This is a genomic window from Rhizobacter sp. P5_C2 (genome assembly GCF_054049715.1).
Genome location: NZ_JBFULV010000047.1, coordinates 1 through 51,591, shown reverse-complemented (window position 1 = coordinate 51,591; position 51,591 = coordinate 1). Strand labels below are relative to the sequence as shown.

34 protein-coding genes and 1 pseudogene are annotated in these 51,591 nt (G+C 68.1%); 20 read left to right on the top strand and 15 right to left on the bottom strand.

Annotated features, from left to right (window positions below):
- Window positions 1-41: 41 nt before the first annotated feature.
- Window positions 42-599 (top strand): hypothetical protein, encoded by a 558-nt coding sequence (locus ACXJLU_RS18355; protein ID WP_457333372.1) that lies wholly within the window; start codon window positions 42-44, stop codon window positions 597-599.
- Window positions 600-626: 27 nt separating this feature from the next.
- Here the strand turns inward: ACXJLU_RS18355 and ACXJLU_RS18350 are convergent, their stop codons facing one another.
- The 3 genes from ACXJLU_RS18350 to mobA all read right to left on the bottom strand — a co-directional run bounded on the left by ACXJLU_RS18350 (window position 627) and on the right by mobA (window position 7,381).
- Window positions 627-5,345 (bottom strand): RAD55 family ATPase, encoded by a 4,719-nt coding sequence (locus ACXJLU_RS18350; protein WP_457333370.1) that lies wholly within the window; start codon window positions 5,343-5,345, stop codon window positions 627-629.
- Window positions 5,335-6,684 (bottom strand): ATPase, T2SS/T4P/T4SS family, encoded by a 1,350-nt coding sequence (locus ACXJLU_RS18345; RefSeq protein WP_457333368.1) that lies wholly within the window; start codon window positions 6,682-6,684, stop codon window positions 5,335-5,337. Before ACXJLU_RS18345 ends, ACXJLU_RS18350 begins: the two co-directional genes overlap by 11 nt.
- A 106-nt stretch (window positions 6,685-6,790) precedes the next feature.
- Complete coding sequence (mobA, locus tag ACXJLU_RS18340) at window positions 6,791-7,381, bottom strand: molybdenum cofactor guanylyltransferase MobA (RefSeq protein WP_457333376.1); 591 nt, start codon at window positions 7,379-7,381, stop codon at window positions 6,791-6,793.
- 212 nt (window positions 7,382-7,593) lie between these two features.
- Here mobA and ACXJLU_RS18335 point away from each other — a divergent pair, with 212 nt between their 5' ends.
- Together ACXJLU_RS18335 and fdhF are read left to right on the top strand one after the other, a co-directional pair.
- On the top strand, window positions 7,594-9,390 hold the full coding sequence (locus ACXJLU_RS18335; protein WP_457333366.1) for an NADH-ubiquinone oxidoreductase-F iron-sulfur binding region domain-containing protein: 1,797 nt from the start codon (window positions 7,594-7,596) through the stop codon (window positions 9,388-9,390).
- Window positions 9,390-12,260 carry a formate dehydrogenase subunit alpha gene (gene fdhF, locus ACXJLU_RS18330; protein ID WP_457333364.1) on the top strand — a complete coding sequence of 957 codons (2,871 nt, stop codon included), beginning with the start codon at window positions 9,390-9,392 and terminating at the stop codon, window positions 12,258-12,260. Before ACXJLU_RS18335 ends, fdhF begins: the two co-directional genes overlap by 1 nt.
- 76 nt (window positions 12,261-12,336) lie before the next feature.
- Here the strand turns inward: fdhF and ACXJLU_RS18325 are convergent, their stop codons facing one another.
- Entirely contained in the window at window positions 12,337-12,522 is a 186-nt protein-coding gene (locus ACXJLU_RS18325) for a hypothetical protein (RefSeq protein ID WP_457333362.1), read from the bottom strand.
- A 208-nt stretch (window positions 12,523-12,730) separates the two neighbouring features.
- Here ACXJLU_RS18325 and ACXJLU_RS18320 point away from each other — a divergent pair, with 208 nt between their 5' ends.
- The 7 genes and pseudogenes from ACXJLU_RS18320 to ACXJLU_RS18290 all read left to right on the top strand — a co-directional run bounded on the left by ACXJLU_RS18320 (window position 12,731) and on the right by ACXJLU_RS18290 (window position 26,397).
- Window positions 12,731-13,210, top strand: a complete 480-nt coding sequence (locus ACXJLU_RS18320; RefSeq protein ID WP_457333360.1) for a hypothetical protein — start codon at window positions 12,731-12,733, stop codon at window positions 13,208-13,210.
- 14 nt (window positions 13,211-13,224) lie between these two features.
- Window positions 13,225-13,740 carry a hypothetical protein gene (locus tag ACXJLU_RS18315; RefSeq protein WP_457333358.1) on the top strand — a complete coding sequence of 172 codons (516 nt, stop codon included), beginning with the start codon at window positions 13,225-13,227 and terminating at the stop codon, window positions 13,738-13,740.
- 159 nt (window positions 13,741-13,899) lie between these two features.
- Complete coding sequence (locus ACXJLU_RS18310) at window positions 13,900-16,074, top strand: type I secretion system permease/ATPase (protein ID WP_457333356.1); 2,175 nt, start codon at window positions 13,900-13,902, stop codon at window positions 16,072-16,074.
- Window positions 16,071-17,573, top strand: a complete 1,503-nt coding sequence (locus ACXJLU_RS18305; RefSeq protein WP_457333354.1) for an HlyD family type I secretion periplasmic adaptor subunit — start codon at window positions 16,071-16,073, stop codon at window positions 17,571-17,573. The genes ACXJLU_RS18310 and ACXJLU_RS18305 overlap by 4 nt, the downstream gene beginning before the upstream one ends.
- The gene (locus ACXJLU_RS18300) at window positions 17,573-18,217 is read left to right on the top strand and encodes a hypothetical protein (RefSeq protein WP_457333352.1); all 645 of its coding nucleotides are present in this window, start codon (window positions 17,573-17,575) and stop codon (window positions 18,215-18,217) included. Before ACXJLU_RS18305 ends, ACXJLU_RS18300 begins: the two co-directional genes overlap by 1 nt.
- A gap of 35 nt (window positions 18,218-18,252) precedes the next feature.
- Window positions 18,253-18,882 (top strand): annotated as a pseudogene (locus ACXJLU_RS18295) (Tle-like phospholipase domain-containing protein); the annotation flags it as partial.
- Between the two features lie 222 nt (window positions 18,883-19,104).
- Window positions 19,105-26,397, top strand: coding sequence for a putative Ig domain-containing protein (locus tag ACXJLU_RS18290; protein ID WP_457333374.1), 7,293 nt, complete (start codon window positions 19,105-19,107; stop codon window positions 26,395-26,397).
- A gap of 17 nt (window positions 26,398-26,414) precedes the next feature.
- On the opposite strand, the gene ACXJLU_RS18285 is transcribed toward ACXJLU_RS18290, so the two are convergent.
- Window positions 26,415-27,098: a glutathione S-transferase family protein gene (locus ACXJLU_RS18285; protein ID WP_457333350.1), complete on the bottom strand. Its 684-nt coding sequence runs from the start codon at window positions 27,096-27,098 to the stop codon at window positions 26,415-26,417.
- Between the two features lie 89 nt (window positions 27,099-27,187).
- On the opposite strand from ACXJLU_RS18285, the gene ACXJLU_RS18280 reads away from it, so the two are divergent.
- Window positions 27,188-27,757, top strand: coding sequence for a cysteine dioxygenase family protein (locus ACXJLU_RS18280; protein WP_457333348.1), 570 nt, complete (start codon window positions 27,188-27,190; stop codon window positions 27,755-27,757).
- A gap of 16 nt (window positions 27,758-27,773) precedes the next feature.
- Here the strand turns inward: ACXJLU_RS18280 and ACXJLU_RS18275 are convergent, their stop codons facing one another.
- The 5 genes from ACXJLU_RS18275 to ACXJLU_RS18255 all read right to left on the bottom strand — a co-directional run bounded on the left by ACXJLU_RS18275 (window position 27,774) and on the right by ACXJLU_RS18255 (window position 33,935).
- A complete protein-coding gene (locus ACXJLU_RS18275) occupies window positions 27,774-28,859 on the bottom strand; it encodes a lactonase family protein (protein ID WP_457333347.1) in 1,086 nt (361 codons plus the stop codon).
- A gap of 54 nt (window positions 28,860-28,913) precedes the next feature.
- Complete coding sequence (locus tag ACXJLU_RS18270; RefSeq protein ID WP_457333345.1) at window positions 28,914-30,317, bottom strand: pectate lyase family protein; 1,404 nt, start codon at window positions 30,315-30,317, stop codon at window positions 28,914-28,916.
- A 165-nt stretch (window positions 30,318-30,482) separates the two neighbouring features.
- Window positions 30,483-32,381 (bottom strand): bifunctional diguanylate cyclase/phosphodiesterase, encoded by a 1,899-nt coding sequence (locus ACXJLU_RS18265; RefSeq protein ID WP_457333343.1) that lies wholly within the window; start codon window positions 32,379-32,381, stop codon window positions 30,483-30,485.
- 79 nt (window positions 32,382-32,460) lie between these two features.
- Window positions 32,461-33,432 carry an MBL fold metallo-hydrolase gene (locus ACXJLU_RS18260; protein ID WP_457333341.1) on the bottom strand — a complete coding sequence of 324 codons (972 nt, stop codon included), beginning with the start codon at window positions 33,430-33,432 and terminating at the stop codon, window positions 32,461-32,463.
- Between the two features lie 53 nt (window positions 33,433-33,485).
- Window positions 33,486-33,935 carry a GlcG/HbpS family heme-binding protein gene (locus ACXJLU_RS18255; RefSeq protein ID WP_457333339.1) on the bottom strand — a complete coding sequence of 150 codons (450 nt, stop codon included), beginning with the start codon at window positions 33,933-33,935 and terminating at the stop codon, window positions 33,486-33,488.
- A 67-nt stretch (window positions 33,936-34,002) separates the two neighbouring features.
- Between ACXJLU_RS18255 and ACXJLU_RS18250 the strand changes: the two genes are divergently transcribed.
- The 4 genes from ACXJLU_RS18250 to ACXJLU_RS18235 are packed head-to-tail and all read left to right on the top strand — an operon-like array spanning window position 34,003 to window position 36,709.
- Window positions 34,003-34,947, top strand: coding sequence for a LysR substrate-binding domain-containing protein (locus ACXJLU_RS18250; protein ID WP_457333337.1), 945 nt, complete (start codon window positions 34,003-34,005; stop codon window positions 34,945-34,947).
- A gap of 57 nt (window positions 34,948-35,004) precedes the next feature.
- The gene (cysM, locus tag ACXJLU_RS18245; protein ID WP_457333335.1) at window positions 35,005-35,910 is read left to right on the top strand and encodes a cysteine synthase CysM; all 906 of its coding nucleotides are present in this window, start codon (window positions 35,005-35,007) and stop codon (window positions 35,908-35,910) included.
- 8 nt (window positions 35,911-35,918) lie between these two features.
- Window positions 35,919-36,470, top strand: a complete 552-nt coding sequence (locus ACXJLU_RS18240) for an NUDIX domain-containing protein (RefSeq protein WP_457333333.1) — start codon at window positions 35,919-35,921, stop codon at window positions 36,468-36,470.
- An 11-nt stretch (window positions 36,471-36,481) separates the two neighbouring features.
- Complete coding sequence (locus ACXJLU_RS18235) at window positions 36,482-36,709, top strand: sulfurtransferase TusA family protein (protein ID WP_073467914.1); 228 nt, start codon at window positions 36,482-36,484, stop codon at window positions 36,707-36,709.
- 5 nt (window positions 36,710-36,714) lie between these two features.
- Here ACXJLU_RS18235 and galU read toward each other — a convergent pair whose 3' ends face one another.
- A complete protein-coding gene (gene galU, locus ACXJLU_RS18230) occupies window positions 36,715-37,581 on the bottom strand; it encodes a UTP--glucose-1-phosphate uridylyltransferase GalU (protein ID WP_457333331.1) in 867 nt (288 codons plus the stop codon).
- Window positions 37,582-37,679: 98 nt separating this feature from the next.
- Between galU and ACXJLU_RS18225 the strand changes: the two genes are divergently transcribed.
- Window positions 37,680-38,657 carry an NAD(P)-dependent oxidoreductase gene (locus ACXJLU_RS18225; RefSeq protein WP_073467912.1) on the top strand — a complete coding sequence of 326 codons (978 nt, stop codon included), beginning with the start codon at window positions 37,680-37,682 and terminating at the stop codon, window positions 38,655-38,657.
- Here the strand turns inward: ACXJLU_RS18225 and ACXJLU_RS18220 are convergent.
- Window positions 38,599-41,439, bottom strand: a complete 2,841-nt coding sequence (locus ACXJLU_RS18220) for a valine--tRNA ligase (protein ID WP_457333329.1) — start codon at window positions 41,437-41,439, stop codon at window positions 38,599-38,601. The two genes, ACXJLU_RS18225 and ACXJLU_RS18220, sit on opposite strands and share 59 nt — an antisense overlap.
- Window positions 41,440-41,599: 160 nt before the next feature.
- On the opposite strand from ACXJLU_RS18220, the gene ACXJLU_RS18215 reads away from it, so the two are divergent.
- The 3 genes from ACXJLU_RS18215 to ACXJLU_RS18205 all read left to right on the top strand — a co-directional run bounded on the left by ACXJLU_RS18215 (window position 41,600) and on the right by ACXJLU_RS18205 (window position 45,075).
- The gene (locus tag ACXJLU_RS18215; protein ID WP_457333327.1) at window positions 41,600-42,937 is read left to right on the top strand and encodes a S41 family peptidase; all 1,338 of its coding nucleotides are present in this window, start codon (window positions 41,600-41,602) and stop codon (window positions 42,935-42,937) included.
- A gap of 90 nt (window positions 42,938-43,027) precedes the next feature.
- Entirely contained in the window at window positions 43,028-43,741 is a 714-nt protein-coding gene (locus ACXJLU_RS18210) for a response regulator (RefSeq protein ID WP_073467909.1), read from the top strand.
- A complete protein-coding gene (locus ACXJLU_RS18205; RefSeq protein WP_073467908.1) occupies window positions 43,741-45,075 on the top strand; it encodes an ATP-binding protein in 1,335 nt (444 codons plus the stop codon). The genes ACXJLU_RS18210 and ACXJLU_RS18205 overlap by 1 nt, the downstream gene beginning before the upstream one ends.
- A gap of 1 nt (window position 45,076) precedes the next feature.
- On the opposite strand, the gene ACXJLU_RS18200 is transcribed toward ACXJLU_RS18205, so the two are convergent.
- The 3 genes from ACXJLU_RS18200 to ACXJLU_RS18190 form a co-directional block, all read right to left on the bottom strand.
- The gene (locus tag ACXJLU_RS18200) at window positions 45,077-46,387 is read right to left on the bottom strand and encodes a DUF4397 domain-containing protein (RefSeq protein ID WP_159445492.1); all 1,311 of its coding nucleotides are present in this window, start codon (window positions 46,385-46,387) and stop codon (window positions 45,077-45,079) included.
- A gap of 172 nt (window positions 46,388-46,559) precedes the next feature.
- Window positions 46,560-47,537 carry a GMP reductase gene (locus tag ACXJLU_RS18195; protein ID WP_073467905.1) on the bottom strand — a complete coding sequence of 326 codons (978 nt, stop codon included), beginning with the start codon at window positions 47,535-47,537 and terminating at the stop codon, window positions 46,560-46,562.
- Window positions 47,538-47,665: 128 nt separating this feature from the next.
- Window positions 47,666-48,799 carry an acyltransferase family protein gene (locus ACXJLU_RS18190; RefSeq protein WP_457333323.1) on the bottom strand — a complete coding sequence of 378 codons (1,134 nt, stop codon included), beginning with the start codon at window positions 48,797-48,799 and terminating at the stop codon, window positions 47,666-47,668.
- Window positions 48,800-48,867: 68 nt separating this feature from the next.
- Between ACXJLU_RS18190 and ACXJLU_RS18185 the strand changes: the two genes are divergently transcribed.
- The gene (locus ACXJLU_RS18185; RefSeq protein WP_457333321.1) at window positions 48,868-51,231 is read left to right on the top strand and encodes a UvrD-helicase domain-containing protein; all 2,364 of its coding nucleotides are present in this window, start codon (window positions 48,868-48,870) and stop codon (window positions 51,229-51,231) included.
- The last annotated feature ends 360 nt before the right edge of the window (window positions 51,232-51,591 follow it).

The window sequence follows — 51,591 nt, the reverse complement described above, 5'->3', positions numbered from 1 at the left end:
CGTCAAGTTAGAGTGACCGCCTTTGACCAAGGACGCACTGAATGCTGCCTCTGTTCGACACGAAGTGGGCCGCGCTGCGCGGTGGCTATCGAGTGCCATACGATCCATCGGCTGCTCTTTCAAAGCTTGGGCAGGGTCACGACACTTGGGACGAACTCTGGAGTGAACTTCATCATCAGGGTGATGTGGGAGAGGCTTCGTATGCGGYCGTACCGCACCTTGTCGAGATCGCTGCCAAGTCGGGCCAGCGATCCTGGAATTTCTATGCGCTGGTTTCCACGATCGAAATCGAGCGGCATAGGACATCGAACCCGCCTCTGCCGGGCTGGGTGGCCGACGACTACTTCATGGCAATTCGCGGGATGCAGCGCCTCGCGTTGAATGATTTGCCTCTACAAGACGACCCTCTGACCGTGCGAGTGATCCTGGCTGCATTGGCGCTTTGCCGGGGACAGGTGAAGCTGGGAGCGTTGATCTCGTTCCTCGACGAGTCGGAACTGGATGAATTTGTCGATGAGCAGCTTTCATGGGCTGACCTCTATTCGCCAAGAGAAAGCCTGAGCCCGTCCGGCCTGCCGACTTTCGGACCCTCGTTGTGAGCCTGCCGCAAAGCGGATCGCGTCCGATCAGCGGTCTTCCGCCGCCACGACCGGCGATCCCGCGACCGGATCCGCCGTCAGGCCTCCGAGCTCCAGGCGAAGCCCTTCGAGCCGAGGAGCGAAGCGCTTCGGCGAGATCGCTGCATCGTGGGGGAAGCTGCCGCGCGACAGCTTGTCGTAGGCGCTGCAGCCGCGCAGCGTGCCGGGACTCTGGAGCTCGTGCTCGTCGAATCCGGCCGTCCATGCGACGAGCCGGGCCACCCAGTTGCGCATCAGCGGGTCGTACCTGTAGTAGTGGTCGAAGCCCGATCGGAACAACCAGAAGAACGACTCGGTGCCGAACGGGTCGAGCGTGCTTGCCGGCTCGGTGTGACCTGCCGTCCCGGCCGCGCTGGCCAGTTCGTACCAGGGCTTGCCGTTGTCAGGGCCCGCCACAGGCGCCGGCAGCGCGTACTCGCCTCCGAGCCACAGCAGCTTGCCGTAGGAGACATGCATGTGGTCGCCGTTCGGCGACACGGTGAGACCGGTGCGGATGTGGCCGAGGGCCTCGCCGTGCAACAGGTCGCGTGTCGGCAGCCCCAGGCCCATCTCCAACCGCGTGCGGTTGGCGCGGCGGCTGGTGAGCAGGTCCAGGGCCATGTCGGCCAGCCGATTCGAGCGGCTGCCGCGCGCCACGGCGAGGAACCAGTCGCCACGCATCGTGAAGTGCCCTGGCATCCGCACCGGCATCAGGCGACGCGGATTCACGCTCTCGCGATTGGCTTCGGCGATGCGCCTCGTCTCGTCGCAGGCGGTCGTGTAGTAGTGGCGGGTCGCCACCGCATCCGGCTCCTCGCGTGGCTGCGCCGGCATGTGGTCGACCTCGCAGTGATCGCGCATGCGGGGCATGTCGAGCGCGTCGGACAGCAGCAGCCAGGCCTTGTAGAGCTGGAGCGCATAGCCATCGCCGAATTCTAGCTGCAGCAGCATCGCGCGCCATGCCTCCTCCCAGCTGGATTCCCAGTGGAGTATCCCGGCCTCCGGTTCGCCCTCACCGCGCGGCGGAGGCAGGGGAGGGCACGCCGGACACGCCACCTCCAGCGGTTGGCGCTCCCCGTCGACATGGAAGCGGTTCTCCATCGAACGGCGTGTCTCGCTGCCCTGGATGAACTGCAGCAGGCGATTGAACGGACCCTGGCTGTCGGGATCGCGATCTTCCGCCTTCAGCCCGGAGAAGAACTCCATCGACAGGCACTTGACGTTCGACAGCGCCTCTTCGGCCCACTGCCTGGCCTGGTTCAGCTTGTCGAGCGACGCCGCCGTGCACGTGGCGCGTTCGGCCAGTGCCAGTATCCGGTTCGCGTCCCGGACGATCTCCGAAATCCAGATCTCGAACAACAGGCTCACCGTCGAGGCCAGCGACGCACCGGCGATGTCCAGCGCCACCGGCGCGCGATCACGGCCGTTGCGTTCGGCATCGGCGACGACGCGGCACGCACCGATGAAGGCTCGCCACGGCACCACGGGCGCGGACGCGTCATTCGGCCACGGCGAGCGCTGGATCGCCTGGGTCGAGGTGTCGTCGCTCTTGAGCCTGTGCAGGCCCTTCCAGACATCGCCGACGTGGGAGAGGGGTCGTTCGCGGCCCCACTCGCACAGGAGGCCCGCGTCCAGCTTCAGTGCGCTTCGGCGATTCCACTTGTCCTCGTCGCAAATGAGGAACGCGAAATCCCAGGTGAAGGGCACGCGGTCGGCACCCTCGATCAACGGAATGCGGCTGCGGTAGAGCGGCTGGCCTGTGCCATCGAGTTGCTGGAACGACTCGGCTCGGGATCGCAGCGACTTCTTGCTGCCATCCGGCTTCGGAACGCGCGCGAACAGGCCATAGACGTCGGACCCGGCGGAATATCGATGTGCGTGCGGGTCGGCATCGGGCTCGTGGCCCGCGCCATTCGCGCGCGCGGCGCGGGCAGCCTCGCCGGTCGCGTCAGACTCCAGCGATTCAAACAAATAGTCTGCCTGGGGGCGCAAGGAGGCCCGCTTCTTCAGCGCCCAGAAGCCGTCCACCACGAAGACATGGGTGTACGGCAATCGGGTGTCCACCATCAGGTGGGCGAAATCGCGCAGGGCGGAATAGCTCGCGGTGTCATGGGCCTTGACGACGCAGGCGGGGTCGTCGACGCCGGTGAACAGCCGCCGGAACAGTTCGTTCTCCTGGATGGCATAGCGCCGGAACGCCTCCGTCTCGCCCCACAGCGAGATGAGCAGCGGTACGGGCTGTGGATTGCCGCGCTCGACATCCGCGTAGAGCTCGAAGTGCGGGTCGACGTGGACGTCGGCCGGCAGCATGCCGCGCGCCGGTACCCTGGCGATCGTCGTCGCCTCGGGCGGCGCAGGATCGGGCCGCCGGGAGACCAGTTCGCGGATGACGCCGTGGTCGCGGTCGCCCTGGCGCGGGCTCACCGCGATCGCGACGCGTTCCTCGCCGAAGAAGGGCACGCGCCAGGTGAGGATCTGCAGGTCGACCATCGCGCGCAATGCGAGGCTGCCTGGCTGCAGGAGCATGTCCGGCCGGCCGTGGTCCGTGTCGACGAGCAGCGCCGTGACGCCGAGCCGGCGCAGCCGAAAGACGAGCACCGACAGGAACAGCGGGTCCGCCGCGACATCGGGGAGGATGTCCCGGATGTGGCGCAGGTCGCTGATCACCACTCGCACCTCTCCCGCGCCCTTGAAGCCGATGACCTCGGCGCGCCGCGGCTCCTCGCGACCGACGAGATCGAGCCCCTGCTGGACGCAGCTGTCGACGATCTGCCACAGCTGCGGCGCCGTGAGGTCGACACTGTCGATGCGGCGCACGATCACGAATCGTTCGATGATCCGCCTCAGCTGCCAGATCAGGACCTCGAAGGGGATCGACTCGAAGCCCATCAGGGCCTTGCGCAGATCTTTCTCCTGGGCCTTGACGATGCTCCAGGAGAACTGGCTGCTGTCCACGTCGCGCGTGGTGACGTACACGACAGGCGTCAGCAGTGCGCCGGACAGTCGCAGCAGCGACATGGCCGCGACCAGCTGGTCGTCGATTCCCGTCGCGTGGTCGTCCTCGTCGTAGAACGCGAACTCGTCCCAGCGCGTCTTGTACGGCAACAGGTCGCCCTCGCACACCGCCGTCGGGCGGTCGGCACGCACGTCTTCGCCCATTTCCCGCTTCAGCCTGTAGCCGCCCTTGGTCACGTTCTCGATGAGCCCTTCCAGGTGCGGCAGTGTCTCCAGCCATCGGTCGCCGAGCCGGGGATGCCCCTGCATTCGCACGTGATGGACGAACGACAGGTCCCGCAAGCCTGCGGCGTCGGCAGCGTGCGACCGGCGCTTCGCCGTCCAGGACGTCGCGATCTGCACCGCCTGCGCGACCGCGCCCGAAAACTGCGCGAACTGATGGAGCAGGTAGCAGGCAGCGAGCTCCTCCTTGTGCGTTCCGCCGTCGCCGATCAAGGAGGCGATCGAGCCGGCCGCGATGCCACCTCCTCCACTGCGCTTCGCGCCGGGAGACGGCAGCGACGGTGCGAGCAGGTCATCGAGGAAGCGGATCCCGAACTCGATGCGCTTGTCCGCCTGGCGACGGTTCTCGTCCTCGGGGCGCGGCACGTTGGCCGAGAACTTGCGGCTCAGGTAGTTCAATGACGCGAAGATCTGCACATACGGCGTCGCTTCTCGCTTCAGCCCGAACGCGCTGTGCGTCTTGGCGCGCGGGTCGTCCGGATTTTCCCATTGGCCTGTCGACGTGCCTCGGCCCGACCGGATCTCGTAAGGATGCTCGCCGCTGGCGAAACTGCGGCCGCGGCATTTCTCGATTTCGAGCAGCCGGCGCACCATCTCGCCACGACTGTGCCGGCGCAGGTGCAGCACCGAATCCGCGATGTACTCCTCGGGATGGCGTTTGCCGTTCTCGGGTTCCTCGACGAGCATGACGACGTGCCAGCCGCCCGCCGACGCGCGCACCAGCTGCGCAATCCGTGCCCGTCGCGACATGCGCTCGCCGAAGGCATTCTGCTCTCCGACCAGCGTCTCGAATCCCTCCACCGAGTCGATGATCAGCAGGTTCGGTGCGGCCTGCGGCTGCCGCTCGATGCTAGACACCAGGCGGGTGGCGAACAGCCAGTCGTCGCCGGTGGTGAATTCGCAGAGATCGAGGAAGGCGACGGCCTGCCGCGCCGGCTTGCCGGGCTCGCCCTCGATGAAGCCGGTCACCGAGACCTGTCCGTCCTTGCCCTCCAGGTCGTCCATCGTCGCGACGGTCTGGACGAGGTCGATCCTGACGGCATCGCTCTCACGACCCGGCTGCGTCAGCTTGCGGCGAAACTGGCGCTCCGCGTGCCGGATGAAAGGACGATGGTGGCGCCACGGGTTGTCCAGCCCGAACTCGCTCCACGCCCGTTCAGCCACGCGGAACCCGAGATCGCTGGACAGGTAGAACACGCGCGGCGGTGCCACGGCGCCCCTCTTGTTCGTGACGGCAAGCCAGCGTCCATGCATCGCCATGTAGGTTGATGCAAGGTGCAGCGCGAAGATCGATTTCCCTGTCCCGTCCTGGCCGACGATCGCGAGCGATGTCGGCTTCGCGAGGTAGGCCGGCTTGGCGACCTGCGCATTGCTGTCCTTCGGGAACAGCAGGTCGTGTTCATCGTTCAGTCCGAACAACTCGTCGAGCATGGGAATGCCGAACGGCAGCGGCGCGATCCCCTCGGCGTCGGTGGCAGCATCATTCGCCATAAAGATCTCTCTTCTGCGCCGCCAGGAGCAGGCCCTGCGATTTGTTGTAGTCGCGGATCGCTTGCCATGCCGCCTGGACATCGTCCGCACCGTCGATCTTCGCCACGGCGATGTTGGACAGCTCGCGCGCGAAGAACTTGCGGCCCAGCGTTCCCGTCGCAGCTGCGCAGTCCCTCGGCGCGTGCGGCAGCAGCGATGCCAGGCCGTCGGCGATCAGCATCTGCCGTCCCTGGGAGTTGTTGCGGTACAGCGCCGGCAGGATGCCCGACAGCTCGTGGCCGGCTGCGCTGCCGTAGCGCTTGTCATCCGGCAATCGCACCGACACGCTTTGCAGATGGACGATGCCGAGCAGCTTGGGCACCCACAGCGCGCGCGTGCCCGGTTCGCGCGCTTCGCACGCACTCAGCACCTTCTCGACGGACTCGACGAGGCTGCCGGCATGGGCCGTCGCGATGATGAAGTGTCCGGTACCGCCGAACTCGATGCATTGCCTCAATTCATCCGGTTTGCGCACCTCGCCGACATAGACCACGGCGGGCTTCTGGCGCAGCGCGGACTGCAGGGTCTCTTCGAGCGAGCCTGTGTCCTTGCGGAGCTGGCGTGGTGTGTAGTCGATCCACGCGCGGCTGCTGGCCATGTCGCGCTCATCCGGCGTCTGCGCCTGCGATGCGAGCGGTTCGAACAGCCTCTTCTCGATCGGGTCCTCGTGCGTCAGCACATGCGGATGCCGCCCCTTGCGCGAAAGGTGCGACAGGTACTCGTGCACGAGGCCGCGCGATATCTGCGACTTGCCGCTGCCGGTGCCCCCGGTGACGAGCAGGAAGCCTCGCGCATGTCCGCTCAGCGACTTGCCGAACGCCCTGGTCAGGACATCGACCGTCTCGGAGAAGGAGAAGAGATTCGCGTTCTTCACCCATTCCTCATTGACCTTCTCTCCCGAGTAGCTGGCGCGCGCCCTCCAGTTCGTCTCCAACTCGAGCTGGCCCGCATGCTCCTCGCGTTTCAGTGCCTTGGGCGTATCCCAGCGCACGGTCGCACTCCATTCCTGCCCCTCGCTGCAACTGCAGACGTGCACGCGCGCCGGGGTGGTTCCGACGTCGATCGAGAAGTCATAGGAGGTCTTGCGTTGCGGCTTGCCCTGCGCGTCCAACGCCGCCGGGCCTTCGCGCTGCTTGAAATAGCGTGTGAACGAATCGCCCTCCGCGGCGTCACCGTCGTTGGCCGATTCAGGGCGCGCGCAATGGATCGTGAAGTCATCGACACGCCGCGCATTGCAGGCCTGCTCCAGCCAGTCCGCGGGTGGGGATGGTTTTTCTCCGACAGGGTTCGTCTCGGCCATCGTGTCCCCCATGCGCCGCGGAAGGCGAATGACACCACAAGGGGGATGCCTGGCTCATCCCCAAGGTGGATGAGGCACGCGCGGCACGCATCTGCATGCCCTGTGGTCAGGCGGCGCCGAGCCTGCGCAGTTCGTCGAGCGTGTTGGCATTGAAGAACGCACCGACGTCGTCGAACACCACATCGACGCAGCCCTGGCGCTCCAGCCACCACTCGATCTTGCGGCCACCTTCGCCAAGGTAGGCGGCCAGGTCGACGTGCAGATCCGCCCTGAGCAGGCAGAACACCGATTGCCGCTGTCGCTCGCCGGCCTCCTCGGTGACGGCCACCACCGCCCGCGCATCGCCGGCCGCTGCGGCCAGGGTCGCCACGAGATCCTCGGGAAACCGCGGCGTGTCGCAAGGCACCGTCGCCATCCATTCGGTGCGGCAGTGCAGCAAGCCGGCGAGGAAGCCTGCCAGCGGGCCGGGATATGCCGTGTCGGCATCCGGCAGCACGGGAAAACCATAGCCGCGATAGACCTCCGGATGCCGGTTGGCGCTGATCATCAGCGAGCCGACCTGGGGCGCCATGCGCCGCAAGGCATGCTGCACCAGCGGTTCGCCATCGAGCGTCTGCAGGCCCTTGTCGACACCGCCCATGCGGCTTCCCCGGCCGCCTGCCAGGACCAGCCCGGTGATCTGCTCACGTTGGATCATGTCGCCCTCGTTGGCTGCGCCTTGCGGCGGATGCGGAACCGGCAGGCATTCTGCCGCCGTTGGCCGACCGATATCCTCGGTCAACGATATCGACTAGGATCCCGCAAGCCGAAGATGAGCCCACGGGGCACGTCGCGGGCGGCATCGATGTCGCCAGGAAGTGCCAATGGATTGACCCACTGGCCGGAGCGCACCCCGCTTCGACGACCCGCATGACGACAACTGCCACGCGTTCCAACGAACCCGGCACCGTGCCACTCGCCTCCGTGGACGAGATGCGCGGCAAGCTTCGCCGCAAAGGCAAGCTGAAGGGGCGCCAGCCTGATCACGTGTCGCTCGAAGAGGTGCAGGCGCTGGTCGGCCCGGGCCCGCACCGGCGCGACCTGCTGATCGAATACCTGCACCTGCTCAACGACGCGTGGAACGGCCTGCACGACCGGCACCTGGTGGCGCTGGCCCGCGAGCTGAAACTGTCGATGGCCGAAGTCTTCGAGGTCGCGACCTTCTATCACCACTTCGACGTGCTGCGCGGTGACGAGCAACCGGCCTCGCTGACGGTGCGCGTGTGCGACGGCCTGTCTTGCGAGATGGCCGGCGCACAAGACCTGCTGGCACGCCTGCCGGCGCTGCTGGGCACCGAGGTCCGGGTCATCGCGGCGCCGTGCGTCGGCCGCTGCGAACAGGCGCCGGTCGCGATCGTCGGGCAAGCGCCGGTGGTGCACGCCAAGGCGGCCGACGTCGAGGCCGCTGTCGCTGCGGGTGCCGCCCGGCACACCCTGCCGCGCGACGATGGCAGCTTCGACGCGGGCGCCACCGGCCCCGCACCGATCACCAACGCACCGCACGAGGTGGCTCCCGTCTACGTCGGCTACGACGCTTACCGACAGGGCGGCGGCTACCAGCTCGCGGCGGCCGTTGCAGCCGGCCAGACCCCGGCGGCCGACGTGCTGAAGGCGATGACCGATTCCGGCCTGCGCGGGCTGGGCGGCGCAGGATTCCCGGCCGGGCGCAAGTGGGGCATCGTGATGCAGCAGCCGGCCCCGCGCGTGATGGCCGTCAACATCGACGAAGGCGAGCCCGGCACCTTCAAGGACCGCACCTACCTGGAACGCGATCCGCACCGCTTCCTCGAGGGCCTGCTCATCGCCGCGGCGGTGGTCGGCACCGAGGCCTGCTACCTCTACCTGCGCGACGAATACCACGGCTGTCGCGCGATCCTGGAGCGCGAGCTGCAACGCTTGAAGGCCGACCCGCCGTGCCCGCTGCCGCACATCGAGTTGCGACGCGGTGCCGGCGCCTACATCTGCGGCGAAGAGTCCGCGATGATCGAGAGCATCGAAGGCAAGCGCGGCGAACCGCGGATGCGACCGCCCTACATCGCGCAGATCGGGCTGTTCGGCCGTCCGACGCTGGAGCACAACTTCGAGACGCTGTACTGGGTGCGAGACATCGTCCAGCGCGGCCCGGCCTGGTTCAGCGGTCATGGCCGCAACGGGCGCCACGGGCTGCGCTCGTTCAGCGTCAGCGGCCGCGTGCGCGAGCCGGGCGTCAAGCTGGCACCGGCAGGCATCAGCGTGCGCGAGCTGGTCGACGAGTTCTGTGGCGGCATGCTGGCGGGCCATGAGCTCTACGCGTACCTGCCCGGTGGTGCGTCCGGCGGGATCCTGCCGGCCAGCCTCGCCGACCTGCCGCTCGATTTCGACACGCTGCAGCCGCACGGCTGCTTCATCGGCTCCGCCGCCGTCATCGTCCTCAGCCAGCAGGACAAGGCGCGCGACGCTGCGATGAACATGATGAAGTTCTTCGAGCACGAGAGCTGCGGCCAGTGCACGCCGTGCCGCGTCGGCACCGGCAAGGCAGCCGCGTTGATGGCGGAGCCGCTCTGGGACCACGCCACGCTGGAAGACCTGAGCCAGGTGATGATCGACGCGTCGATCTGCGGCCTGGGCCAGGCGGCCCCGAACCCGGTGCGCTGCATCCAGAAATACTTTCCCCACGAGGTGTCGTGATGAATGCGCCGGAACGAAATCGTTTGATCCCCGCCAGCGTCGAGTTCACGCTCGATGGGCAGAGCGTGCAGGCCTTCGACGGCGAGACCATCCTGCAGGTGGCCGACCGCCTGGGCGTGGACATCCCGCGCCTGTGCTACACGCCGGGCTACCGGGCCGACGGCAATTGCCGCTCGTGCGTGGTCGAGATCGACGGCGAGCGGACGCTCGCGCCGAGTTGCTGCCGCGCGCCGACCGCCGGCATGAAGGTGCGCGCCACCAGCGAGCGCGCCGTCAAGAGTCAGAAGATGGTGCTCGAGATGCTGCTCTCGGACATGCCGGCGAAGGGCCACAAGTGGATCGGCGACGACGAGACGCGCCAGCACGGCGAACTCAGCGACTGGGCCTCGCGCATGCAGGTGAGCGTGCGCCCGGCGCTGGCGGCGATCGCCCGTCAGCAGCCGGCGCCTGACTTGTCTCATCCGGCGATGGCGGTGAACCTCGATGCGTGCATCCAGTGCAACCGATGCGTGCGCGCATGCCGCGAGGAACAGGTCAACGACGTGATCGGGTTCGCGTTCCGCGGCGACGACAGCGCCATCGTCTTCGACCTGCAGGATCACATGGGCGACAGCACCTGCGTGGCCTGCGGCGAGTGCGTGCAGGCCTGCCCGACCGGCGCGCTGATGCCCAAGAGCCACATCGGCGCGCAGGAAGTGGATCGCAAGGTCGATTCGGTCTGCCCGTTCTGCGGCGTCGGTTGCCTGCTCACCTACAACGTGAAGGACGAGCAGATCGTCAGCGTCGACGGGCGCGACGGCCCGGCCAATCACAGCCGCCTGTGCGTGAAGGGCCGCTTCGGCTTCGACTACGCCCACCATCCGCAGCGCCTGACCAAGCCGCTGATCCGCAAGCCGGGCGTCGCGAAGCATCCCGATGCCATCGGCGACCCGGCGGACTGGAGCGAGGTGTTCCGCGAAGCGACCTGGGACGAGGCGCTCGACCTGGCCGCCAGCAAGCTCACCGCGCTGCGCGACACGCACGGCCTGAAGGCGCTGGCCGGCTTCGGATCGGCCAAGGGCAGCAACGAGGAGGCCTACCTGTTCCAGAAGCTGGTGCGCACCGGCTTCGGCAGCAACAACGTCGACCACTGCACGCGCTTGTGCCACGCGTCCAGCGTCGCGGCGCTGCTCGAGGGGGTCGGCTCGGCGGCCGTGAGCAACCAGGTGAACGATGTCGAGCACGCGGGCCTGATCCTCGTCATCGGCTCCAACCCGACCGCCAACCATCCGGTGGCCGCCACCTGGATGAAGAACGCCGCCCAGCGCGGCACCAAGATCGTCCTCGCCGATCCCCGCATCACCGACATCGGCCGCCACGCCTGGCGCACGCTGCAGTTCCGCGCCGACACCGACGTGGCGCTGCTCAACGCGCTGATCCACACGGTCATCGACGAGGGCCTCGTCGATGCCGACTTCATCGCGCGGCGCGCCAACAACTTCGAGGCGCTGAAGGAAAACGTGAAGGGCTACAGCGCCGAAGCGATGGCGCCGATCTGCGGTATTCCAGCAGAGACGATCCGCGAGGTCGCGCGCGAATTCGCGACCAGCAAGGCGTCGATGATCCTGTGGGGCATGGGCATCAGCCAGCACGTGCACGGCACCGACAACGCGCGTTGCCTGATCGCACTCGCGACCGTCACCGGCCAGATCGGCAAGCCGGGCAGCGGCCTGCACCCGCTGCGCGGCCAGAACAACGTCCAGGGCGCGAGCGACGCGGGCCTGATCCCGATGATGCTGCCGAACTACCAGCGCGTCGACAACCCGGGCGCGCACGCCTGGTTCGAGAAGTTCTGGAACACGCCGCTCGACGACAAGCCCGGCTACACGGTGGTCGAGATCATGCACAAGGCGCTCGCGCCCGAGACGGATCCGCACAAGATCCGTGGCATGTACATCATGGGCGAGAACCCGGCCATGAGCGACCCCGACCTGAACCATGCCCGCCACGCGCTGACCTCGCTGGAGCACCTGGTGGTGCAGGACATCTTCATGACGGAGACGGCGTGGTACGCCGACATCGTGCTGCCGGCCAGCGCCTGGCCGGAGAAGACCGGCACCGTCACCAACACCGATCGCATGGTGCAGATGGGGCGCCGCGCGCTGACGCCGCCGGGCGATGCGAAGCCCGATCTCTGGATCATCCAGCAGATCGCGAAGCGCATGGGCCTGCCGTGGAACTACCAGGGGCCGGAGTGCGGTGTCGCCGAGGTCTACGAGGAGATGCGCCAGGCCATGCACACCGCGATCAGCGGCATCAGCTGGGATCGCATCGAGCGCGAGCAGAGCGTGACCTACCCGTGCCTGACCGAAGACGATCCGGGCCAGCCGACCGTCTTCGTGGACACGTTCGCGACCCGCGACGGCCGGGTCAAGCTGGTGCCGGCGGACATCATTCCGGCCGACGAACGCCCGGACGGCGATTACCCGTTCGTGCTGATCACCGGCCGGCAGCTGGAGCACTGGCACACCGGCAGCATGACGCGGCGCGCGAGCGTGCTCGACGCGATCGAGCCGGTGGCCACTGCGTCGATGAATGGCGGCGACCTGCGCAAGCTGAAGGTCAACGCGGGCGACGTCATCACCGTGAAGTCGCGTCGGGGCGAGGTCGCGCTGAGCGTGCGGCGCGACGACGGCACGCCGAGCGGCGCCATCTTCATTCCGTTCGCGTACTACGAGGCGGCGGCGAACCTGCTGACCAACGCGGCACTGGACCCGTTCGGCAAGATCCCGGAGTTCAAGTACTGCGCGGTCGCCATCACGCCCGGCGGTACGCCGGCAGCCACGGTGGGCTACGGCCGCGAAGGATTGACGGCGGGGGCTGTTGCCTGAAGTTCCAGGTGCGCGCTGATGACAAGGCTTCCGACCCGGGCAGCGGCAGCTGCCGGGACGGAGGCATTCATGTGCATCACACCGAGGAGCTCGCAGCGGCCTCTGCCAGCAGTTCGTCCTTCCGGCTGGCCATCGCAATGCCGAGCATCTGGAGGTCCAGGCCCGAATCACGCACCTTCGGGAACATCTCGTCTTCCTTCAGCGCATCACGCGCGGCCGGATAGAACAGTTCCTCTTCGACGGTGGCGTGCGCCGTCAGCATGGTGCAGATCTGTTGCGCGATGGCCTGCTTGTCGGCGTCGCTGATGGCCGCACTGCCTGGGTGTCCCGAGCGTGGTTCTCAAGCCTGCACGACAGGAGGCCTCGCGGCAAAAGAGGACAGCTCCTACAGGTGCGCCGCGGTGGTGCCGACGGATAGCCGCCACTCCCGTAACATCCGCGGCATGAATCCCCAACCTGGGTACACCGAGATGAAGGCGTTCTTGCGCTTCTTCTCTTCGCGCTTTCTGGATCAGCGGTGTCAATCCGCGAATGATCGACCGATGACCGTGCTGGAACGGCACGAGCGAGAGTCGGCAGGTCAGGCCGAATCGGCGCTGCGCATGGCCGTCAACAACTGCCTGGAGATCTCGTCTCCCTGGCCCTTGTCCCAGGTCGTCGCGCTCGACACCGAGATGCAGGCCACAGGAATCATCAGCCTGTCGTCGGTGCGATCGAGGGTCTGGGGTCGGTACACCGCGATGCTGAAGCGCGGCGCCCTTCGAAACGACGATGAATCGGCCGTGGCCCAAGCTGTGCTGGCCGACCCGTCGCTGGCGCAGAGCCTTCCTGAAGCCGAGCGGGTGAGTCTCCATGCGATGGTTCGTGCCTACCGGCAAAGACGCCCTGACCCGGCCATCGAGAGGGATCGCCGCGGTGGGCCCGGCCGGGCCCCTCACGTCAAGCGCTAGGCGGCACGTTCGACATGCGCGCGCTCCTTGTCGGACTGGCCATGCTGCCCGCGGTGGCCCTGTCATCCAACGAGCCCGTCGCCACCCTCGAGCAACGCCTGCGAACGGACGGCGTCGAAGGCGTCAACACCTGGCTGGGCGGGCAATCGGCCGCCTTGGCGGATTTGAACCAAAGAACCGCTGACTGCGACACGCAGGCCATCGGTCTCACGGTCAAGCTGAGCCGCGGCAAGAACTCGAAGGTGACCGAGGCTCACAGGGAAGGGCTTCGCATCGCCGTCGGCACCTGCACCGAGAATGTCCTGTCGYTGCTCTCGCTGAACGAGGTTCCGAAGATTTGCGCCGCCGCGTCGTCGTGGACGATGACCCAGACGGCAAGAGAATTGCGACGCCGAATCCGAAGCATCGAAACGGATCAAGCGCTCCGCTCGACCGAGCGCGGCAAAGCCTGTGGTGCCGCCTATCTCTACGAACTCGAGAACACCCGAGTCGGGATTCGCGTCGATCAGCCGAAGCGGCAACCTCGCTGATCTGCTCTGACCCCCGATGGGAGATGGTTGACGCGCGGCCTGCGTCAGCTAGACTGCTGCGCACCAACAAGAACATCAAACCGAACGGGAGCGGGTTTGAAAGATTCAGGAGGCACGGAGCAGGCAGAACTGCGCTCGGGGGCGGGGGACGGCGAGGCCATGGCGGTCTCGCCGGCGCGCCATCAAGGCGAGGCCGCGCTTCACGCCCTGTGCCTGGTGGCCCGGCTTCACCAGGTGCCCGCCGACCCCGCAGCGCTGTTGCATCAGCTCGGCAAAAGCCCGAGCGAGCCCGTCTCCACCGACGACCTGCTGTTGGCCGCCAGGCACCTGGGCCTGAAGGCCAAGCTCTCCTCCACCACGATCGACCGGATCGAACTCGCCGCGTTGCCGGCCCTGGCGGTGATGAACGACGGCCGCGTGGTCGTCCTCGCGCAATGCGATGGCCAACGCGTGCTGTTCCGCGACGTGCGCACCGACAGTGCCCGCCCCACCATCGAGCCGATGGCGGTGTTCGCCGAGCAGTGGAGCGGCCGGCTCATCCTGATTACCAGCCGCGCGAGCCTCGCCGGCGAATTGGCCAAGTTCGACTTCAGCTGGTTCATCCCGAGCATCGTCAAGCACCGCCGCCTGCTGTCGGAGGTGCTGGTGATCTCGCTGTTCCTGCAGCTGTTCGCGCTCGTCTCGCCGCTGTTCTTCCAGGTGGTGATGGACAAGGTGCTGGTGCACAAGGGCGTGTCGACGCTCGACGTGCTGGTGGTCGGCCTGGTCGCGGTGGTGCTGTTCGAGAGCGTGCTGACGGTGCTGCGCTCGTACGTCTTCAGCCACACCACCAGCCGCATCGATGTCGAGCTCGGTGCGCGGCTGTTTCGCCACCTGGTGCAGCTGCCGCTGGCTTACTTCCAATCCCGGCGCGTCGGCCAGTCGGTGGCGCGCGTGCGTGAGCTGGAGAACATCCGCAGCTTCCTGACCGGCAACTCGCTGACGTTGGTGCTGGATGTCGTGTTCTCGATCGTCTTCGTGGCGGTGATGCTGCTGTACAGCGTGCCGCTGACGCTGATCGTGCTGCTCAGCTTTCCGGTCTACGTGCTGCTGATCCTGTCGGTCGTGCCGGTGCTGCGCGCCCGGCTGAACGAGAAATTCGCGCGCAGCGCCGAGAACCAGTCGCTGCTGGTCGAGACCATCACCGGCATCCAGACCGTCAAGGCGACCGCGCTCGAGCCGGCGATGTCGCGCCGCTGGGATGAACAACTCGCCGCCTACGTCTCGGCGGGATTTCGCACGCAGAGCCTCTCGACCTTCGCGCACGAGGGCATCAACCTCGCCGGCAAGCTGGTGAACGCCGCAACGCTCTGGTACGGCGCGCACCTGGTGATGGACAACGAGTTGAGCGTCGGCCAGTTCGTCGCCTTCAACATGTTCGCGCAGCGCGTCGCGCAGCCCATCATGCGGATCGCGCAGATGTGGACCGACTTCCAGCAGACCGGCATCTCGATGGCGCGGCTGGGCGATGTGCTGAACACGCGCACCGAGGTGCCGCCCAGCACGGCCGCGCAACTGCCGCCGCTGAAGGGCCGCATCACGCTCGACCAGGTGGTGTTCCGCTACCGGCCGGAAGCGCCGCCGGTGCTGCACGGCGTGAGCCTGGACGTGCGGCCCGGCGAGGTGATCGGCATCGTCGGCCGGTCGGGCTCGGGCAAGAGCACGCTGACCAAGCTGGTGCAGCGCCTGTACTCGCCGGAGCAGGGGCGCTTGCTGGTCGACGGCATCGACATCAGCCTGATCGACGCCGCCCAGCTGCGCCGCCAGGTCGGCGTGGTGCTGCAGGAGAACTTCCTGTTCCACCGCAGCGTGCGCGAGAACATCGCGATCACCGACCCGGCCGCGCCGCTCGAACATGTGATGGCCGTGGCCCGGCTCGCGGGTGCGCACGACTTCATCAGCGAGCTGCCCGAGGGCTACGACACGCTGGTGGGCGAACAGGGCGCGAGCCTGTCGGGCGGGCAGCGCCAGCGCATCGCGATCGCGCGGGCGCTGTTCAGCAATCCGCGCATCCTGATCTTCGACGAGGCGACGAGCGCGCTCGACTACGAGAGCGAGGCCATCGTCCAGCGCAACATGGCCGCCATCTGCCAGGGCCGCACGGTGCTGGTGATCGCGCACCGGCTGAGCGCGGTGCGCAATGCGCACCGCATCATCGTGATGGACAAGGGGCGCATCGTCGAGATGGGCGCGCACGAGCAGCTGGTCGCCAAGCCGAAGGGGCTGTACGCCTACCTGTGGCAGATGCAAGGCGGCATCGAGCGCACACCGGTCGCCGTGGAGAACCAGGCATGAGCGCCGCCATACCGAAAGCAACGCCGGCGCCGCATCCCGCGCTGGCCTTGCTGGCGCGCTACAAGGCGGTGTTCGCGGCCGCGTGGCAGGCACGCCATGAACTGGCGGGGCCGAAGCGGCTGGCCGACGAGGCCGCCTTCCTGCCTGCGGCGCTGAGCCTGCAGGCGACGCCGGTGCACCCGGCGCCCAGGCGTGCGGCCTTGGTGATCTGCGCGCTCTTCGTCGTGATCTTGTTGTGGGCCAGCTTCGGCGAGCTGGACATCGTGGCTTCTGCCCCGGGGCGCATCGTCGTCAGCGACGGCAGCAAGCTGATCCAGCCGCTGGAGGCGAGCGTCGTCAAGGCGATCCAGGTGCAGGACGGCGACCGCGTCAAGGCAGGTCAGCTGCTGATCGAGCTCGATGCGACGCTGGCCGAGGCCGACCGCGGGCGGGTGATGCAGGAGCGCGCGTCGGCGATCTCGGAGTCGGTGCGCACGGCGGCGCTGCTGGACGCGCTCGAGCGCGGCGCCGAGCCGCAGCTGGCGCCCGACCCTGACCTGAACGCTGAAGGGCGGCGCGCGGTGCAATCCCAGCTGCGCAGCGAGTGGGCCGACATCAACGCCAAGCTGGCCAGGCTGCGGGCCGAGGCCGCCAAGCACCGCGCCGAGGCGCAGACCGTGGAGCAGCAGATCGACAAGCTGGAGACCACGGTGCCGCTGGCGCGCCAGCGCGAGGCGGACTTCAAGGCGCTGTCGGAGCAGGGCTTCATTGCCGGCCACGCGGGCCAGGACCGCACGCGCGAGCGCATCGAGATGGAGAAGGACCTGTCGACCGCGCGCGCCCGCAAGCTGGAGGCGCAGGCGGCGCAGCACGAGAGCGAGCAGGGGCATGCGGCGCAGCGCGCCGAGATCGTGCGCGTGCTGGGCGAGCGGCATGCGGACGCCGAGTTGAAGCGGCGGCAACTGAACGCCGAGACGGTCAAGGCCACGCAGAAGACACGGCTCACGCAACTGACCGCGCCGGTCGACGGCACGGTGCAGCAGCTCGCGGTGCACACCGCGGGAGGCGTCGTGACGCCGGCGCAGGTGCTGCTGGTGGTGGTGCCCGACCGGGCCGAGGTCACGGCCGAGGTGACGCTGGAGAACAAGGACATCGGCTTCGTCAAGGAAGGCCAGCATGCCGAGGTGAAGCTGGAGACCTTCCCGTACACGCGCTATGGCACGGTGGGCGCGAAAGTGTTGAGCGTGGCCGCCGATGCGGTGATCAGCGAGAGCGCGCGCCAGCCGCAGAACAGTTTCAGCGGCAACGGCAACACCGCGGACAGCAAGGCGCCGCAAGGGGCCAGCTTCCCCGCGACGCTGCAGCTCGACCAGCGCGACATCAACGTCGACGGCAAGCGGGTGCACCTGTCGCCGGGGATGAACGTGACGGCGGAGATCAAGACGGGCAAGCGTCGGGTCATCGACTACCTGCTGAGCCCGGTGCGTGAGCACCTCAATGACAGCTTGAAGGAGCGGTGATGCGGCGACTGATCCGGCATTCCGACGCCAACGGTTCATATTCAAGTCGAAGAAGGGCATTGATGGCGGCGGGGGCGGCTTTGCTCGCCACAGGCTGCGGCCAGCCCAGGCTGTTCGAGCTCACCATTTTCGAGGAAGTAAGGCTCCGGGATGGGCCGCTCTTGTTGCTGAAGCGAACGATTCAATTTGAGCGAGGTGGCTATTTCTCTGGATATCAGAATGCGCGGCGGCGTGTCACCACCCTGGTGTTTGATGCCGGCACGCCCCTGGGTTCGGTCAAATTCACGACCTGGCTCACGCCGGTCTTTCTGGATCGCATCGCCGGCAGGTGGTACCTCGTCCTCGCAGGTCAAGGCCCATTCGGAAAGACGGACGAAACCTCCGATCAGTGGGGGCATGGCTTCACGACACGCGAGCAGCGGCTGGCCACTCTGGAAAGCGGGACGTTCCATCCGATGGGCTGGGAATCAGCGCCGCCCTCGATTCAACGAGAAAACCTCTTCCCCTCCATCGACGTTTCGTTGCTGGCAGGGTATGACGGCAAGAGAGTCTCCTTCGAAGAGAAGGAGGTCTTGTTGCAGGATGCTTATCTGGATCCTGCTCGACGAGAGATTTCTCGGCCACTGAAAATACAAGTGCAGTAATCACACAAACCACAGGTCATCAGGGGGATCGGAAAATGGATCAGGCAACGACATACGCACTGCTTGCTGCCGGTGCTTATTGGGATATTCGCACGCTGTCCACCAATCGTGCGCCCATTCCGCCGGGCTGGAAAGTTCTGGACGAGTTCACCGTTTCCAGCTCGGGAAGCAATGCAACCGCGCTCGGCAGTGCGTTCAGCGCGCGCGTCTATCAGGGTCCGGGCGGCCAGATCGTCATCTCCTACGCCGGCACCGAATTTCCCGAAGGCATCACGTCGGGATTGACCAATGATTTCGTGAGCGGGAATCTCCCTTTGGCCACCGGTTCCTATGGGAAGCAGGCCTACGATGCCGCTCTGCTCTACCAGAAAGTCCAGGCCAAGTATGGAGCGGGCGCTGACATCAGTTTCACCGGGCATTCGCTGGGCGGCGGCCTCGCTGGTTTGATGGCGGCCTGGTTTGACCGGCCGGCCGTTGTTTTCGATCCTGCCCCGTTCGAACTGTCGGCGCGAGAGATCGGCCCCCCGTTGGTGATGACGCCGGCCTATCTCGTGGTGCAGGCCGCGCTGGCGGTACAGGGGTATCACGATCCGAAGTTCGACAATTATCACCCGCTGATCGATTATGCAGGGCGAGAATCTCATGTCGTGAGCTACGCGGTTCAAGGTGAGATCCTGGAATTGCTGGACTATCTCCTTCTGCCGCGCATCGAGGCGAGCCGCACACCGAAACTCGTCGGGGCGGCGCCTGATTTGTCAGGGGGTGACAAGCACAGCATTGATCTGCTTGCGGCAGTACTGCTGAACTCGTCGTTCGAGCAGGCTTGCAAGGACTTCCCTACCCTCCTCCCGCTCCTTTTCGATCATGGGCTGTATGGCCCGATTGCATTGGGCGCGCGCCAGAATCTGCTGGCCAAGCTGCTGCGTGAGGAGGTCGGCGTCTATGACGAACTGACCGGCCAGTTGATCTCTCCCGCAACCGCATTGCTGACAAAGTTCACCGCCGACGTCAATCGCATTGGCACCGGCGGCGGGACGACTTCTGCAGCAGATATTAAAAAGGGTCTGCTGGTTGCTGCAATGGAGTATTACTACTTCAATGCCGCATCCAGCGCGACGGCCCTGTTCAGTCTGAACGGTGGTGCCATCAACTTCAACTACGCCGACATCGCGCAGTCGCAAGGCGAACTCAAGAGCACGAAGGTTCTTGCAGATGCGGTGGTGGCGCTGGCAGCCGACGCCGCATCCTTCGCCGCCGGTGCCGCACGATCGGCCAATGCCTGGCACATCCAGAGCGGCAGCGATGCGATGACCTGGGTCGCGACGGGCAGCACAGACGACGCCGCCATCGGCGGCACCGCCGCAGACAACCTCGACGGCGGCGCCGGCGACGACCTGTTGCTCGGCCTGGGCGGCAGCGACACGCTGCTCGGCGGCGCTGGCAGCGACGTGCTGGCGGGCGGCGACGGCAGCGATTCGCTCGATGGCGGCGAAGGGCCCGACTACCTGTACGGCGGCACGGGCAACGACACCTACAACTTCGACGGCAACTTCGGCGGCGACTGGATCATCGATGCCGATGGGCAGGGCTCGATCGTCGCCAACGGGGTGACGCTGGCCGGCGGCAAGAAGAAAGCCGACGGCTTCTACGTGGACGAAGCCACCGGCTGGAGCTACACCGTGGCGGGAGACGACCTCATCCTGCGCAAGGATGGATCGCTCAACCAGATCCGCGTCCGCAACTGGCAGCCGGGCCAGCTGGGCATCACCCTCGACGAGACCCAGGCGCAGCCCCAGACGACCAACACGCTGACCGGCGACTTCAAGAAGAAGACCAACCCCGATGGCTCGCAGTACCTCTTCGACAGCGACGGCAACTATGTGAGCGATGGTGTGCAGGCCGGCGCGCAGGACCTCATCACCGGCACGGCCGGCGACGACAGCATCAAGGGGCTGGGCGGCGACGACGCGCTGCTCGGGCGCGCAGGCAACGACTACATCGAGGGTGGCACCGGCAACGACGTGCTGGAGGGCGGGCTGGGTGCCGATACGCTGATCGRCGGCGACGGCATCGACGTCATCTACGGCTCCAGCACCGGCAGCCTCTACTACCCGACCCGCACCGACTACACGCCGCCCGCGCCCAGCTACCCGGTGGTGCTGGGCCAGGGCTTCGATTGGGCGCACAGCTCGCCAGGGCCCGACTTCGACGGGTTCCAGCAAGGCTTCCTCAGCAGCAACGTCGGCCGCGACGAACAGTACGGCGACGCCGGCAACACGATCGACGCCGGCGCCGGCGACGACTACGTCTTTGCCGGCACGGGCAACGACATCGTGAGCGGGGGTGCCGGCCGTGACGACATCTACGGCATGGGCGGCAGCGACGTGCTGAACGGCGACGATGGCGACGACCGCATCTACGGCGATGGTCCGAGCCAGTACGATCCGTCGCTGATCGTCTATGCCGCACCGCAGGACCACGGCGCCGACGTGATCGATGGCGGTGCCGGCAACGACTTGCTGATCGGGCAGGGCCAGGGCGACGACCTGTACGGCGGCACCGGCGACGACTCGTTGTACGGCGACGACCGGGACTCCATGAACACGACGCCCGACGTGAACGGCAACGACTACCTCGATGGCGGCGACGGCAACGACAAGCTGATCGGTGGCGGTCGCGACGACCAGCTCTTCGGTGGCGGCGGCGACGACTCGCTGTGGGGCGACAGCGGCTCGGTGTCGCCTTCCGACGGCGCCTACCTGCCGCCTTCGTACCATGGCGACGACTACCTCGACGGTGAAGACGGCAACGACTACCTGCAAGGCGAGGGCGGCGCCGACACGCTGTTCGGCGGCGACGGCAGCGACACGCTGAACGGTGACGGCCCCGAGTCCGTGCTCCCGGGGTCGGCCCAGGGGGACGACTACCTCGACGGCGAGGCCGGCAACGACACGCTGGGCGGTGGTGGCGGCAACGACACGCTCTTCGGCGGCACGGGCAACGACTTCCTCGACGGCGACGATGTCGATGCGTCGCTGTCCGGCGCGTTCCAGGGCAACGATTACCTGGATGGCGAGGATGGCGACGACCTGCTGATCGCCCGCGGCGGCAACGACACGCTGTACGGCGGCAAGGGTGACGATGAGCTGCAGGGAGACGCGAACACGGCCGCGGTTGCCGGCACCTTCCATGGCAGCGACTACCTGGACGGCGAGGAGGGCAACGACACCCTCTTCGGCGAGGGCGGCGACGACCAGCTCGTGGGCGGCGAGGGCAACGACTACCTCGACGGTGACGGCACCCTGGGCGACGTGGCAGGGGAATTCCACGGCGACGACCAGCTCGACGGCGGTGCGGGCAACGACACCTTGATCGGCGGCGGCGGCAACGACCAGCTCGACGCCGGTGATGGCGATGATGTGCTGACCGGCGACATCCTGGGCAACGTCGACGCGTCCCTGCAGGGAAGCGACACGCTCGATGGCGGCGCTGGCAACGACACCCTGTTCGGCGATGGCGGCGACGACCAGCTGAGCGGCGGGAGCGGCGATGACTGGTTGGCCGGAGAAAACGAGACGAGCAGCGCCGACATCAGCATGCTGAGCGGGAATGACCAGCTGGATGGCGGCAGCGGACGCGACACGCTGGTCGGGGGCAATGGCAACGACTGGCTGTCGGGTGGCGCCGATGACGATCGCCTGTACGGCGGTGCCGGCGACGACCTCCTGCTGGGCGGTTCCGGCAATGACTTCCTGCGTCCTGGTGACGGCGACGACACGATGATGGGCGGCGACGGCGACGACGTCTACTACTTCGCGCTGGGCAGTGGCATCAAGCACATCGAAGACGGTTCGGGGTATGACCTGCTGGTGCTCGAAGGTGGCATCCTGCTGGGCATGCTGTTCCTGCGTCTCGGTTCCTTGTTCATCGGAACCGGAGCCGATGGGGGCGGGATCCACCTGGACGGCGTGGACTACGACAACCTCGCGGGAACGTCGCCGATCGATGCCATCCAGTTCTCCGATGGCAGCACGATGACGATCGCCCAGGTGCTCGATGCCCTGCCGATCGAGATTCCGGCCACGGAGCAAGCCGACACCTTGCGCGGAACCTCCGGCAAGGAAATCATCCATGCGCTCGCCGGCGATGATGTGGTCGACGGTCGCGGCGGCAATGACCTGCTCGACCTCGGGGCAGGCAACGACCTGGCCTACGGCGGCGACGGCGACGACACCCTGACGGGCGGCGACGGCAACGACGCGATGCAAGGCGATGCCGGGGCCGACCAGCTCGACGGCGGTGCCGGCAACGACTCGCTCGCCGGTGGCGATGGTGGCGACTGGCTGAGCGCCGGCGACGGCAACGACGTGCTCGACGGCGGTGCAGGCAACGACACGCTGCTGGCAGGCCAGGGCGCCGATGTGCTGGCAGCCGGTGCGGGCAACGACACGCTGGACGGCGGCAGCGGTGCCGACACGATGTCAGGCGGCGCGGGCGACGACACCTTCATCGTCGACGACGCGAACGACCAGGTGATCGAAGCGGCCGACGAAGGCCACGACACCGTCTACAGCGCACTCAGCCTCACGCTCTCGAACAATGTTGAAGACCTGGTCCTGCAGGCCGGCTCCGCGGCGCTGAGCGCTGGCGGCAATGCGCTGGACAACGCGTTGACCGGCAACGACAACGACAACCTCCTCAGCGGCCTCGCGGGTGCCGACACGCTGATCGGCGCGGCCGGCAACGACACGCTGGACGGTGGCAGCGGCAGCGACGCGATGAGCGGCGGCCAGGGCAACGACCTCTACCTCGTCGACGCCACGACCGATGCGGTCACCGAGCTGAACGCCGAAGGCGACGACACCGTCGTCGCCAGCGTCGACTTCACGCTCGGCGACAACGTCGAGACGCTGATGCTCACCGGCACTGCGGTCGCGGGCACCGGCAACGCGCTGGCCAACACGATCAACGGCAACGCGCAGGACAACCTGCTCGACGGCCAGGGCGGCGACGACCTGCTGCAAGGCGGCGCGGGCAACGACCTGCTTGTCGGCGGCAGCGGCGTCGACCTGCTTGTCGGCGGCACCGGCGATGACCTCTACGACGTGGACCGCAGCGACGACCAGGTCGTCGAGCAGTCCGGCGAAGGCATCGACACGGTGCGGAGCTCTGTCAGCTACGTGCTGGGCGCCAACCTCGAGAACCTGGTGCTCACCGGTTTCTCCAGCGTCGACGCCACCGGCAACGAACTGGCCAACCAGCTCACCGGCAACAGCGGCTCGAACCGGCTGGACGGCGGTGCCGGCATCGACACGATGGCCGGTGGTGACGGCAATGACACCTACGTGCTCGACAGTGCTGCCGACCAGGTGATCGAGCTCGCCGACGAAGGCAGCGACACCGTGGAGGTCGGCTTCAGCTACGCGACCGGCAACAACATCGAGAACGTTCGCCTGACCGGCAGCGCCAACCTGAACGCCACCGGCGATGCCGGCGACAACGTGCTCGAAGGCAATGCCGGCAACAACCTGCTGACCGGCGGCGGCGGCTCCGACCTGCTGATCGGCGGCGAGGGCGATGACACCTACATCGTCGACAGCGAAGACGACGGGGTCGTCGAGGCGGCCGGCGAAGGCATCGACACCGTCGTGCGCAGCTACGACAGCTTCTTCATCCTGAACGACGGCGTCGAGAACCTGACGCTGACCGGCACCGTGGAGCGCGGCAACGGCAACGACCTCGACAACCTGATCATCGGCAACGCGAGCGACAACAACCTGCTCGGCCTCGACGGCGACGACACGCTGATCGGCGGTGCAGGCGATGACGCGCTGTTCGGCTCCGAAGGCGCCGACTCGCTGGTCGGTGGCAGCGGCGACGACTTCTACGACGTCGACGATGCCGGCGACACCCTGGTCGAGAACGCGGGTGAGGGCGACGACTTCATCCAGTCCAGCGTCAGCTGGACGCTTGGCGCCAACTTCGAACGCGTCGCGCTGACGGGCTCCGACGACCTGAACGCCACCGGCAACGCGCTGGCCAACGGCCTGTGGGGCAACACCGGCAACAACACGCTGACCGGCGGGCAGGGCAACGACTTCCTGTTCGGTGACGCCGGCAACGATGTCTATGTCTACAACCGCGGCGACGGGCAGGACAGCGTCGACAACACCGACGCGCTCGGCGCCACCGACACGCTGCGCTTCGGCGCCACCATCACCGACAACGACGTGCTGGCCTTCCAATCGGGCGCGAACCTGTTCTTCAAGGTGAAGGGCAGCAGCGACCAGGTCGGCTTCATCAACTACTACGCCGGCAACAGCGTGGTGAATGGCGTCACGCAGGACCACAAGATCGACCGCATCGAGTTCTCGAACGGCGTGGTGTGGGACCAGGCGATGATCCAGACCGTGGTGGATCGCGCGAACAACAACCACTCGCCGACCGTCAACACCTTCCTGCCGACGCTCAGCGCCAAGGCCGGCAGCGCCTTCAGCTACACCGTGGCGCTGAACACCATCACGGATCCGGACGTGTGGGATTCCATCACCTACCGCATCTCGATGCAGGACGGCAGCGCGGTGCCGGCGTGGCTCAGCTTCGACCCGGTGACGCGCACGATGTCGGGCACGCCAGGCACGGGCAACGTCGGCAGCCTGCAGTTCGTCCTGTGGGGCACCGACAACTACAACTTCTCGGCCGGCGAGTTCGTCACGCTCAACGTCGGGCCGGCCAACCGTGCGCCGGTGGTGAACGCGGCACTGGCCGACAAGACGGCGGCCCAGGGTGCACCGCTCAGCTTCGCGCTGCCGACGTCGTCGTTCACCGATGCGGATGCCGATGCGCTGGCCTACACCGCGACGCTGGCCGACGGCAGCGCGCTGCCGGGCTGGCTGAGCTTCAATGCCGGCACGCGCACGTTCAGCGGCACGCCCCCCACGATCGGCACGGTGAGCGTGAAGGTCACGGCCACCGACACCAGCAACGCGTCGGCCAGCGACGTGTTCGACATCGCGGTCAGCCTGCAGAACCTGGTGCTGACCGGCACCGCCAATGCCGACACGCTGGTCGGCGGCACCGGCAACGACTCGCTCAATGGCGCTGGCGGCAACGACACGCTGATCGGCAATGCCGGCAACGACACGCTGAACGGCGGCACCGGCAACGATTCGATGACCGGCGGCACGGGCGACGACACCTACGTGATCGACAGCACGACGGACGTCATCGTCGAGGCGCTGAACGAGGGCATCGACACGGTGCAGAGCACGCTGACCACGTACACGCTGGGCAGCAACGTCGAGAACCTGCTGCTGGGCGGGACGACCGGCCTGAGCGGCATCGGCAACGACCTGGCCAACCTGCTGACCGGCAACAGCGGCAACAACGCGCTGACCGGCGGGCTGGGCAATGACACGCTCGATGGCGGGACGGGCAACGACACCTTGACCGGCGGGGCGGGCGACGATGTCTATGTCGTCAACGTCAACACCGACGTGGTGACGGAGAACGCGAGCGAGGGCATCGACACGATCAACAGTGCCCTGACCTGGAGCATTTCCGCGACGACGAACATCGAGAACATCACGCTGACGGGTTCAGGCGCATTCAATGCCACCGGCAACCTGAATGCCAACGTGCTGATCGGCAACAGCGGCGCCAACGTGCTGACCGGTGCCGAGGGCAACGACACCTACAGCGGCGGCCTGGGCAACGACACGCTGACCGACACCTCGACCACCAGCAATGACGTCTACCGCTGGGGCTCCGGCGACGGGCTCGACACGCTGAGCGACGCGGGCGGCAGCGACCGCATCGAGATCGGCGCGGGCATCACGGCCTCGCAGGTCACGCTCACGCGCAGCGGCAACAACCTGGTGATCGGGCTGACGACCGGCACGGACAAGCTGACGGTGAGCAACTGGTACGTCGGCACGACCAACAAGATCGAGGAGATCCGGCTGGCCAACGGCAGCGTGATTCCGTCGTCGTCGGTGCCGTTGTCGTTCACCGGGACGCAAGCCGGCCAGGGCATCTCGATCGACCAGGACGCAGCCGCGTTGGTCACGGCGATGGCGCAGTTCTCGGTGCCGGGCGACAGCGATGCGGGCCACCAGCATCCGCTGGCTTCCAGCATGAAGCCGGTGCCGATGCTCGCGATGCCGGGATCGATCCTGTAACGAGACTGCCGCGGGCGCTACGCCGGATCGTAGAAGCGCCGGGACAGCCCGTCGCGCCCCGGGTAGAACTGGAACCAGGGCCGCGCCTCGTCGACGGTGCGTGCCACCGACGGGTGATCCATCAGGCGTTCGAAGTAGGCCGAGAGGCGCCCATGCTGCGCAAGCAGCGGGACGTAGGTCAGCGCATAGAACAAGGAAGGCGCCGCCGCGCAATCGGCCATGCTGAACGCATCGCCGGCCACCCAGGTCCGCCCTTCGAGCTGGCGGTCGATCAGCGCATAGGCGGTCAGCAGCGTGTCGCGGGCCTTGGCTACGGACTGCGGATCGCGCTCGCCTTCGGCGCGCAGGCGGTCGGCGGTGAAGGCCTGCATCGGCGTCATCACATAAAGGTCGAAGAGGCGGTCCCACCGGCGCACCTCGAGCGCTTCGTCGAGGTCGTGCGGGATCAGCGTGCGGCCCGGGCGCGCATGGTGGCGCTGCAGGTGCTCGATGATGATGCTCGTCTCGGGCACCGGCCGGCCCTGGTCCACCAGCAACGGCATCTTGCCCAGCGGCCACAGCGCGAGGTGCGCGGCGCGCTCTGCAGGATCGCCCAGGTTCAGTAGGCGCTTGTCGACCTCGATCTCCAGCACGTCGATGGCGATCAGCACCTTGTGGCAGCAGGAGGACAGCGGGTGGTAGTGGAGGATCGGCGCACTCATGGCGGCTCCTGTGGGTTCAAAGCGCGAAAGCGTCGGTCCAAGCCGCCTGCGAGTCAAGTGCGATCCGGCGTTGGCGCGACAATCCGCCGATGACCTCCGCCGCCCTCGACGCCTTCATCGCCGAAGCCAGCGCCCGCAGCTGCCGCCAGCCCGACCCGGCCGACTGCGTGCTGGCCCTGGCGCCGCTGATGCTCGACCTGATCGATCACGCCGGCAGCTTCCTGCAGCCGCAGCACTACCGCAGCAGCGCGTCGGGCTACACCCGCAACCTGATCTACGACGCCCCCGATTCGAGCCTGTCGCTGTACTCGATCGTCTGGCTGCCGGGCCAATGGACGCCGGTGCACGACCACGGCAGCTGGGGCGTCGTCGGCGTGGTCGAAGGGGTGCTGGAAGAGCGCAGCTACGTCAGGCTGTCACCGGATCGCGGCGCCGACGACGAGATCGAGCTGGCGCGCGGCGGCACGATCCTGCTGCGGCATGGTGCGGTCACGAGCTTCGTCCCGAACCCGGATCACATCCACGTCACCGGCGTGCCGGCGGAACGGCCCCGCGCCGTCAGCCTGCACCTCTACGGCAGGACGATGAGCGACTTCAACATCTACGACGCCGCAGCCCGCACGCGCCGGCGCATCCAGGTGGCGCACAACGAGAGTTGAGCGGGCGTTCTCGACCTCAGGGCAGGTCGACGATCTCGACCCAATTCGGGTTCTTGCCGACCGGCAGCCGGGTGACCTCGCCGAGTGCGCCGGTGCGCGGGTCGATGGCATGCACCGACACCGAATGCGATTCCTGCCCGGCCGCGATCAGGAAGCGGCCCGATGAATCGATCGCGAAGCCGCGCGGGGTCTTCTCGGTCGGCGTGCTGCCGGCGGGCTCCAGCTTGCCCGTCTCGGCGTCAACCTTGAAACGCGCGATGGTGCTCGACGTGCGTTCCGAGGCATAGAGCTGCTTGCCGTCCGGGCTCAGGTGGAGGTCGGCTGCCCACGGCTTGCCGGTGAAGCCCTCCGGCAGCGTGGTCGTGCGCTGCAGCTCGCGCAGCGAGCCGCGGCCGGCATCCCAGGCGAACGCATACAGCGACGCATCGACCTCGTTGAGCAGGTACAGGTGCTTCTGCGCCCGGTCCCAGACGAAATGGCGGGCACCGGATTTCGGTGCCGTCTGCACGATCGGCGGATCGTTCGGCGACAGCTGCCCCTTGGCCGCATCGAAGCGCCACACCGACAGGTTGTCGCCGCCGAGGCTGGTCGCCAGCACGAAGCGGTTGCTCGCGTCGGCATGGATGGCATGCGCGTTCGGCGCCGTCGGAATCAGCTGCTGGATCGCGCCGACCACGCCATTGCCGTCGATGCTGTTGACGGTGATCTTGTGCCCCGGGTACGAGGCCGCGAACAGCCACTTGCCGCTGGCGTCGACATCGATGTTGGCCATGCTGTCGGCCAGCGGTGCCTCGCCCAATTTCTTGAGCCGGCCGCTCGCCGGGTCGACGGCGAAGCTCAGCACGCGAAACGGCTGCGAGCGCAGCGCGGCGTAGAGGAAGCGCTTGTCGGGGCTGACCGCCAACGGCATCACCGTGCCGCCGACGGCCACCGTCTCGACCGGGCTCAGCCGGCCCGAGCTGCGGTCGAAGGCCAGCACCGACAGCTCCTGGCTGTCCGCGTTGGACACGTACACGAACGTGCCGGCCATCGCGGTGGTGGCGGCCAGCAGGCTGCCGGCCACCACGACCGCGCGCAGCGGGATTGCGAATTGCAGTGTCATGCGTGTCTCCCGCCGCGCTGCGGCTTGTCGTTCGTTGTCGTCGTCAGTGGCAGCTCAGTTGCAGCTGAGCGCGGCCAGCGCCTTGCCAGCCCCCGCCACGGCGGGCAGCTTCTGCTTCACGCACGCCGGGTCGTGGGCAGTGTAGGCGTACGGGATGCCGACCGGGAAGGTGCTGGTGCTGACCCAGTCGCTCGCGTCGCGCGACGGTGACGACTCGCTGGCCACCCAGGTGATGCCGTAGCGGCTGAAGTCGGCCGGGCTCTTCACGTTGTTGTTGCGCAGCTCCCAGTAGCCGATGGTCGAGCTGTCGCGCGAGGTCACCGGGTTCTGCGCGTTCTCGAACCAGTTGGCTTCGATCAGCGAGAAGCCGCCCATGCGGATGTTGGCGCCCGAGGTGTGCACGCCGCTGTACAGGTTGTTGTACAGGTGCGTGTAGCCGCCGCGCTGCAGCGGCAGCCGCGACTTCACGTTCTCGTAGAAGTTGTGGTGGTAGGTGATGAAGCGGTCGCTCGAATCGCTGTCGCTCGACCCGATCAGCCCGACCTTCTGGTGGTCGTGGATGTGGTTGTACGAGTAGGTGATGTGGTGCGCGCCTGCCTTGTTGTCGACCAGGCCGTCGAACTCCATGTCGCCGGCGCCGGCGCATTCCTTGATGCTGCTGAACAGCGTGTTGTGGTCGACCCAGATGTAGCCCGGGACCTTGCCGCCCTGGCCCTCGATGCCGATCGCGTCGATCGAGCCGGGCAGCAGGCCGATCGTCATGTTGCGGATGATGACGTTGGTGGCGCCGCCCTTGATCGCGAGGCCGAAGTTCGCGGCCGAGCCGTCGGCGCCTTCGATCGTGACGTTGCTCTTGTTCTTGACCTCGACGATGGCGCCTGCCGGCTTCGTCCGCTGCGCGCAGGAGTCGGTGATCGACGCGAAATCGAAGCTGCCGGTGTAGCGGATCACGAGGCCGCCGGTGCCGGTGTAGGCATCGATGGCCGCTTGCATGGCCGCCGCGGTGCTCACCGTCACGGCGCCGAGCTTGCCGCCGCCGGTCACCGTGCCGGCGAAGCCGGCGCTCAGGCCGCTCGGGGCGGGTGCCGGTGCCGGTGCAGGGGCCGGAGCGGGCGAAGGTGCCGGCGACGGAGCGGGGGCCGGTGCGGGAGCCGGTGCGGGTGCAGGGGCCGGCGCAGCGGCCGGTCCGACCGCGCACTTCTCCTTCTTGTCCGCATTCGGGTTGGCGCCGCCGAAGCTCGCACTGGTGCAGGCCACGGTGCCCGACAGCGTCTTGACCACCCACTTGTTCTTCACGCCGAACGACACCTGGCGCGCCGTCGTGCCCACCTTGCAGCTCTCGCCTTCGTCAGCGCACTTCGAGAAGCCGGCCGGCCAGTCGATGGCGAAGGCGGGCGTGGCGGCGGCGCAGGCCACCGCGATCAGGGACAGGCGCAGCGGATTCAATCCGGTTTTCATGGGGATCACTCTCGGGGTTTGGAATGGCCCGCAGGCTACCCCGCGAAGTGCAGAACGATGCCGTGTTCGCATACTCTGAAACACTGCTTGCAAGGATGAGACTTGCATGTCGGAGCCATCGCCGATCCATGACCGGCAATTGACGGACCGCGAGGCCCGCCCGCCTCACGCGCCCTGGTCTGCACGCTCCGTGCTGCGCGGTGCCCACAGGCAGACGCGGTGCTTGCCGGCCCGCTTGGCCACATACATCGCCTGGTCGGCGTGCGCCATCAGCGTGTCCGACGCGTCGCCGTGCTCCGGCCCGATCGCCACGCCGATGCTCGCGCCGACCGTCGCGGTCTCGCCGCCGGCGAGGTGGATCGGCTGCTCGATCGCCTGCAGCACCCGCTGCAGCACCCGCTCCACCTCGCGTGCATCCTGGATGTTGCTGAGGATCAGCGCAAACTCGTCGCCACCGAAACGGGCCACCACGTCGTTGGTCCGGATGCAGCCGAGCAGCCGCTTCGCGACCTCGCGCAGCACCGCGTCGCCGGCGTCGTGGCCGAAGGCGTCGTTGACGGCCTTGAAGCCGTCCAGGTCGAGGTAGCACACGGCGGTCAACTGGCGGCGCCGCTGCGCATCGGCCAGGATGTAGAGCAGCCGCTCGTAGAACAGCCGGCGATTGGGCAGGCCGGTCATCGCGTCATGCAGCGCCAGGTGCTGCGCATGCGCCTCGCTGTCCTTCAGCGCGGTGATGTCGGTCATCGACCACAGCGATTCGTCGGCCGACACCGCCGCGCCGCTCAGCTCGATCCAGATCGCGTGCCCCTGCTTGTGCCGCATGCGCAGCTGCGTGCTGAAGCGCCCGCCGGTGGCCAGGATCGGGTAGGCGACGGTGCCGATCTCGTCGAAGGTCTCGTCGTCGAGGTAGAGCCTGCGGATCGGCGCGCCGACGAGTTCGTGCGGCTCGTAGCCGAAGATCCGGTCGAGCGCGCGGTTCTTCCACAGCGCGGTGCGGTTCTTCAGCTTGATCATGCCGACGACCTCGTTGTCGAGCATCACGCTCTGCTCCTGCGCCAGCCGCGCGATCTCGCGGCGTGCGGTCACCTGGCGCCGCTGCTGCACGAACAGCAGCGCGGAGAAGCCGGCGATCGTCGCGATCGCGACGGCCAGCAGCGCAGCCATCTGCGCCACCTCGCGCCGCCAGCCGGCGAGGAAATCGCTGGTGCCGAGGCCCACGAACACCCGCAGCGTGCAGCCGGGGACGCGCTGGTAGGCGGTGTAGCGCTCGATGCCGTCGAGCGCCGTCGGGGTCAGGTAGGAGCCGCGCTCCGGGTCTGCCGCGAGGCGGCGCGTCATCTCTTCGGAGATGGTCACCGTGCCGATGTTCTTTTCCTGGGCGCCGTCGATCACCGAGTAGCGCGTGACCAGCCGCAGCCCGCCCGAGCGAAGCGTCACGGCGCCTGCGCTGCCGAGTGCGATGTGCTTGAACCGGTCGAGGAAGTGGCCGCTCGACAGGTTGGTGTAGGCCACACCGGCGAACGAGCCGTCGGCGCGCTGCAGTCGGCGGGCCACCGCGACGCCCCATTTGCGAACGATGCGGCCCTGGATCGGCTCCGAGACCACCAGGYCGTCGTGCGCCTTCGCGTCATGGAAGTAGTCGCGGTCGGCGATGCTGACGGGCGCGCCGCCGGCGTCGAGGCCGAAGCGCACGCTGCCGTCCTCGTCGGCAATGCGGATCGCATCGACCTGGGGCAGCAGCGAGCGCTGCTCGGCGAGGCTGCGCTCGATCTCGGCGCGGCCGTCGGCCTGCGTGGCATCGACGGCGTGAACGCGCATCGCGATCGTCGCCAGCGCGTTGTCGAGCTGCTTCAGTTCGGCACCGAGTTCGATGGCCAGGCCGTTCGCCAGGTTCTCGGCCGATTCGCGGGCCCGCACTTCTTCGGAGGCTCGCCCTGCCCGCAAGGCCACGCCGGCCGCCAGCAACAGCACCACGATGATCGCGACGTTGCCCGCCACCAGAGCGAGCGCCAGGCGGCGAAGCGGTACTGCGGCGGAGCGGGCGGCGAGCGAGGGGTCGGTCATGAGGCGCGTGGGGCGCATCGTAAGGCACGGCGCCCGCTTTCGTCCTCATGTCCTCAATGCCTGCCGGCCGCGTGAGGCGCTACTTCAGCTGCGTCGTGTAGTCCACCGGCAGCCAGCGGTACGAGCTGCCGGCCTGGCGCAGGTGGCCGAGGCCGGGGAACGGCAGGTGGGCGGCGCCGATCAGCAGGTTCTCCTTCGCCGCCCGGGCGAACACCGTGCGGCGCGTGGCGGCGGCTGCGGGCTCGTCGCTGTCGAACGCGATCGTGACGCGCGGATCCTCGAGCTGCACCGCGCCGACGTGGATCAGGTCACCGATCAGCAGCATCCGCTGCCCCTGGCTTTCGACGGCATAGACGGTGTGCCCGGCGCTGTGGCCGCGGGCCGCGATGGCGCGGATGCCGGGCAGCAGCTCGGACCCGGCGGCGAAGGGCTTCAGCCGGCCGGCCTCGGCATAGGGGTTCAGCGACGCCATCGCGCCCTGGAAGAAGCCCTTGGCCTGCGCCGGGGCGGCGTCCAGCTTCGCGGCCGACAGCCAGTACTGCGCGTCGGCTTCGTCGAGGCGCACCGTGGCACGCGCAAACGCGACGCCAGCCGGGCCCATCAGCCCGCCGACGTGGTCCGGATGGGCATGGGTCAGCAGCACCTCGTCGACCTGCTCGGGCTGGTAGCCGGCCGCGCGCAGGCTGGCGCCGAGCTTGCCGAGCGTCGGGCCGAACAGCGCGCCGGCGCCGGTGTCGATCAGCACCAGCTTGTCGCCGGTGTTGACCAGGAAGCCGATGACCGAACTCTCGACCGGGCTCTTCAGGAGCGCGGCCGCGAGCCTGGCCGCCACCGTGCCGGCCGGGCCGTGCAGCAGCGTGTCGACGGGCAGGTCGACGGTGCCGTCGCTCAGCGCGGTCACCTCGAAGGCGCCGAGCATCACGCGGTAGAAGCCGGGCGCCTGGGTCTTGACCATCGGTGCAGCGGCCGATGCGACCGACGGCGTGATGGCCGCGCTGAGCACGCCGAGGGCGAGGGCGGCGGCGCGCAAGGAGAACAGGGAGGAAGACATGGAAGGCATTCTTTCGATCAAGGGGGAAAGAGAAAGAGGAAGAGGAAGGGCAATCAGGCCGACGCGGCCAGGCCGAGCGCCGCGAGCGCCCGCTCGGCCACCTGGTGGTCCTGCTCGGCGTCACCGCCCGAAATGCCGATGCCGCCGACCAGCTGCGCACCGTCGAAGATCGGGCAGCCGCCGCCGACCGCGACGAAGCGCGGCCGGTGCGCGAGCTGCGCCGCCATCGGGCGCTCGAGGATGGCGGTCCATTGGCGCGTCGACACGCCGTAGGAGGTGGCCGTCCAGGCCTTGTCGATCGCGATCGTCGCGGTCAGGAAGCGGGCGCCATCGTCGCGCTCGAAGGCCTTCAGCTCGCCGGTCGCGTCGGTGATCGCCACGGCGACCTGGATGCCGAGCGAGCGCGCCGCGGCGTGCGCGTGGCCGACCAGCAACGCGGCCGCCTCGCGGGTGATCGAGGCCATCGGGCGGGTGTGGACCGAGGGCGTGGAAGAAGAAGTCATGGGGCAGTGCTCCGTTGAAGGGTGGCCCATGATTCAATCGAAGCCTTCATCACGCAAATCGATTGAAATGATCGGCACTATCAGAGAACGCGATTTCAGGGGCGTCGACCTCAACCTGCTGGTGACGCTGCTGGTGCTGCTGCGCGAGCGCAGCGTGTCGAAGGCCGCCGCGTGCCTGCACCTCGGGCAGCCGGCGGTCAGCGGCGCGCTGGCCCGCCTGCGCGAGCTGTTTCAAGACGAGCTGCTGGTGCGCGGCAAGGGCGGCATGCAGCCGACGCAGCGTGGGCTCGAGTTGCAGGTGGCGCTCGCGCCGGCGCTGGCCGAGTTGCAGGCCGTCGTCTCCGATGCGCCGGCTTTCGATCCGGCGCGCAGCGACCGCAGCTTCGTGATCGGCATGCCGGACTGGATCGACACCTGGCTGCTGCCCGGCCTGCTCGCGCGGCTGGCGGCCGAGGCGCCGCTCGCGCGCATCGCCGTCGTCGCGACCGACCGCTTCCGCGTCGCCGACATGCTGCTGCAGGAGCAGCTCGACCTCGCGATCGGCGCCTTTCCCGCCGGCCCGGCCTGGCAGCGCAGCCGGCCGCTCGCGACGGTGCCGTACTGCTGCGTCGCGCGGCCCGGCGTGATCGGCGCCCGGGGCAAGTTGACGCTGAAGCAGTTCGCCGCGCTGCCGCACCTGATGGTCACCTACCGCGGCGCCTTCCACGGCACGGTCGACGACGCGCTCGACGCGCTCGGGCTGAAGCGCCGCATCGTCTGCACCAGCCCGCGCTTCTCGTCGCTGCCGCGCGTGCTGCAGCAGGTGCCGGCGATCGCCACCGTGCCGCAGGTGCTGGCGGCCGGCTGGCAGCGCGACTTCGGGCTGGTGCAGGCGGCGGTGCCGCTGAAGCTGCCGCCCAGCCCGGTGGCGATCGTCCACCACGCGAGCCGCGACAAGGACCCGGCGCTGCGCTGGCTGTGCGCGGTGGTCGAGGCGCTGGTCGCCGCGGACGCGGCGGCCGACGGCGCCTGAAGCCCTCGTGCCTGCCGCGCCTTGCGCAGCCCTGCGACAATCCCGCGAGGAGATCCCATGACGCCGTACAAGACCCTCGAAGACGTGATCGGACAGACGCCGCTGGTGCGGTTGCAGCGCCTGCCGGGCGCCGACAACGATCGGCGCGGCAACGTGATCCTGGCCAAGCTCGAAGGCAACAACCCGGCCGGTTCGGTGAAAGACCGGCCGGCCATCAGCATGATCCGGCGCGCCGAGGAGCGCGGCGACATCCGCCCCGGCGACACGCTGATCGAGGCGACCTCGGGCAACACCGGCATCGCGCTCGCGATGGCCGCGGCGATCCGCGGCTACCGCATGCTGCTGATCATGCCGGAGGACCTGAGCATCGAGCGTGCGCAGACGATGAAGGCCTTCGGCGCCGAGCTGATCCTCACGCCGCGCAGCGGCGGCATGGAATACGCGCGCGACCTGGCCGAGCAGATGCAGCGCGACGGCAAGGGCCGCGTGCTCGACCAGTTCGCGAATGCCGACAACCCGCGGGTGCACTACGAGACCACCGGCCCCGAGATCTGGGCCGACACCGGCGGGCGGGTCACGCACTTCGTCAGCGCGATGGGCACCACCGGCACCATCACCGGCACCTCGCGCTACCTGAAGGAGCAGAACCCGGCCGTGCGCATCATCGGCGCGCAGCCGGCCGAGGGCTCGCGCATCCCCGGCATCCGCAAGTGGCCCGAGGCCTACCTGCCGAAGATCTACGACCCGACCTTCATCGACGAGACGGTCAACGTCAGCCAGGATGCGGCCGAAGACATGGCACGCCGGCTGGCGCGCGAGGAAGGCCTGTTCGGCGGCATCTCGGCGGCGGGCGCCTGCTGGGTCGCGCTCGAGACGGCGAAGCGCGCCGAGAACGCGACCATCGTGTTCGTGGTCTGCGACCGCGGCGACCGCTACCTTTCCACCGGCGTCTTTCCCGCCTGAGCACGCCAATGAACTACGAAACCCGCTTCTGCCCGAACTGCGCGACCGGCCTGCAGCCGGTGACGCTCGATGAAGACGGCGGCCCGAAGACGCGGCTGCGCTGCCCGGCCTGTGGCTGGACGCACTGGAACAACCCGACGCCGGTGCTGGCCGCGGTGCTCGAGCTGGCCGACCGCGACGGGCAGCTGCTGCTCGCGCGCAACGCCGCGTGGCCGGGCAGGTACTTCGGCCTGATCACCGGCTTCATGGAGGCGGGCGAGACGCCGCAGGAGGGCATCACCCGCGAGGTGATGGAAGAAACCTCGCTGACCGTCGAGCGCCTGCAGATCATCGGCGCCTACGATTTCCAGCGGATGAACCAGGTGATCATCGCGTACCACGCGGTGGCGCGCGGCGAGATCAAGCTGTCGCCCGAGCTGGTCGAGTACAAGCTCTTCACGCCCGAGACGGTGCAATGCTGGCCGGCCGGCACCGGCTATGCGCTGGCCGACTGGCTGACCGCGCGCGGCATCACGCCGCAATGGCGCGAGCTGATGCCGCGGCCGGTCGACCCGAACTGAAAGGACACGCGATGGATGCGCAGAAAGAAGTCGACGCCCGCGGCATGAACTGCCCGCTGCCGATCCTGAAGGCCAAGAAGGCGCTGGCCGACATGAACAGCGGCGAGCTGCTGAAGGTGATCGCGACCGACCCGGGGTCGATGCGCGATTTCCAGGCGTTCGCGCGGCAGACCGGCAACGAGCTGGTGCAGCAGCAGGCGGTGAACGAGGAGTTCATCCACCTGCTGAGGCGCCGCTGACAGGGCTAGAACTCGAGGTTCTTCAGGTACTTCCGGAAATCCGGCCCGAGCACCGGGTGCGCCAGCGCCAACTCAACATTGGCCTCCAGGAAGCCTTCCTTGCTGCCGCAATCGTAGCGCCGCCCCTCGTAGCGGTACGCGAACACCTTCTCGCGCCGCAGCAGCCCGGCGATGCCGTCGGTCAGCTGGATCTCGCCACCGACGCCGCGCGGCTGGTTCGCGATCTCGGTGAACACGCCCGGCGTCAGGATGTAGCGCCCGGCCACGCCCAGCCGCGACGGTGCGTCTTCCGGCGCCGGCTTCTCGACGATGCGCGTGATGTCGATCAGCCGGTCGTTCACCGCGTGGCCGTCGACGATGCCGTAGCGCCGGGTCTGCTCGGGCGGCACTTCCTGCACCGCCAGCATCGACACCCGCCATTCGGCGAACTGCTCGACCATCTGCTGCAGCACCGGCTTCTGCCCGACCATCAGATCGTCGGCCAGCAGCACCGCGAACGGCTCGTTGCCGATCAGCCGCTGCCCGCACAGCACCGCATGACCCAGTCCCAGCGCCTGCGGCTGGCGCACATAGACGCACTCCATGTCGTCCGGCTTCACGCTGTGCACGACATCCAGTAACTCTTGCTTACCCGCCTGTTCGAGGGCTACCTCCAACTCGAAGGTCATGTCAAAGTGGTCTTCGATGGGGCGCTTGTGCCGGCCGGTCACGAAAATCATTTCGCGCACGCCGGCCGCATAGGCCTCTTCGACCGCGTATTGGATCAGGGGCTTGTCGACCACCGGCAGCATTTCCTTCGGTTGGGCTTTGGTCGCAGGAAGAAAGCGCGTGCCGAGGCCCGCCACCGGAAAGATCGCCTTGTTGACAAACATTTAGTTACAATCCCCTGTGTGAACTAATCAACGAAAAACCATTGTGTCACGCGCTTTTGGAGGGCTTGTGACACCAGGGCAGAGCCTCTCGACGCCGCATGGACTTGCTGATCATCGAACCGCTGGAAGCAGAAGTCATGCAGTGGCTCGATGCGCGCTATTCGCTTCGGCAAGCGCCCGAGCTGGCGCGCGACACGCGGGCCTTCCGCCAGGCGCTCTACAACGTGCGGGCGCTGATCCTGCCGCCCACCGTGGCGCTGGATGCGCAGGCGCTGCACTACGCGCCGGTGCTGCGCGCGGTCGGCCGGGTCAGCGCCGGTGCCGAGAACATCGACCTCGACGCCTGCGCGCGCGCCGGCATCGAGGTGGTGCGCAGCCAGACCGCCACCGCGCAGGCAGAGGCCGAGTTCATGATCGGCGCCCTGCTGTCGCTGCTGCGCCGCGTGCCGGTGGTCGGCTCCGACGGCATGCTGGTCGGCCGCGAGCTGGGCGCCTGCACCGTCGGGCTGATCGGCATGCCGCCGGCCGCCAAGGCGATGGCCAAGATGCTGAGCGGCTTCGGCTCGCGGCTGGTCGGCTACGACCCGTCACTGCATGCGAGCGACAGCGTCTGGGAGCGCTGGCAGGTCGCGCCGCTCGGGCTGCGCGAGCTGCTGGAGCGCTCCGATGCGGTGTGCGTGCAGTTGAACTACTTCAGCCGCTACCACGGCTTGCTGGGCGAGCGCTTCCTGCCGTTCTGCAAGCCGAACCAGGTGATCGTCAGCATCGCGCACTCGGCGCTGTTCGACGAGAAGACGCTGGCCGACGTGCTGACCAGCGGCCGCGTCTCGGCCGTCTGGCTCGACAGCCTGGAGCCGGGCGCCACCGAGCCGGGCCGCCCGCTGAGCGGCATGGACACGCTGCAGGTCACGCCGCGCGTGGCGAGCACCACGCGCGAATCGCGGCTGCGCAGTTCGTGGGCGGTGGCCCGGCGCATCGACGAGTTGCTCGCGATCACGCCCGGCGCACCGCGCGAGTTCAGGACGACGGACCCAGGCGTGCCGCTTGATGTCGCAGTCGATCCAGCGTTGCCGTGAAGTCCGCCAGGCGCTGCTTCTCCTGATCGACCACCGCCTGCGGCGCGCGCGCGACGAAGCTCTCGCTCGTCAGCTTGGCGTTGCACTTGCCGATCTCGGCCTCGATGCGCTTGATCTCCTTGGCCACGCGCTCGCGCTCGGCGGCCACGTCGATCTCGACGTGCAGCGCCACGCGCGTCTCGCCCTGCACCGAGACCGGCAGCTGGGCCGTCGCCGCCGCGAACGCGGCCTCGTCGTCGAACACTTGCACGCCTGACAGCCGGATCAGCGACTGCAGCAGCGGCGCGGCCTCGCGCACGAAGTCGTTGTCGCCGATCGCGTACAGCGGCACCGGCTTGGTCACCTGCATCTCGTTGCGCAGGTTGCGCGTCGCGCCGGCCAGCCCCTTGAAGCGCTCGACCCAGGCATCGGCCTGCGGGTCGACGCGCTCCAGCTGCGCCTTCGGGTACGGCGCGGTGACGATGCTCTCGTCGGAGCCCGCCACCTTGCGGCCGGCCAGCGGCGCGACCACGTCCCACAGCTCGGCGGTCACGAACGGCATGATCGGGTGCATCAGCCGCAGCACCGTCTCCAGCGTGCGCAGCAGCGTGCGGCGCGTCGCGCGCTTCGCGGCCTCGTCGCCGTTCTGCAGCTGCGCCTTCGCCAGCTCCAGGTACCAGTCGCAGTATTCGGTCCAGACGAATTGGTAGATCGCGTTCGCGACGTTGTCGAGCCGGTAGTCGGTGAAGCCCTGCTCGACCGCCGCTTCCACGCGCTGCAGCTCGCCGCTGATCCAGCGGTCGACCTTCGAGAACGACAGGTAGCCGGCGAACTCGCCGCCCGGCTCGCACTGCGCCTTGGTGTGCTCGGCGAGGCCGCAATCCTGCCCCTCGCAGTTCATCAGCACGAACTTGGTCGCGTTCCAGAGCTTGTTGCAGAAGTTGCGGTAGCCCTCGCAGCGCTTGGTGTCGAAGTTGATGTTGCGCCCGAGACTCGCGTACGACGCCATCGTGAAGCGCAGCGCATCGGCGCCATAGGCCGGCATGCCGTCGGGGAACTCCTTCTTCACGCGCGCGGCCACCTTCGGCGCGGTCTCGGGCTTGCGCAGGCCGACGGTCGACTTCTGCACCAGCGTGGCCAGGTCGCGGCCTTCGATCAGGTCGACCGGATCGAGCACGTTCCCTTCGGACTTGCTCATCTTCTTGCCTTCGCTGTCGCGCACCATGCCGTGGATGTAGACGGTGCGGAACGGCACGCGGCCGGTGAAGTGCGTGGTCATCATGATCATGCGCGCCACCCAGAAGAAGATGATCTCGTAGCCGGTGACCAGCACGCTGGACGGCAGGAAGAGATCCATCTCCTTCGTCTGCTCGGGCCAGCCGAGCGTCGAGAACGGCACCAGCGCCGACGAGTACCAGGTGTCGAGCACGTCCTCGTCGCGGCGCAGGTCGCCGGTGTAGCCGGCGGCCTCGGCCTTGGCCCGCGCGTCGGCCTCGTTGCGCGCAACGAAGATCTCGCCGCCGCTGCCGTACCACGCGGGGATCTGGTGGCCCCACCACAGCTGGCGCGAGATGCACCAGTCCTGGATGTTCTTCATCCACTGGTCGTAGGTGTTGACCCAGTTCTCGGGCACGAACTTCACTTCGCCGGAGGCGACCGCGTCGACCGCCTTCTGCGCGATCGACTTGCCGTCGGGGCCGGCCTTGCTGACCGCGACGAACCACTGGTCGGTCAGCATCGGCTCGACGATCGCGCCGGTGCGGGCGCAGCGCGGCACCATCAGCTTGTGCTTCTTCACCTCGACCAGCAGACCGAGTGCGTCCAGGTCGGCGACGACCTTCTTGCGGGCAACGAAGCGGTCGAGGCCGCGGTAGGGCGCGGGCGCGTTGTCGTTGACCTTCGCGTCGAGGTCGAGCACGCCGATCATCGGCAGCTGGTGGCGCAGGCCGACGGCGTAGTCGTTGACGTCATGCGCCGGCGTGACCTTCACGACGCCGGTGCCGAACTCGCGGTCGACGTACTCGTCGGCGATCACCGGGATCGTGCGGTCGCACAGCGGCAGCGTGACCTGCTGGCCGATCAGCGCCTGGTAGCGCTCGTCGTCGGGGTGCACCATCACCGCGGTGTCCCCGAGCATGGTCTCAGGGCGGGTGGTGGCCACGACCAGCGAGCCCGACCCATCGGCCAACGGGTAACGGATCAGCCACAGCGAGCCGTCTTCTTCTTCGCTCTCGACCTCCAGGTCGGAGACGGCTGACTTCAGCACCGGGTCCCAGCTCACCAGCCGCTTGCCGCGGTAGATCAGGCCCTGCTCGAACAGCTGCACGAAGGTGTCGGTGACGATCGGCGAGAGCTTCTCGTCCATCGTGAAGTACTCGTGCTGCCAGGCCACCGAGGCGCCCATGCGGCGCATCTGCTCCGTGATGATCGAGCCCGACTGCTCTTTCCATTCCCACACGCGGGCGACGAAATTCTTGCGGCCGAGGTCATGGCGGCTCTGGCCGGCCGCCTCGAGCTGGCGTTCGACGACGATCTGCGTCGCGATGCCGGCGTGGTCGGTGCCCGGCACCCACAGCGTGTTGTCGCCCTTCATGCGGTGCCAGCGCGTCAGCGAGTCCATGATGGTCTGGTTGAACGCGTGCCCCATGTGCAGCGTGCCGGTGACGTTGGGCGGCGGCAGCTGGATGCTGAACGAGGGCTTGGCGGCGTCCAGCGTGGGCTCGTACAGGCCGCGCTGCTCCCACAGCGGTGCCCAGCGGGCTTCGATGGCGGCGGGTTCGAACGATTTGGCGAGTTCGGTCATAGGGGTGCGATGGGGTCGGATCGACGGCGGCCACGGAGCTGGCGCGCAGGCTGGGCAGGGGAAGGCGGAATTGTAGGCGGGGGCCTCGTGCTGCTATGGTGGCGGGGATCACGCGCTTGCGATCCTGATCCTGTATCTGATCCTGAAACGGGAGCCACCCATGCGACGACTGCCCACGAAGCTGTTCGCGTCCGCCACCCTGGCCGTGCTGTTCGTGCTGTCCGGCTGCGGCGGCAGCGACGACGGCCTGCCGCTGAACGGCGGCGCCCCGAGCTGCGACCTCGGCACCCAGAAGAGCTGGCTGCGCGGCTACATGGCCGACTGGTACTACTGGAGCGGCCGCTCGCCGAACCCGGAGCCCGGTCCCTATGCGAGCGTGCCGGACTACTTCGACGCGCTGCTGTTCACCGGCGCCGCGCCAGTGCCGGCCGACCGCTGGAGCTACATCGAGAGCAGCGCGTCGTACAACCAGTTCTTCGGCGCCGGGCGCACGCTGGGCTACGGCGTCTCGGTCAACGGGCTGGAGCTGCAGTTGCCGCTGAAGGTGCGCTATGTCGAGGCGCTGTCGCCCGCTGCCGCCGCCGGGCTGGTGCGCGGCGACGTGATCAGTTCCATCAACGGCCGCAGCGCTGCCGAGCTGGTGGCGGCCGACGATTTCTCGGCGCTGACGCCGGCGCAGGCCGGTGATGTGCTGACCCTCGTCATCGACGCGCCGGGCGGTGCGAAGACCGTCACGCTGACCGCCGGCACCTACGCGCTGACACCGGTGCCGACGACGCGGCTGCTGACGCTGTCGAACGGCGCGAAGGCCGGCTACCTGGTGCTGAAGGACTTCATCACGCAGGCCGAGCAGCCGCTGGACGACGCGTTCACGCAGTTCCGCGCGGCCGGCGCCACCGAGCTGATCCTCGACCTGCGCTACAACGGCGGCGGCCGTGTCTCGACCGCCGCGCTGCTGGCCACCGAGGTGGCCGGTTCGACCCGGCTCGACCAGGTCTTCGCGCGGCTGACCTTCAATGCCCGCCAGTCCGCTTCGAACGGCCGCTACGTCTTCGGCTCGGTGCCCGGTGCGGCGTTCGACCGCATCGTCGTGCTGACCGGTGCGCGCACCTGCTCGGCCAGCGAACTGGTGATCAACGGGCTGAAGCCCTACGCCACCGTCGTGACGATCGGCGACGCCACCTGCGGCAAGCCGGTCGGTTTCCAGCCGCGCGAGTCCTGCGGCAACACCTACAGCGCGGTGAATTTCGAGGGCACGAACGCGCTCGGCGAAGGCGGGTACTGGAACGGCATCGCCGCCAGCTGCGCCGCGACCGACACCTTCAGCGGCACGCTCGGTGATCCGGCGGAGGCGTTGACCGGGGCGGCCGTCGCTTACCTGCAGAGCGGAAGCTGCCCGGTGGCCGGGTCGTCTGCGCGCGAGCGTTCGGCGCGGTTCACGCAACGGGCGGCGCAGCGCGCGGAGCCCGGCGAACGGTCGGGGATGTGGGCGGACTGAGTTCCTCCGGACCGCGCTTGACATGATTCGACATGTGGAGACACGCACCAGAAGCAAGCGCGCAACGCCGGCTCACTAAGCTGAGCGCCCATGAGCAAGCCCTACCACCTCTACGTCGTCGAGGACGACAACCCGCTGCGCACCATGCTGTGCGACTACCTGGAGAAGCAGGGCCTGGTCGTCACCGGCATGGCCACCGCCGAGGACCTGCTGCGCCGCATCCACCGGCTGCGCCCCGACCTGGTGGTGCTCGACGTCAGCCTGCCCGGGATGAGCGGCTTGCAGGCCTGCCAGAAGCTGCGCTCCGAGGGCGACCGCGTGCCCATCATCATCCTGACCGCGCGCAGCGAGGAGATCGACCGCGTCCTGGGCCTCGAGATGGGCGCCGACGATTTCCTCGGCAAGCCGTTCTCGGCGCGCGAACTGCTCGCGCGCGTGCATGCCGTGCTGCGCCGCGCGATCGTGCCGCCGGGCCTGTCGCAGATGAACCAGGCGCCGGTCAAGTTCGGCGGCAGCGTGTTCGACGTGAGCGCGCGCTGCCTGTTCCGCAACGGCGCGACCCGCGTGCTGAGCACCGTCGAGTTCTCGGTGCTGGCCGAGCTGGTGGCCAACCCGGGCGTCGCGGTGTCGCGCGAGCGGCTGCTCGCGGTCTCGCATTCGCGCAGCGAATCGCTGCTGCTGCGCGCGATCGACGTCACCGTGATGCGCCTGCGCAAGCTCGTCGAATCCGACCCTGGTACGCCGCGCTTCATCCAGACGGTGCGCGGCCACGGCTACATGTTCGTGCCTGAAACCGCGCGCTGATGCACTGGCTGCCCCGCTCGCTGGCCGGCCGCGTCACCTGGCTGGTGGGGCTGATCAGCGTCGCGTCGCTGATCGCGCAACTGCTGCTGCTGCGCACGCTGCTGTTCGAGCCGTTCAGCGAGGGCATGCTGGTCGCGGTGGTCGGCGAGGCGCACCAGGCGCAGCAGAACCTGCTGACGACGCCGCCCGACGAGCGCGACCGCGTGGCCGTCGAGCTGTCGTACGGCCCGTTCTGGGTCGGCCGCAGCGGTGCCCCCGATGGCGGGGCCGACATCGTCGGCCCGCTGCGCCAGCCGTCGATCGAGCTGCCGGGCGGGCTGCAGGACATCGTCACCCGCTCGCTCGGCCATGACGCGGTGCTCGACATCAGCGACCGCAACGGCCTGGTGCTGCGCATCGAGGCCGACATCGACGGCGAGCGCTGGAATTTCGTGCACCGCCATGCGTCGCCGCGCAACGCGCCGACGATCACCTTGCTGGCCTTGCTGGCCTTGCTGTTCGGCACCGCCGCGCTGAGCCTGTGGATCGGCTTTCGGGTGATCGCGCTGCCGTTGAAGCGCCTGGCGCACGAGATCGCGACGCGGCGCGGCGCGCTGCGGGCGATCGAGCTGCCGCCCGGCGTCAGCGACGAGCTGCAGCAGATCGCGCGCGCCTTCAACTCGCTGGCGCGCAGCGTCGACGAGGCCGACCGCACGCGCGGCCAGCTGCTGGCCGGCGTGTCGCACGACCTGCGCACACCGCTGTCGCGGCTGCGCCTGCGCATCGAGACGCAGTGCGACGAATCGGTGGGCGATGCGCTGCTGCAGGACCTGGGCTCGGTGCAGCGCATCGTCGACCAGTTCCTCGCCTATGTGCAGGGGGGTGCCGACATCCAGCTGGGCCGCCTGCAGCCGCTGTGGGACACCGGGCGGGCGGTGGTCGCGATGTATGCCGACCCCGGCGTGATGCTGCGCGGCGATGGCGTCGACGAACTGCTGCCCGACATCGCGGTGCAGCGGCTGCTCAGCAACCTGATCGACAACGCGCTCGCCTACGGCCAGCGGCCGGTGATGGTCGACCTGTGCCGCTGCGAGGGCGGCGTGTCGATCGCGGTGTTCGACCACGGCCCGGGCCTGAACGACGCCGAGTTCGCCCAGGCCCTGCAGCCCTTCGTGCGGCTGGACCGCCAGCGCAGCTCGCTCGGCCACTGCGGCCTGGGCCTCGCGATCGTGTCGCAGATCGCGCGCCAGATCGGCGGCACGCTGAGCCTGGCGCGCGCCGCCGACGGTGCCTTCGGCATCGCGCTGACGATCAGGACGGCGACCGCAACCCCGGACGTCGTCCTGACCCCGTAGGTCAGCGATCCAGCCGCAGCACGGCCGACGGCGTCGCCGCGTCCCCCAGCATGAACAGCGTGTAGACCCCCGGCGTCAGCAGCGCCACGTTCCCGGTGTACAGCGCGTTCGACGAGGTGGCCGAATCGACCTCCAGCGGCGTCGGGCTGGCGGTGCTGCTGTTGATGACCTGCGTCGGGTCGCCGGCGTTGCCGAACGTGATGTTCGAGCTCTTGGTCAGCACGCCGTTGTTGGCCTGCAGTGTCAGCGCGGCGTTCAGGCCGTTCACGCCGTTGACCAGCCGCAGCTTCACGTAGCCGCTGGTCAGTGCCGGGCTGTTGTCGTCGCTGATCAGCGAGACCTGCGGCGCGGATGCACTGCCCAGCACCAGCAGCGTCAGGTCGGAACCCGGTGCGGCGGTCAGGCCGGTCGGGCTCACGTCGGTGCCGTTGATCGACACGCTGGCCGCCAGTGCGCCGGCCGGCACCTGCAGGTAGGTGCCGATCGCCGGCGGCTTGCCGGTCGAGACCGTGCCGCTGGAGAGGTTGACGCCGTTGACGGTCGCCGCCACCGTGGCCGAGGCCGCTGCGCCGGCCACCAGCCGCACGCGTGCAAAGCCGTTGACCTGCGCCTGCAACGGGCCTTGCTGGTTGATCAGCAGGCCGTTGACCAGCACGCCGCCCGGCGTGGAGGTCAGCACCATCGTCAGGACCTGCTGGTCGGTCAGCGTGACCGACGGGAGGTCCAGCCGGACGTCGGTCTTGTCACCGGCGGCCGTCACGCGGATCCGGTAGGTGCCGGCGGTGATCTCGCCGTAGCCCGAGAACTTCTCTCCGCCGATGGTCGGCGCATTCGGGCTGGCGTTCGTCAGCGTGTCGGTCGGTGCGGTGACATACACGTCGAGGTTGCCGGCCTCGTACGAGGTGTTGAAGACGCGGAACTTCGCGGTGCCCGAGGTGGGTGCCGCTTCGTTGTCGGTCAGGTAGCGGGTGCGCACGCTGCCCGCCGTGCTGTAGGCGACCAGCGTGTTGTGCACGCCGTCGTTGACCGACTGGATCGTCGCCACCACCGCCGTGCTCGAGCCGGTGGGCTTCAGGTAGAAGGTGTAGGAGCCTGAGCCGATCGTCGCGTAGTCGCTGACGGTGTTGGTCACGACGGGAGCGCTGGCTTTCGTGTCGTTTTCGTACAGGTCCAGCGACGGGTAGCTGGAGGTGGCGTTGACGAACCGGACATAGCCCGGGCCGTCGTCACCGCTGCTGCCGCCGCAGGCGGTCAACAAGAGGGGCGCGGCCGCCACGGCCGCGAGCAGGGGCGCGAACAATCTCAGCTTCACAGGATTTCCTTTGGATCGAGGGGACGACGGCGCCCGCCCGCAGTCGCGGGCGCGGCGCTGCCGCACGGGTCGATTCAAACGAAACCGTGTTGCGCGCAGGTTGCGTCTTCGTGGGGCCGGGTGTCGCCGGGTGTCTGGGTTGACACACGGGCCAGCCAGGCGCCCCCCGTCCTTACATGAGGAGGTGCTCCCCCGCGTTGTCCCCACCCAGGATCACGTAGTTCACCTTGCGGATGTCGTTCAGCCGCGTGCCGCCGGCGTAGCTGATCGAGCTCTGCACGTCTTCGCGCATCTCGCGCAGCGTGTCGGCCAGCTTGCCCTTCACCGGTTCGAGGATGCGCTTGCCTTCGACGTGCTTGTACTCGCCCTTGTTGAAGTCGCTGGCCGAGCCGTAGTACTCCTTGAAGACCTTGCCGTCGACCTCGACCGTCTTGCCGGGCGACTCTTCATGGCCGGCGAACAGCGAGCCGATCATCACCATCGCGGCACCGAAGCGCACGCTCTTCGCGATGTCGCCGTGGTCGCGGATGCCGCCGTCGGCAATGATCGGCTTGGTCGCGACGCGGGCACACCACTTCAGCGCGCTCAGCTGCCAGCCCCCGGTGCCGAAACCGGTCTTCAGCCGCGTGATGCAGACCTTGCCCGGGCCGATGCCGACCTTGGTCGCGTCGGCGCCCCAGTTCTCCAGGTCGATCACCGCCTCCGGCGTGCCGACGTTGCCGGCGATGATGAAGGTCGCCGGCAGCCGCTGGCGGATGTGGTCGATCATCTTGCGCACGCTCTCGGCATGGCCGTGCGCGATGTCGATCGTGATGTAGTCGGCGCCGACACCGTCGGCCGCCAGCCGGTCGATCACCGCGTAGTCGTCGGCCTTCACGCCCGAGCTGATCGAGACGAACAGGCCGAGGTCGCGCATGCGCTTCGCGTACGCGACGTTGTCGAGGTCGAAGCGGTGCATCACGTAGAAGTAGCCGTTGGCGGCCAGCCACTGCGTGATCGGCTCGTCGACCACCGTCTTCATGTTGGCCGGCACCACCGGCAGCTTGAACGTGCGGCCGCCGAGTTCGGCCGAGGCATCGCATTCGGCGCGGCTCTCGACGCGGCACTTGCGCGGCAGCAGCAGGACGTTGTCGTAGTCGAAGATTTCCATGGTCAGGCTCCAAAGGGTGATGAAGAGCGCTTGACTTGGAACCCGGCCGGCCGGCGGAAGGCCTCGAAGCAATGCGAGGGCGCCGAAACGAAAAACCGGGCGCCAAAATTTGGGCCCGGTGACGAATTCTACGCGGCGGGGCTTGCCCCCTCGGCCGGTCCTGTTTCTGTGCCGGCCGCTGCCGGAGGGCGTGCCTTGCCGATGAACTGCGGCACGAAGCGGTTCAGCAGCGCCACCAGCGGCACGCACGCGAGCAAGGACACCGCGCTGATCGCCGCGGCATAGGCGGTGACGGCCAGCGGGGTGTCGGCCAGCGCGATGCTCTCGGCCAGCTTCGGATTGAAGAAGTGGAAGAACACGCCGTTCAGCCCCATCAGCGGCAGGCTGTTGCGGCCGATCCAGGCCGCCACCCGCGTGGCCGGCAGCAGCATCGCCAGCCCGATCACCGCCAGCGTGCCGGCCAGCGCGCTGAACGCGAAACCGAGCGCGTCGCCGTGCTGGGCCGCCGCCATCATCACCGCCTGCGCGTCGTGCGGGTGGTTCAGCCGGTAGGTTGCGAGCAGCGCGCTCGTGCAGGCGAGCGTCACCAACAGCGCGATGCCGCGGTGCGTGGCGAGCTGCTGCAGGAAGGGCCGCAGCACCTGCCCGATCGTGTAGAAGCCGAGCGCGACGATCGCTTCGCGCACGAACCAGACGCGGCTGACCTGCGCGACCCCGCCTTCGAGCGCATCGCCGTGGTTGCACAGGAACACGCCGCCGACGATGCAGGCGGCCGCGAACGCCAGCCGTGCCGCGACGTGCCGCAACCGCGGCAGCAACACCAGCGCCATCGCCTCGCAGACGAACATGCACACCAGGAACCAGGTCACCCAGTTCAGCTCCGGCATGCCGCGCAGGTAGGCCGCGCCGAGCGGCTGCGCGTAGTACCACCACGCGAAGTGGTGCTTGACCGCGCTCAGCGACCACAGCGGCAGCAGCAGCAGCCCGAAGAACAGCACCGGCACCAGGCGCAACTGTGCGAGCGTGCGCAGCCGCGGCAGCCACTTGGCCACCGGGTGGAAGAACAGCCCGGCCAGCACGAAGAACAGCGGCATGTGGAACGCGTAGATCAGCCTCAGCTGGTCGATCGCGGACGCGTTGTCGCCACCGGCGCGGCTTTGCACCACGTGCCCGTAGAACATCAGCACGATGCCCACCGCCTTGGCGGTGTCGACCCACGGCAGGCGCTGCGTGCCGCGCGGCGTGGTGAAGCCAGAATCCATCTCGGCCCTCCGACCAAAGAGGCATCGTAGGAAAGCGTCCCGGCAGCGTCCATCCCTACAATCGACGGATGCATGACGACGGCTCCAGCGAGCACCTCTCCCCCCAACGCGACCCCGGTGCCGACGGCCGCCTCCTCGACAACCTGAACCCCGAGCAGCTCGCCGCGGTGACGCTGCCGGCCCGCCCGGCGCTGATCCTGGCCGGCGCCGGTTCCGGCAAGACGCGCGTGCTGACCACGCGCATCGCGTGGTTGATCCAGACCGGCCAGCTGACGCCCGGCGGCGTGATGGCGGTCACCTTCACCAACAAGGCCGCCAAGGAGATGCTGACGCGCCTGAGCGCGATGCTGCCGGTGCCGGTGCGCGGCATGTGGATCGGCACCTTCCACGGGCTGTGCAACCGCTTCCTGCGCGCGCACTGGAAGCTCGCCGGGCTGCCGCAGGGCTTCCAGATCCTCGATTCGGCCGACCAGCTGTCGGCCGTCAAGCGGGTGATCAAGTCGATGAACCTCGACGAAGAGCGCTTCGTTCCAAAGCAGGTCACCTGGTTCATCGCCGGCGCCAAGGAAGAAGGGCGCCGCCCGAAGGACGTGGAGCAGCGCGACGAGCAGGAGCGCACGCTGGTGCGCGTCTACGAGGCCTACGAGGCGCAGTGCCAGCGCGAGGGCGTGGTCGACTTCGCCGAGCTGATGCTGCGCACCTACGAGCTGATGCGCGACAACGCGCCGCTGCGCGATCACTACCAGCGGCGCTTCCGGCACATCCTGGTCGACGAGTTCCAGGACACCAACAAGCTGCAGTACGCCTGGCTGAAGATGTTCGCCGGCCCGCACGCCGCGGTGCTGGCGGTCGGCGACGACGACCAGAGCATTTATGCGTTCCGCGGCGCGCAGGTCGGCAACATGGCCGATTTCGAGCGCGAGTTCCATGTCGAGCAGGTCATCAAGCTGGAGCGCAACTACCGCTCGTTCGGCAACATCCTCGATGCGGCGAATGAGCTGATCTCGCGCAACACGCGGCGGCTCGGCAAGAACCTGCGCACCGAGGCGGGGCCCGGCGAGCCGGTGCGCGTCTACGAGGCCACCAGCGATTTCGCCGAGGCGCAGTGGTTCGTCGACGAGGCGCGGCAACTGCACCGCGACGGCATCGCGCGCCGCGACATCGCCATCCTGTACCGCAGCAACGCGCAGAGCCGGGTCATCGAGAGCGCGCTCTTCAATGCCGCGATTCCGTACAAGGTGTACGGGGGCTTGCGCTTCTTCGAACGCGCCGAGGTGAAGCACGCGCTGAGCTACCTGCGGCTGATCGAGAACTCGAACGACGACACCAGCTTCCTGCGCGTCGTCAACTTCCCGACGCGCGGCATCGGCGCGCGCTCGATCGAGCAGCTGCAGGATGCGGCGCGCCAGAGCGGGCGCAGCCTGTACCAGAGCGTCGGTGCGCTGAGCGGCAAGGCCGGCAGCAACCTGCAGGCCTTCACCGCGCTGGTCGACACGATGCGCGAGGCCACACGCGGGCAGACGCTGCGCGAGATCATCGAGCACATGCTGCATGCGTCGGGCCTGATCGATTTCTACAAGACCGACAAGGAAGGCAAGGACCGGCTCGAGAACCTCGATGAACTGGTCAACGCGGCCGAGGCCTTCGTCACGCAGGAGGGCTTCGGCAAGAACGCGGTGGCGCTGCCGGTCGACGAGCACGGCAGTGCCGAGACGATCGCCGCGCTCGATCAGACGCCCGATGCCGAGACCGGCGAGATCATGTCGCCGCTCGCGGCCTTCCTGACGCATGCCTCGCTGGAGGCCGGCGACAACCAGGCGCAGGCCGGGCAGGACGCGTTGCAGCTGATGACGGTGCACTCGGCCAAGGGGCTGGAGTTCGACGCGGTCTTCATCACCGGGCTGGAAGAGGGGCTGTTCCCGCACGAGAACAGCGTCTCCGACATCGACGGGATCGAGGAAGAGCGGCGGCTGATGTACGTCGCGATCACGCGGGCGCGCAAGCGGCTGTACCTGAGCTTCAGCCAGACGCGCATGCTGCACGGGCAGACGCGCTACAACGTCAAGAGCCGTTTCTTCGACGAGCTGCCCGAGGCGGCGCTGAAGTGGATCACGCCGCGCAACCAGGGCTTCGGCTCGGGGTTTGCGCGCGAGTACCAGGCGGCGTGGGCACGCGGATCGGGCTTGAACTCGATCGTCGGCGCGGGAAGGGTCGAGCCGCGGCCGTCGTCGGTGGCGCAGCCGGGCGGGCCGAAGACCACGTCGAGCCACGGCCTGCGCACCGGGCAGAGCGTGTTCCACACCAAGTTCGGCGAAGGCGTGATCGTCACGCTGGAAGGTGCCGGCGACGATGCGCGGGCGCAGATCAACTTCGGGCGGCATGGCATGAAGTGGCTGGCGCTCTCCGTCGCGAAGCTGACCCCGGTGGAGTGAAAACCCCCGGCTCATGGTGAACCCCGAGTCGGCTGCCGGCTCATCGCGCCGGCGGTCGTCCCCTCACTTGTCACATCACTCAGGTTCTTCCCGCGATTCCGTGATGGCGCCGGTCCTGACAGCGCTTGCAAACTCCCGCAGCGCCGGGCGCTCGCATAAGCGTCTCTTATCCCGCCGATCAGCATTCGTCGTTTGATGGGCGCTTTCACACTCCGTAGAGTCCCGCCCCATCACCAGGGGGAAGACCATGCAGGCAAGCAACGGAGCGAGATTCTTCATCGTCGCGTGGGCGACGGCAGCGGGCGCCATGCTCGGCGCCTGCGGCGGGAGCGGCGACGCCGGCGGCACGGCCCCGGCGCC

Bases quoted from the DNA above. Each gene is read 5' to 3' on its own strand.
- ACXJLU_RS18350 (WP_457333370.1), bottom strand. From the start codon at position 5,345: ATGGCGAATGATGCTGCCACCGACGCCGAGGGGATCGCGCCGCTGCCG.
- ACXJLU_RS18345 (WP_457333368.1), bottom strand. From the start codon at position 6,684: ATGGCCGAGACGAACCCTGTCGGAGAAAAACCATCCCCACCCGCGGAC.
- mobA (WP_457333376.1), bottom strand. From the start codon at position 7,381: ATGATCCAACGTGAGCAGATCACCGGGCTGGTCCTGGCAGGCGGCCGG.
- ACXJLU_RS18335 (WP_457333366.1), top strand. From the start codon at position 7,594: ATGACGACAACTGCCACGCGTTCCAACGAACCCGGCACCGTGCCACTC.
- fdhF (WP_457333364.1), top strand. From the start codon at position 9,390: ATGAATGCGCCGGAACGAAATCGTTTGATCCCCGCCAGCGTCGAGTTC.
- ACXJLU_RS18325 (WP_457333362.1), bottom strand. From the start codon at position 12,522: ATGCTGACGGCGCACGCCACCGTCGAAGAGGAACTGTTCTATCCGGCC.
- ACXJLU_RS18320 (WP_457333360.1), top strand. From the start codon at position 12,731: ATGAAGGCGTTCTTGCGCTTCTTCTCTTCGCGCTTTCTGGATCAGCGG.
- ACXJLU_RS18310 (WP_457333356.1), top strand. From the start codon at position 13,900: ATGGCGGTCTCGCCGGCGCGCCATCAAGGCGAGGCCGCGCTTCACGCC.
- ACXJLU_RS18305 (WP_457333354.1), top strand. From the start codon at position 16,071: ATGAGCGCCGCCATACCGAAAGCAACGCCGGCGCCGCATCCCGCGCTG.
- ACXJLU_RS18300 (WP_457333352.1), top strand. From the start codon at position 17,573: ATGCGGCGACTGATCCGGCATTCCGACGCCAACGGTTCATATTCAAGT.
- ACXJLU_RS18285 (WP_457333350.1), bottom strand. From the start codon at position 27,098: ATGAGTGCGCCGATCCTCCACTACCACCCGCTGTCCTCCTGCTGCCAC.
- ACXJLU_RS18280 (WP_457333348.1), top strand. From the start codon at position 27,188: ATGACCTCCGCCGCCCTCGACGCCTTCATCGCCGAAGCCAGCGCCCGC.
- ACXJLU_RS18275 (WP_457333347.1), bottom strand. From the start codon at position 28,859: ATGACACTGCAATTCGCAATCCCGCTGCGCGCGGTCGTGGTGGCCGGC.
- ACXJLU_RS18270 (WP_457333345.1), bottom strand. From the start codon at position 30,317: ATGAAAACCGGATTGAATCCGCTGCGCCTGTCCCTGATCGCGGTGGCC.
- ACXJLU_RS18260 (WP_457333341.1), bottom strand. From the start codon at position 33,432: ATGTCTTCCTCCCTGTTCTCCTTGCGCGCCGCCGCCCTCGCCCTCGGC.
- ACXJLU_RS18255 (WP_457333339.1), bottom strand. From the start codon at position 33,935: ATGACTTCTTCTTCCACGCCCTCGGTCCACACCCGCCCGATGGCCTCG.
- ACXJLU_RS18250 (WP_457333337.1), top strand. From the start codon at position 34,003: ATGATCGGCACTATCAGAGAACGCGATTTCAGGGGCGTCGACCTCAAC.
- cysM (WP_457333335.1), top strand. From the start codon at position 35,005: ATGACGCCGTACAAGACCCTCGAAGACGTGATCGGACAGACGCCGCTG.
- ACXJLU_RS18240 (WP_457333333.1), top strand. From the start codon at position 35,919: ATGAACTACGAAACCCGCTTCTGCCCGAACTGCGCGACCGGCCTGCAG.
- ACXJLU_RS18235 (WP_073467914.1), top strand. From the start codon at position 36,482: ATGGATGCGCAGAAAGAAGTCGACGCCCGCGGCATGAACTGCCCGCTG.
- galU (WP_457333331.1), bottom strand. From the start codon at position 37,581: ATGTTTGTCAACAAGGCGATCTTTCCGGTGGCGGGCCTCGGCACGCGC.
- ACXJLU_RS18225 (WP_073467912.1), top strand. From the start codon at position 37,680: ATGGACTTGCTGATCATCGAACCGCTGGAAGCAGAAGTCATGCAGTGG.
- ACXJLU_RS18220 (WP_457333329.1), bottom strand. From the start codon at position 41,439: ATGACCGAACTCGCCAAATCGTTCGAACCCGCCGCCATCGAAGCCCGC.
- ACXJLU_RS18215 (WP_457333327.1), top strand. From the start codon at position 41,600: ATGCGACGACTGCCCACGAAGCTGTTCGCGTCCGCCACCCTGGCCGTG.
- ACXJLU_RS18210 (WP_073467909.1), top strand. From the start codon at position 43,028: ATGAGCAAGCCCTACCACCTCTACGTCGTCGAGGACGACAACCCGCTG.
- ACXJLU_RS18205 (WP_073467908.1), top strand. From the start codon at position 43,741: ATGCACTGGCTGCCCCGCTCGCTGGCCGGCCGCGTCACCTGGCTGGTG.
- ACXJLU_RS18195 (WP_073467905.1), bottom strand. From the start codon at position 47,537: ATGGAAATCTTCGACTACGACAACGTCCTGCTGCTGCCGCGCAAGTGC.
- ACXJLU_RS18190 (WP_457333323.1), bottom strand. From the start codon at position 48,799: ATGGATTCTGGCTTCACCACGCCGCGCGGCACGCAGCGCCTGCCGTGG.
- ACXJLU_RS18185 (WP_457333321.1), top strand. From the start codon at position 48,868: ATGCATGACGACGGCTCCAGCGAGCACCTCTCCCCCCAACGCGACCCC.